Here is a 53,349-nt window from a genome sequence, read left to right as displayed (position 1 = left end):
TCAAAGCTTCCTTTGCAACTTCAACCACTTGCGCTTCCGATCTCTCGTTAGCGGGAGGCGAATTCTACAGCGTTACTCGCTGCTGTCAACACCTCTTTTTCTCCGCTTTCGACCGAGAAGATCGAACCGTCAAAAGAGCCACACAACACCGCTCTTTCAACTCCTTCTGGGCTTCGATGAACTGAAGCAACTCGCTGCCGAAAACTGCGTAACTCTTTGTTTACCAAGGAGTTTTCCGTTTCGACTGCGCCGGAAGTGGGGCGAATTATAGACTTCCAGAATCTGCCGTCAACCCCTAATTTAGCCTTTCTATCAATAACTTGCAGAAAGCCTGAAAACAGCGAGCTTTCCTCTATATAGAAGAGCAAAACCACGCCCTCTATATAGAAGGACTCCTCAAAGCACTCCAGCGTCCTTTAATGCAGTCACCGCACAAGCGTCCAGACCCAACACCCGCTGCAGCACCGCCATCGTATGCTCGCCCAGCAAAGGAGGCGCATTGCGGTACTCCACCGGCGTCTCGGACAGACGAATCGGGCTCGCCACCTGCGGCACCATCCCTGCCAAGGCGTGAGGCAGCTCAATCGCCAAACCGCGCGCCTTTACCTGAGGGTCGGCAAACACCTGAGCCAGATCATTGATCGGACCACACGGCACGCCTGCCCGCTCCAACTGCGACACCCACTCAGCAGTGGTCTTGAACACCGTAGCCTGGCGAATCAACGGAATCAGCACCGCACGGTTCGCCACCCGCAGCTTGTTGGTGGCAAAGCGCGGATCATCCGCCCACTGCGACTGCCCGGCCACTTCCGCAAACTTGCGGAACTGCCCGTCATTACCCACGGTGAGGATGAAATCGCCATCTGCTGTAGGAAAGTCCTGATACGGCACGATGTTCGGATGTGCATTACCCAGGCGCTTCGGCGCATTGCCTGTCGTCAGGTAGTTCATCGCCTGGTTAGCCAGACACGCAACCTGGACATCCAGCAACGCCATATCGATATGTTGGCCGCCACCGTCATGATCCCGATGCGCAAGCGCCGCGAGAATTGCCACAGTCGAGTAAAGCCCGGTCAAAATGTCCGTCAGCGCCACGCCGACTTTCACCGGCCCGGCACCATCATCACCTTCTGGTCGCCCCGTCAGACTCATCAGGCCGCCCAAGCCCTGGATCATGAAGTCATAACCCGCGCGCTTGGCGTAAGGACCCGTCTGACCAAATCCGGTGATCGAGCAGTAGATCAGATTCGGATTGGCCTCCTTGAGTGATTCATAGTCCAGCCCATAAGCCGCCAGACCACCGACCTTGAAGTTCTCGATCAAGATGTCTGACTTCGCCGCCAGCTCACGCACCAACTTCTGCCCCTCCGGACGAGTGAAGTCGATGGTCACTGATTGCTTGTTACGATTGGCCGACAAGTAATAGGCGGCCTCGCTGGTGTTCTCGCCATAGGCGTCCTTCAGAAAAGGAGGCCCCCAGGCGCGCGTGTCATCGCCATTGCCCGGACGCTCGACCTTGATCACCTCGGCGCCAAGGTCCGCCAGTATCTGACCGGACCAGGGCCCGGCCAGCACCCGCGACAAATCCAGTACCCGTAGATGCGAAAGCGCGCCCATGGCCGTTCTCCTATTAATAGAACGCCTGGAGGCCGGTCTGCGCACGACCAAGGATCAGCGCGTGGACGTCATGCGTACCTTCATAGGTATTCACCACTTCCAGGTTGACCAGGTGGCGCGCCACGCCGAATTCATCGGAGATACCGTTACCACCCAACATGTCACGCGCCATACGAGCAATGTCCAGGGACTTGCCGCAAGAGTTGCGCTTCATCATCGACGTGATTTCGACCGCAGCGGTGCCTTCATCTTTCATACGACCCAGACGCAGGCAGCCTTGCAGAGCCAAGGTGATTTCGGTCTGCATGTCAGCCAGTTTCTTCTGGATCAATTGAGTAGCAGCCAATGGACGACCGAACTGCTGACGATCCAGGGTGTATTGGCGAGCGGTGTGCCAGCAGAACTCGGCCGCGCCCAGCGCGCCCCAGGAAATGCCATAACGTGCCGAGTTCAGGCAAGTAAACGGGCCTTTCAAACCACGGACGTCAGGGAAGATGTTCTCTTCAGGGACAAACACGTTATCCATGACGATCTCACCGGTGATGGATGCACGCAGCCCCACTTTGCCGTGAATGGCCGGCGCGCTCAGGCCTTTCCAGCCTTTTTCCAGAACGAAGCCACGGATGTCGCCCTCGTCGTCCTTGCCCCAGACCACGAATACATCGGCGATCGGGCTGTTGGTGATCCACATCTTGCTGCCGGTCAGGCTGTAGCCGCCTTCCACTTTGCGTGCACGGGTAATCATCGCGCCCGGGTCGGAACCGTGGTTAGGCTCGGTCAGACCGAAACAGCCAATCCACTCGCCCGAGGCCAGTTTCGGCAGATACTTCTGCTTCTGGGCCTCAGTACCGAATTCATTGATCGGCACCATCACCAAAGAGGACTGCACGCTCATCATCGAGCGATAACCCGAATCGACGCGCTCAACTTCACGAGCAATCAGACCGTAGCTGACATAGTTCAGACCGCTGCCGCCATATTGCTCAGGGATGGTTGCACCCAGCAGGCCGACTTCACCCATTTCACGGAAGATCGCCGGGTCGGTCTTTTCATGACGGAAAGCTTCAAGAACACGTGGCGCGAGCTTCTGCTGAGCGAATTGCTCGGCAGTGTCGCGGATCATGCGCTCTTCTTCGGTGAGCTGTTGATCCAGCAGCAGGGGATCGATCCAGTTGAAGCTAGCTTTACCGCCCATGAGTGTGTCCTCTCGAATCGGGTCAAATAACGTGGACTGATCCTAGGCCGGGTTTGGCGTTACCACAAACGAGGATTTTGCATACTGTTGTGCTAATTTCTCACTCCGAAACATCGCGAAGCAGTTTTTTGTACGATGTATTAGTGAGGTTGACGTACATGCGCAGGAAGATCCCCAGCACAACCGCCCTGGTCAGCTTCGAAGCAGCGGCACGCCACGAGAGCTTTACCAAGGCAGCCCAGGAACTTTCCCTCACTCAAGGAGCGATCTGCCGACAGATCGCCAGCCTTGAGGAGTTCTTGAGTGTGGAATTGTTCCGACGCTCGCGACGTGGAGTGAAGCTGACTGAAGCCGGACTTTCCTACAGTCGTCGGGTAGCAACGCAGCTGGACGCCGTAGAGCGCGACACCCTGTCAGTGATGGGCCAGCAGGGTACCAACGTGATTGAACTGGCGGTCGTACCAACCTTCGGCACCCAGTGGCTGCTGCCAAGACTCAAGGACTTCCAGCAAAAACATCCCGAAGTGACGGTCAATCTCACTAACCGCACACGCCCGTTCCTGTTTGCCGACACAGACTTCGATGCCGCCATTTACTTTGGCGATGCGGACTGGTCAGGCACTGAATCCCACAGGCTGATGGGCGAAAATCCCATGCCTGTGTGCAGCCCCAACCTACTGGGCAAAAGGACAAGCCTCACACCCGCTGAAATCGCCGAACTGCCCTTGCTGCAACAGACCACCCGCCCCTATGCCTGGCGCCAATGGTTCAACTCACAAAACCTTAATATCCCGCGCGACATGACAGGGCCGCGCTACGAGCTATTCTCCATGCTTGCCCAAGCGGCGATGCATGACATGGGGATCGCCTTGATCCCGCCGTTCCTGATTCAGCGCGAACTGGCGGAGAAGCGGCTGGTGATTGCCAACGCTCAGGCGCTGTCCAGCATCAAGGCGTATTACCTGATGATTCCTGATCGAAAGGTCGAATCTGCGTCTTTGAAGGCCTTTCGCGACTGGCTGGTAAATCAGGCACAAAGCTACAGCCTAGAAGGATAAAGGCTCTGCGCAATTAACTGACCCCGTAGTCAATAAACTGAAAGCCCTACAGATATAAGTATTTGTCGCATATTCGCAGACTGTACCTAGAAGCTGTACAAACGTCCCACAAGCGCCTGAAAACGTGGCCTTGAGCCGCTATTCGATGGCAATAACACTGCATTCACCGTACCGATGTGTAATTTCTTGAATTTTGGCGAAAAACCTTACAAGGCACGGCCTGCAAGGGATTGAAGCGGTTGGTTGCGACATTCGGTCACGGGGTGACTTGTAGTTAATTTTCCGTCACCCGTCATAATCCCTTGAAGGGCACAAAGTTCGCCTGCAAAATGCCGCGCCCCGCCCTGATTTGGCGGGATCGTGCTGATCGGCCGCCCCAGCCGCACCATCCGAAGTGCCTGGGTTTACTCAATAAGATCACGCAGGAGATTTGACGTGCACATTGGTGTTCCTCTCGAAACCCAGACGGGTGAAACACGGGTTGCTGCAACCCCGGAAACCATCAAGAAGCTGATCGGCCAGGGTCATAAGGTCACTGTGCAAAGCGGCGCCGGCATTAACGCCAGCGTTGTCGACAGTGCTTATGAAGCGGCAGGCGCAACCATTGGCAGCGCCAACGATGCGTTTGGTGCCGAGCTGATTCTCAAGGTGGTCGCACCCAGCGACAGCGAACTCGCTCTGATCAAGAGCGGCACCGTTGTGGTGGGCATGCTCAACCCGTTCAGCAATGAAACCATCGCCAAGCTGGCCGAGTGCGGCATTACCGCGTTTGCGCTGGAAGCCGCGCCACGCACCTCCCGCGCCCAGAGCCTGGATGTGCTGTCTTCGCAAGCCAACATCGCCGGCTATAAAGCCGTGTTGCTGGCCGCTCACCATTACCCTCGCTTCATGCCGATGCTGATGACCGCTGCGGGCACCGTGAAAGCGGCGCGCGTGCTGATTCTTGGCGCCGGGGTAGCCGGTTTGCAGGCGATCGCTACGGCGAAACGCCTGGGTGCGGTGATCGAAGCATCTGATGTGCGACCTGCGGTTAAAGAGCAGATCGAATCCCTCGGTGCCAAGTTCGTCGACGTGCCTTATGAGACCGATGAAGAGCGCGAATGCGCCGTCGGGGTCGGCGGTTACGCACGTCCAATGCCGGCGAGCTGGATGCAGCGTCAGGCCCTGGCCGTGCACGAGCGCGCCAAGCAGGCTGACATTGTCATCACCACGGCACTGATTCCGGGCCGCAAGGCACCGACGCTGTTGAGCGCGGAAACCGTGGCGCAGATGAAGCCAGGCTCGGTGGTCATCGACCTCGCCGCAGCCCAGGGCGGCAACTGCCCGCTGACCGTGGCCGATCAGGTTGTGGTCGAGAATGGCGTGACCATTTGCGGACCTACCAATCTGGCCGGCGCAGTCGCGGCAGACGCTTCGGCCCTGTACGCACGCAACCTGCTGGACTTCCTGAAGCTGGTCTTCAACAAAGAAGGCCAGTTCGAAGTGAACCTAGAAGACGACATCGTCGCCGCGTGCCTGATGTGCCGCGACGGCCAAGTCATCCGCAAAAACGCCTAAGCAGGGATTCAGACGATGGAAGAGCTTATCTCCCCCGGTATCTACAACCTGATCATCTTCGTGCTGGCGATTTATGTCGGTTATCACGTGGTCTGGAACGTTACACCTGCGCTGCACACGCCGTTGATGGCGGTCACCAACGCCATTTCGGCGATCGTGATCGTCGGCGCCATGCTCGCCGCGGCGCTGACCGTTACGCCACTGGGCAAAACCATGGGCACACTGGCCGTGGCCCTGGCGGCAGTGAACGTATTCGGTGGCTTCCTGGTGACCCGCAGGATGCTTGAGATGTTCAAGAAAAAAGCCCCGAAAGCCGTAAAAGAAGAGGCGCCTAAGTAATGAGCATGAACCTCGTAACGACGCTCTACTTGATCGCGTCCATCTGCTTCATCCAGGCCCTGAAAGGCCTGTCGCACCCGACCACGTCGCGTCGCGGCAATCTGTACGGCATGCTCGGCATGGCGTTGGCGATCCTCACCACCGTAGGCCTCATCTATAAGCTGGGCGCTGAGCTGGCCACCGCCGGTATCGGTTACGTCATCGTCGGCCTGCTGGTCGGCGGCACCGCCGGCTCGATCATGGCCAAGCGCGTTGAAATGACCAAGATGCCGGAACTGGTCGCCTTCATGCACAGCATGATCGGTATGGCCGCGGTGTTCATCGCGATCGCCGCTGTTGTTGAGCCGCAATCGCTGGGCATCGTCAAGCAATTGGGTGATTCGATTCCTGCGGGCAACCGTCTGGAGCTGTTCCTGGGTGCTGCCATCGGTGCAATCACCTTCTCCGGTTCGGTGATCGCGTTCGGCAAGCTCTCGGGCAAGTACAAGTTCCGCCTGTTCCAGGGTGCACCGGTACAGTTCGGTGGCCAGCACAAGCTGAACCTGTTGTTGGGTCTGGCGACACTGGCGCTGGGCATCACCTTCATGCTGACCGGCAATCTCAGTGCCTTCGCGCTGATGCTGGTGCTGGCCTTCGTGATGGGCGTCCTGATCATCATCCCGATTGGCGGCGCGGACATGCCGGTTGTGGTGTCGATGCTTAACAGCTACTCCGGTTGGGCAGCAGCGGGTATCGGCTTCTCGCTGAACAACTCGATGCTGATCATCGCGGGCTCGCTGGTGGGTTCGTCCGGTGCGATCCTCTCGTACATCATGTGCAAGGCGATGAACCGCTCCTTCTTTAATGTACTGCTCGGTGGTTTCGGCAATACGGCCGATGCCGGCCCGGCTGGCGCCAAGGAAGCCCGCCCGGTGAAATCCGGTTCGGCCGACGACGCGACCTTCCTGCTGACCAACGCCGATACCGTGATCATCGTTCCAGGCTACGGCCTGGCGGTAGCACGAGCACAGCACGCACTGAAAGAGCTGACCGAGAAGCTGACCCATCGTGGCGTGACCGTGAAATACGCGATCCACCCTGTGGCGGGCCGTATGCCTGGCCACATGAACGTACTGCTGGCCGAGGCTGAAGTGCCTTACGACCAGGTGTTCGAGATGGAAGACATCAACTCCGAGTTCGGTCAGGCCGACGTGGTGCTGGTGCTCGGCGCCAACGACGTGGTCAACCCGGCGGCGAAGAACGATCCGAAATCGCCGATTGCCGGGATGCCGATTCTCGAAGCGTTCAAGGCCAAGACGATCATCGTCAACAAGCGTTCGATGGCCAGCGGTTATGCCGGCCTGGACAACGAACTGTTCTACCTCGACAAAACCATGATGGTTTTCGGCGACGCCAAGAAAGTCATCGAAGACATGGTCAAAGCTGTCGAATAAAAACTGCTCCAGCGCAATACCCAAAACCTCAGCCTTTAGTAGGCTGGGGTTTTTTTATTCCCCGTGAAACCCGACCAAAGGCTCTAAATCAGGGGTCTGCATTCGACCATGGTAGCGGGAGGATTTTTTTTGAAATCACTAGACTGCACACCTTGCTTCCGTTGCCCGAGATAACAATCCATGTACCGTGATCGTATTCGCTTGCCTTCGTTGTTGGATAAGGTGATGAGCGCCGCTGACGCTGCCGCTCTGATTGAGGACGGCATGACCGTCGGCATGAGTGGTTTTACGCGCGCCGGCGAAGCCAAAGCCGTGCCTCATGCATTGGCCGAACGCGCCAAAGTCACCCCACTGAAAATCACGCTGATGACCGGCGCCAGCCTGGGCAACGACCTTGATAAACAGCTCACCGAAGCCGGCGTCCTGTCGCGACGCATGCCGTTCCAGGTCGACAGCACATTGCGCAAGGCGATCAACGCCGGCGAAGTGATGTTTATTGACCAGCATCTTTCAGAAACCGTGGAATCGCTGCGCAACCAGCAGCTGAAACTGCCGGACATCGCCGTCATCGAGGCCGTGGCGATCACTGAGCAAGGCCACATCGTGCCGACCACTTCGGTGGGTAACTCGGCCAGCTTCGCGATTTTCGCCAAACAGGTGATCGTCGAGATCAACCTGGCGCACAACCCGAACCTCGAGGGTTTGCACGACATCTATATCCCGACGTATCGCCCGACCCGCACGCCGATTCCGCTGGTGAAGGTCGACGATCGCATTGGCAGCACCGCCATTCCGATCCCGCCTGAAAAGATCGTCGCAATCGTCATCACCAATCAGTCCGACTCGCCGTCGACGGTGCTGCCACCAGACGTTGATACTCAGGCCATTGCCGACCACCTGATCGACTTCTTCAAGCAGGAAGTGGCGGCTGGGCGCATGACCAACAAGCTCGGCCCATTGCAGGCCGGCATCGGCACCATTGCCAACTCGGTGATGTGCGGACTGATCGATTCTCCGTTCGAAGACCTGACCATGTATTCCGAGGTGCTGCAGGACTCGACCTTCGACCTGATCGACGCTGGCAAGCTGAGTTTTGCATCCGGTAGTTCGATCACCTTGTCGAGCCGCCGCAACGCTGATGTGTTCGGCAACCTGGAGCGTTACAAGGACAAACTGGTCCTGCGTCCGCAGGAAATCTCCAACCACCCGGAAGTGGTGCGCCGCCTTGGGATCATCGGCATCAACACTGCGTTGGAGTTCGACCTGTACGGCAACGTCAACTCTACCCACGTCTGCGGCACGCGAATGATGAACGGCATCGGTGGCTCGGGCGACTTCGCGCGTAACGCGCACCTGGCGATCTTCGTGACCAAGTCGATTGCCAAGGGCGGTGCGATCTCCAGCGTGGTGCCGATGGTCAGCCACGTCGATCACACGGAACATGACGTCGACATCCTCGTGACCGAGGTCGGCCTGGCGGACTTGCGTGGGCTGGCACCGCGGGAGCGGGCTCGCGTCATCATCGATAACTGCGTACACCCGGACTATCGCCAGGCGCTGGATGACTACTTCACCGCCGCTTGCGCCATCGGCGGGCACACGCCGCATATCCTGCGTGACGCCCTGAGCTGGCACATCAACCTGGAAGAAACCGGTCGAATGCTGGCGGTGTAATTGATACAGATAGCCGCTGTCGCAAACACAGTTTCGACAGCGGACTATTGCCAAGCAGAAATGTGTTTAAAACTGTACTGCTGTACTGGTCTTTTCCTACCGTAATGACCTACCTTTTCGACCTGAATCACCAAAAACGCACCATATCAGTGCCGATAGGTACAGTTGCCTCAATTTAGACCAGTACACCACCCTTTAACAGTTAACTGGTCCCTCACAATACAGGTGAACTGTATCTAGAGAGACTGGCCAAACGAGAGGATCATTGGCATCAGTTAAACCACTACCTAATCCCGCCACAAGCGGAAGGATGAAAACCATGGAACGTACACTCAGTTCCGATCTGTTCTTCGAAGACACCGCTGCAAAAACCCAGGCTTCCATGCCTCTGCGCGTTATCGCCAACCTGATGCTGTGGCAGCGCCGCATCTCCAGCCGCCACCAACTGGCTCGCCTGGATTCGCGTCTGCTGGCTGACGCCGGGATTAGCGAAGCACAACGCTACGAAGAGCTGAGCAAGCCGTTCTGGCGCTAAGTTAGCGTCGCTGGCTCTGATCTTTAAGGTCAACCGCCAGCACCCGAATTGAACAAACAAGACCCGTCGTGGGAAACCACGACGGGTTTTGTCGTTTTGGGGTGATGAAATCCTCAAAACAATAAGTACACTCAACTACAGGTACAGTTTGATGTTATTTAAAACTGAACCAGTACAATTTCAAGCGTGTGTGTCTGTCTTGGCGAACCGGGCGGGATCATCATGAAATCCCGACCTGCCAGCAAAAGGACTTCACCATGGATCATCCACTGGATCTCCCCGCGACCACTTCGCAATCCAAGCCTCGGTTTACCTGGCTTGGAAGATTGTTCAGAGGCCTCGCCAGCAGCCTCGAAAGAGCCAGAACCCGGCGTTTACTGGCGCAACTCGACGGCAGGCAGCTGTCTGACCTGGGCATCAGTCATTCAGATTGTGTCAAGGAATTGGATAAGCCGTTCTGGCGCTGATGTCCGCCTGAACAGACGGGGCTGTGCGAATCGACACCTACAGGCCTAATATCAAGCCAGAACGTGGCGATGACTGCGCGACAGGCGTCTGACTCAACAGACACCGCGCCACATCTCAATCGGTTTACCAAAAGGAGTTACACCATGTCCCGTCTTCGTCTGCTCAGCGCTGCAGCCCTGCTTGCCGTGGCTGCCAATTCCCACGCCACCAGCTTCATCGTGACCACCGATGCCGTCGTCGGTGCGCTCAAGGCTACGTCCGATGCCACTTCCGATGTCACCTCGTCCTTTCGCGATGACAAGATCGTACGCGCAGCCCGTGACGACGCCGCCAGCTTCGTCGCCAGCGAAGGCGCCATTCGCGGCGTGAAACTGGAAAGCGCACTCGACCACATTCGCCACCAGGCCCCTCAACTGAACGCGACTGACGCACAGCTGGCTCAGGCCATCCTGACGATCTAACCAGGCGTCATCCATATCCGGGACACGCCCGACGTGTCCCGATGTTTCGGCGCTGGCTCTAAACCGGGCGTTGCGCTAGCCTTGGGACTCGCTTTCAACTGTCGAGTCTCATGCGTTTTCTTACCTGTCTGTTGATCACTCCGGTTCTAATGGCGGCCAGTTGTGCAGGCCAGGCCCATGCCTTCGACCTGACGACGCAAGGCGTCGTAGCGACGGGCTACGCCACAAGCATGGTGACCTCCGCACCCTTCGACCGTAAGCTTCTGCTCGCCGCCAGGGATGACGCCGCTTCATTTATCGCCAGTGACGGCCAACTGCGAGGCGCACAACTGGAGTCGGCCCTGACTTACCTGCGCCAGACCCAGCCAAAACTTCATGCAAGCGACCTTGAACTGGCACGCTCTATTCTCGTCCAATAGTTATCCTCGTTCCTCCGGAGTCGTTCCATGCGTAGCCCGCTGATTGTCGCCACCCTTGGCCTGCTGCTGTTGGCCGATGTAACCCAGGCGCACACCCTGGTTGCCACCAGCAACATCCTCATCAACGCCACTCGCCGGACCCTTGATTTCACTTCCGATACCACGACGTCCATCCGCGACGCGAAAATCGTTCGAGAAGCCCATGACGATGCCGCCAGTTTCGTCGCCAGTGATGGTGATATCCGAGGCGCGCACCTGGAAGCAGCGCTCAACCTATTGCGCACCCGCGTGCCGGAAGCTCGGGACGCCAGTGATCAGGTCATCGCCGAAGCCATCCTCGCACTGTGAGGTCGCTAAATGCCTGGCTTCTGACGGGGGCCATGTTGCTGCTCGGCAACACGGCTCAGGCCGGGCTGCAATTAAAGCTCAAGACCGAAGGCCTGAGCCCCGCGCAACAGCAGGCCAGCCAGGCACTGCTTGATGAAGCCATGCAGGCGTTGCCGCCGCGGTTCATTGAGCAGCTCGACCGACGCATTGATGTTGGCTGGACCAATGACATGCCGAGCAATGCCTACGGCCAGGCATCGCTGGTGTCCGAACTCGACCTGAACCGCAACCTGCTCGCCAGCCTCACCGACGGCAGCGCCGCAACCAAGAAGACTTATCGCCCCCACGGCACCGTGCGCAGGGAAATGCTGGCCACGGTGCTGCACGAACTCACCCACATCTATGACCGCTCGCGTTTTTGGCCAGCCGCCGAACGCACGCTGATCCAGCGCTGCACCCGGCGCACCAACAGTTCCGGCCTGATCGGTATCCCGGATGAATGCCGTGGCCAGTCCGACCGACGCTTTACCCTCAGCGATGACCCGCGCCTGCTCGACCTCGCAGGCTGGCCGCAATACGTGGGTCGTCGCGGCGAGCGCGAACAGTACAACCGCCAGATCGCCCGCAGCCCGGACATCTACGAGACCAGCAGCCCCAAAGAGTTCGTCGCGGTGAACATGGAGTACTTCCTCCTCGACCCGAGCTATGCCTGTCGCCGCCCTGCGCTCTACCGCTACTACAAAGAACATTTCGGCTGGGCTCCCGCCGCCAAAGACACCTGCGGCAAATCGTTCGCCTTCCTCAATGCCGGTAACGACTTCGCCAAACAGCCTTTGGGCCAGGTCGATCCGGAACGGGTGTATGCCGTGGATTATCTGTTGGCCGAAGCCAACCAGAACTGGGTCAGCCGCTGGGGCCACAGCATGTTGCGCCTGGTGATCTGTGCTCCCGGCCGGCCACGGGGGCCGGATTGCCGGCTGGATCTGGATCAGCACCTGGTGTTGTCCTACCGCGCCTTCGTCGGTGATGTACAGCTGTCGAGCTGGGATGGATTGGTCGGCAAATACCCGTCGCGCCTGTTCGTCCTGCCACTGGCCCAGGTCATCGATGAGTACACCAAAACCGAATTGCGCAGCCTCGCCTCGGTGCCGCTGAACCTGTCGCGCAACGAGATCGAAGACGTGGTGGAACACGCCGCCGAGATGCACTGGAGCTACGACGGCAATTACTTCTTCCTGTCCAACAACTGCGCGGTAGAAGGCCTGAAGTTGCTGCGCAGCGGCACCAACAACGCAAAGCTGGTCGGGCTGGACAACATCATGCCCAACGGCTTGCTGGAAGTGCTCAAGGGTCGTGGCCTGGCGGATACCAGCGTGCTGGACGATCCTCGCGAAGCGCTGCGGCTTGGCTATCGCTTCGACTCTTTCCGCGATCGCTATCAAGCGATGTTCGAGGTGCTGAAAAAGCACCTGCCGATCAAACAGGACAAGGTCGAAGACTGGCTGGCCTTAACGGCTGAGGAGCGTCGTCAATGGATTGATCAGGCTGACCTGCGCACCAGCGCGGCTTTGCTGCTACTGGAGCAGGCAGCGTTCCGACAACAACTGGTGCTGGCCCAGGACGAAGTGAAGCAACGCTATCTCGGTGCCCGGGAATTACAGAACGGCGGTATGGACAAGGCCAATGCGACGTTGAAGCAGATTCTCGCCAACAGCGGCTTCCTCAGTCGTCCGGCGGAACTGCTCGGTACCGGCGGTTATGGCTTGCCGCAACCCAGCGAGTGGCAACGCCTGGAATCGGAAAGCAGCCTGAGGCAAAAGCAGCTCCAGGCGCTGACCGGCGACCTGGACAAGGAAGTGAGAGCGTTGCTCGACCCGAGTCGTGCGGCGGAGATGGCTGCCAACGAAGCCAACCTGAAGCAGGTTGGCGAGCATTTGCGTAAATTGCACAAAGCAGCGGGCGGATTGGAATTGCCTTGAAGCGGATGCATAAACCCCTGTAGGAGCTGGCTTGCCAGCGAAGAGCTCAAGAGCGCCGCGTTTAGCCAGATCAAACGCGCCATCTCGACGACCATCGCTGGCAAGCCAGCTCCTACAGGGAGGTGCGTCGCCTACAACACCCCTTCCAGAATTTCATAGACGATCCCGGTGCCCACGGCGATCAGCACAATGTCGCCCCCCGCACGGCGCCATTCGTAACCCTGGTAATACGGCAGCCGACTCAGCGCGCGATTATCCAGGCGCTCACCGTAATAACCGTGCGGCAACGGCCGACCACGCTCCAGATGAATGCCTGGAGGTGGCGGCGCACCCCGTACGAAGTAGCCATGATTGTCATGAATCGTCTGGCGCACCGGACCAAAGTCCCGTGGCGGAGGGCCACCGCGATGGTTGTCCTGCGGGCCGCGATGGTCATCGCCACGGTTATCGTAATGGCCCTGTTGCTGACCGCCGCGGTCATGATCGTCGCGCTGATCGGCGCTCGCGTGCAGCAACGGGGTGGCACTGAGCATCAGCACACCCAGGCTGGCAATCAGACGTTTCGGCATTTTCATCGGGTCTTTCCTCACGGCACACACAGCAAAAAGGGCTTCAGAACGTAGTCCTGAAGCCCTCGGTCTTGCTGTTTAGTCTGTACCGCGAGGCTCTAATTCCTCTGTATCAGGAACTTTACCTTCAGCTGACGCGGGCCTGACGCACGCCATCGGCCAGCGCCGCGCAAAGGCTCAGTACGCCATCGACCGCCTGATCCGGCGTCGAGGCGTTGGCGATGTGATCGATCAACGCCGAACCCACCACCACACCGTCGGCCAGACGCGCGATGGACGCTGCTTGCTCCGGTGTACGAATACCGAAACCGATGCTGATCGGCAGATCAGTGTGGCGGCGCAGACGGGCCACCGCTTCTTCAACGTGCTCCAGCGTCGCTGCGCCGGCACCGGTCACACCGGCCACAGACACGTAGTAAACGAAACCGGAGCTGCCGTTCAAGACCGTCGGCAAACGCACATCATCGGTCGTCGGGGTAGTCAGGCGGATGAAGTCCAGACCGGCAGCCTGGGCCGGGTCGCACAGTTCGCCGTTGTGCTCGGGCGGCAGGTCGACAACGATCAGGCCATCCACGCCGGCCTCTTTGGCATCGGCGATGAAGCGCGGTACGCCGTACATGTGGATCGGGTTGAAGTAACCCATCAGCACCAGCGGCGTATCGCTGTTGCCTTCGCGGAACTCGCGAACCATTTGCAGGGTTTTCGCCAGGTTCTGTTTGGCGCCCAAGGCGCGGATGTTGGCCAGCTGGATCGCCGGGCCGTCAGCCATTGGGTCGGTGAAAGGCATGCCCAACTCGATCACGTCGGCGCCAGCACCCGGCAAACCTTTGAGGATCGCCAGGGAAGTGTCATAGCTCGGGTCGCCGGCGGTGACGAAGGTCACCAGGGCGGCGCGGTTTTGTTCCTTGAGTTCGGCAAAACGCGTTTGCAGGCGGCTCATCAGTGTTTCTCCTGCTGGGACTGCACTTGTTGAGAGTTTTCCATGTGGTGCATCACGGTCTGCATGTCTTTGTCGCCGCGACCGGACAGGTTGACCACCATCAGGTGATCTTTCGGCAGGGTCGGTGCGCGTTTGAACACTTCGGCCAAGGCATGGGCGCTTTCCAACGCAGGAATAATCCCTTCCAGGCGGCAGCACTTGTGGAACGCGTCGAGGGCTTCGTCGTCGGTCACCGAGGTGTATTGAACGCGACCGATGTCATGCAACCAGGCGTGTTCAGGGCCGATGCCTGGATAGTCGAGGCCGGCGGAGATCGAGTGGGCGTCGATGATCTGGCCGTCGTCATCCTGCAGCAGGAAGGTCCGGTTGCCGTGCAACACGCCCGGTACGCCGCCATTCAGGCTGGCCGCGTGCTTGCCGGTCTCAATGCCGTAACCGGCCGCTTCGACACCAATGATTTCGACGCTCTTGTCGTCAAGGAACGGGTGGAACAGGCCCATGGCGTTGGAGCCACCGCCGATGCACGCCACCAGGCTGTCGGGCAGACGGCCTTCCTGGGCTTGCAGTTGATCGCGGGTTTCCTTGCCGATGACGGCCTGGAAGTCGCGAACCATTGCAGGGTAAGGGTGCGGACCGGCCACGGTGCCGATCAGGTAGAAGGTGCTGTCGACGTTGGTCACCCAGTCACGCAGCGCTTCGTTCATTGCGTCTTTCAGGGTGCCGGTGCCGGCCACGACCGGGATCACCTCGGCGCCCAGCAGTTTCATGCGGAACACGTTGGCTTGCTGACGCTCAATGTCGGTGGTGCCCATGTAGATCACGCAGTCGAGGCCAAAACGCGCAGCCACGGTGGCCGTCGCAACGCCGTGCATGCCGGCGCCGGTCTCGGCGATGATGCGTTTTTTGCCCATGCGCCGCGCCAGCAGGATCTGGCCGATGCAGTTGTTGATCTTGTGCGCGCCGGTGTGGTTCAGCTCTTCACGCTTGAGATAAATCTTCGCGCCGCCACAGAACTCGGTCAGGCGTTCAGCGAAATAGAGTGGGCTTGGACGTCCGACATAGTCGCGCTGGAAGTAGGCCAATTCTTCTTTGAATGCCGGATCTTCCTTGGCCGCTTCGTACTCGCGGGCCAGATCGAGGATCAACGGCATCAGGGTTTCGGCGACGTAGCGGCCGCCGAACGAGCCAAACAGGCCGTTGGCGTCGGGGCCGTTGCGCAGATTAGTCTGGGTCATGGGTCGCTCCGGTTGAATGGGTGAGTTGAAGCTTTTGAAAAGAGAGTGGGCTTAACTCTACCCCTGACGCCTCAGGCTGAAAACCGATAAGATCGCCGCAACCTGTCAGGAAAACTCACAGATCCCATGAGCCACGACCTTCCCCCGCTGAACGCGCTTCGCGCCTTCGAAGCCACTGCCCGCCTGAACAGCGTCAGCCAGGCCGCCGAACAGCTGCACGTCACCCATGGTGCAGTCAGCCGGCAATTGAAAGTGCTCGAAGAGCATCTCGGGGTGAGTCTGTTCATCAAGGAGGGTCGCGGCCTTAAACTCACAGATGCCGGCGTACGATTGCGCGATGCCAGCGCTGAAGCCTTTGAGCGCCTGCGCACGGTCTGCGCCGAGCTGACCCAAAGCACCGCCGACGCGCCATTCGTGCTCGGCTGTTCAGGCAGTCTGCTGGCGCGCTGGTTTATTCCGCGTTTGGGTCGGTTGAATGCTGATCTACCGGACCTGCGCCTGCACTTGTCCGCCGGAGAAGGCGATCTCGATCCCCGTCGTCCGGGGCTGGACGCCTTGCTGGTGTTCGCCGAGCCGCCATGGCCTGCGGACATGCAGGTTTACGAATTGGCCAGCGAACGCATCGGCCCGGTCATGAGCCCACGCTTCGCCGATTACGAACTGCTTCAACAGGCGCCAGCAAGCGCGCTGTTGAAGCAGCCGTTGCTGCACACCACTTCCCGTCCGCAGGCCTGGCCAAGCTGGGCGCAGCAAAGCGGCCTCGACGCCAAAGCGTTGAAGTACGGGCAGGGCTTCGAGCATTTGTATTATTTGCTGGAGGCGGCAGTGGCTGGTCTCGGTGTCGCGATTGCCCCTGAACCTTTAGTCGCCGAGGACTTGAAGGCAGGTCGCCTGGTTGCGCCGTGGGGTTTCAGCGAAACCCCGGCGCAACTGGCGTTGTGGCTACCCAAGCGCGCCGCGGACGGGCGCGCTCGGCAACTGGCGCAGTGGCTCAAAAACGAACTTCGCCAAACGGATCAGTCACCGCGTTTGCACAGCAAGTAAGCCGCAAGCAGACCCAATGCCCCCACCGCGACACCGGCTGTAGTCCAAGGGTGTTCCTGGGCGTAGTCCCGAGTGGCGATCCCGGTTTCACGGGTTTTGACTTTGACTTCTTCGTACGCATCGCTGAGCAAATGTCGCGAATGCTTGAGGGCGCTCTCGGCATTGGCTTTCAGCGCCTTGAGGGTTTTACGCGACTCGTCCGAGGCGTCGTCCTTCAGGTTCTCCAAAGACTTCAACAGACTCTCGATCTCGGCTTCCATGCTTTGCAATGAGGCTTTACGTAAAGAGGTATTGGCCATGGTGGCTCTCCTGCATTGATGATGAGTGGCGTGTGTTGGTTGGGACTTCAGAGGTTCAAGAAAGTGCAGTAAATCTGAACTTCTGCCTCTTGAAGGCCGGCAGAAGTAATACGAAAAATCACTGCTAGGCTGTATTTCACACCCTGAGGAGAACGCCCATGACTGACCATCACACTTACAAGAAAGTCGAACTTGTCGGCTCATCCACCAGCAGCATTGAAGACGCCATCAACAACGCGCTGGCCGAAGCCAGTAAAAGTCTGAAGTACATGGAATGGTTCGAAGTGACCGAAACCCGCGGGCACATCAAGGATGGCAAGGCAGCGCACTTCCAGGTGACGCTCAAGGTCGGGTTCCGGATTGCCAGCAGCTAAGATTGAGCTAGTCTTCTGAACTTGCGCGCTGGCCGAGTGCCATAGGGAATGGCAAAGCGCTACATGAGTGCATCCGGCTGAAGGCTGGATGCTCCCTTTGATCCGACCAGGGAATGCGACCGATGAAGAAGTTTATGTTGGCGGTAGGTTTGTTGAGCCTTGCGGGCGCGGCGTTTGCTGACGGCAAGCCATGCGAAGAGCTGAAAGCCGAAATCGCAGCGAAGCTGGATGCCAAAGGCGTTGCAGGCTATTCGCTGGAAATCGTGGATAAGGGCACTGCTGCTGGCGGAAAAGTCGTCGGCACCTGTGAGAAAGGCGCCAAGGAAATCGTCTACAAACGGTAGGCCGATTCCATCGTTAAACGAAAAAGCCGACGCAATGGCGTCGGCTTTTTTATGCACGCTGTTTAAGCGTCAGCCCTTCATGACTTGCGCCAGCAGCTCATAGGAATGCACGCGATCGGCATGTTCATACAGGTCGCAGGTAAAAATCAGCTCGTCTGCCTGGGTCTGCTCGATCAATACGTCCAGCTTGGCGCGGATTTTCTGCGGGCTGCCCACCATCGCCAGTCCCAGGAAATCATGCACCGCGTCTTTCTCATGGGGCAGCCACAGGCCATCCATGGTTTTCACCGGCGGACGCTGGACCAGGCTTTGCCCACGCATCAACGCGAGGATGCGCTGGTAAACCGATGTCGCCAGATACTCGGCCTGCTCGTCGGTGTCAGCCGCTACCAGCGGAACGCCAAGCATCACGTAGGGCTTGTCCAGTACCGCTGAAGGCTTGAAGTGATTGCGATAGACGCGAATCGCCTCATGCATGAAGCGCGGTGCGAAATGGGAAGCGAACGCGTAGGGCAAACCGCGCTCACCTGCCAGTTGTGCACTGAACAGGCTCGACCCCAACAACCAGACCGGAACGTTGGTGCCGGTGCCCGGCATGGCGATGATTCGCTGGTCTGGCGTGCGTGGACCGAGGTAGCGCACCAGCTCTGCCACATCTTCGGGGAAATCGTCGGCACTGCCGGAACGCTCACGGCGCAAGGCACGCGCCGTCATTTGATCGGAACCGGGTGCACGGCCCAGGCCCAGGTCGATCCGGCCCGGATACAGGCTTTCGAGGGTGCCGAATTGCTCGGCGATCACCAATGGCGCGTGGTTGGGCAGCATCACGCCACCCGAGCCGACCCGTATGGTCGACGTGCCGCCGGCCAGATAGCCCAGCAACACCGAGGTCGCGGAGCTGGCGATGCCGTCCATGTTGTGATGCTCGGCCACCCAGAAGCGGTTGTAGCCAAATTTTTCGACGTGCTGCGCCAGGTCCAGGGAATTGCGCAGCGACTGGGCCGCGCTGCCGTTCTCGCGCACGGGCACCAGATCAAGGGTCGAGAACTTGATATCGGACAGTCGTTTCATAAGCCTGCTTCTCCAGTTGAGGTCGCAGGTTTTTTCTTGCAAACGAAAACCTGCCGAATCCATAAGCGTGCTTCATCAATGAGGGCATATACCCGAGTTTCAATAGCCGAGACAAAAAAACCTACGAAAACGGTAGGACTAATGAATTCAGATGAACTTTGCACCGCCGTCTATCCTCAGAACCCTGGCAACCGAAAACCACGAAGGCGCGACGCTTCGCGCCGGATCTTGAGGAGGCAGACATGGCTATTACCAAAAAAGCATCGGCGCACTGGGAAGGTGACCTGAAAACCGGCATCGGCTCGATTTCCACCGAAACCGGTGTTCTCAGAGAAGCGCCCTACGGCTTCAAGGCACGTTTCGAAGGCGGTAAAGGCACCAATCCGGAAGAGCTGATCGGCGCGGCCCACGCCGGTTGTTTCTCCATGGCTTTTTCGATGATTCTCGGCGACGCCGGTCTCAAGGCTGACAGCATCGATACGAATGCCGAGGTCACGCTGGACCAGGTGGACGGCGGGTTTGCGATCACTGCGGTGAAGTTGATTCTGAAGGCGAAAATCCCTGGAGCGACCCAGGCGCAGTTCGAGGAACTGAGCAATAAAGCCAAAGAAGGCTGCCCAGTGTCCAAAGTGCTGAACGCGAAAATCAGCCTGGACGCGACGCTGGTCTAGACCCGTCTTATCGGGCAAAAAAAATCGCAGCCTTCGACAGGCTGCGATTTTTTTGCGCTGAAACAAAACCCGGCTGGCGTCCCTGTGGTCGAATAAATGACAGCAGTGAAAACGCATCAACCTGCGTGCTGCCTCAAAGGAGCTTCAACCATGAAACGTTTTGCCCTGGCGATTATCTGCAGTGTACTGGCCACTTCGGCACTCGCTGCGCCCAAGGATTGCGAAGAACTCAAGAATGAGATCGAAGTGAAGATTCAGGCGAATGCCGTGCCCTCCTACACGCTGGAAATCGTGTCGAAGGAAGAGGCCGCCCAGCATGACGCCGCGATGGTCGTCGGCACTTGCGACAACGGCACCAAAGCCATCATTTACCAGAAGAACGACAGTTGATCCGCCTCACATGAGGCAATAGGACTCTCGGTCTTCAGCGACGATTTCCCGCTTGGCGTTGTACAAACGAGCGCCGGGAGTAAACGCTATCGAACGGCCTTCCAGCACATAACGCTGGCCTGCTTCGAAATGATCGTAGTTGATGGTCAGGTAGCACAACCGTTCCGTGGGACCGCTCATCACACCAAAGCCCCCGCCACCGGGCACTTCAAAGTCGAATCGAACGACCAGCTCATGGCTGCCGGGCGTCACCTGGAAGAAACGCCCGTCGCGCAGTCGCTGCTTGTCCAGTCGTTCCGCCATCAGCAACTTATCGTTCGGGAATGGCGTAGAAAACTCGACCCAAGCCATCTGAGGATTGACCGCCGGTAACGGGCTCTGGCAACCGGCAAAGGCGCTTGCCGCGAGCAATAGCAATAACCTGCGCATGATGAATGTCCCGAGGATTGGACATTCAGCATAACGCCGATCAGGTCCGTTGACAGCCTGCCGGAGTGCCTTGGCCTATCACTTTTCGTTGTTGGTCATAGAGCTTGGCCCACGGCCGAAAACCGATATTCCCTGCTTGCAGCTGATATTTCTCACCCGCGTTGAAATTGTTGAATTTCACATTCAGTTGGCAATCGCGCCATAGCGGCTCGGCGTCCGGCCCGATGTTGCTCGGCTCGACCGGGAACAGATAACGCACCGTCAACTCATGACTGCCGGGCTGGACCTCGAAGTAGCGCTTGTCGGTGGAGGCCTTGTCATCGACTTCCAGCGCTTGCAATGCGGTGTCTTCCTGCGGTGTATCGAGATCGATCCACGCTTGAGACGGATCATGGTGGGGTAATCCGAATCCTGCACAGCCTGTCAGCAACAACAGGCCTCCCGTCAGCATCATCTTGCGCATAGCGGAGCTCCAGTCAGGCGGGATAGTCTTGCGGGAAGACTCTCCAGGGATGATTTTATTTTGATCAGGCCGCTTCCAAGCCTTGGGTTACTTGATCGCGTTTTGCGTGTTTTGTTTCCGGGTGTGTTGTTTTTGTTGCTCAACGGTTGCGCCAGCGTCAGCTATTACAGCCAATTAGCCAGTGGCCAGCTGCAATTGCTGCGGGCTCGGGAGCCGGTTGCCGATGTGATTGCCGACTCCACCCGCGATCAAAAGCTGCGTGCGCATCTGGCCCAGTCGCAAAAGGCCCGGGCGTTTGCCAGCCAGCAACTGCATCTGCCGGATAACCAGAGCTACCGTTTGTACGCCGACATTGGCCGACCGTTCGTAGTCTGGAACGTGTTCGCCACGCCGGAATTTTCCCTTACGCCGCAAAACCACTGCTTTCCCGTCGCCGGTTGCGTCGCCTACCGCGGCTATTACAACCAGAGCGCGGCCCGTGGTGAGGCGGCGTTGCTGCGACTGCAAGGTATGGACGTGTCGATCGGCGGCGTCGAGGCCTATTCGACGCTCGGCTGGTTCAACGATCCGATTATCAGTTCGATGATGGGTTGGGGCGATGAACGGTTGGCAACGTTGATCTTCCATGAACTGGCGCATCAGCGCTTTTATGTGAAGGACGACACGGAGTTCAACGAGTCTTTCGCCACGTTCGTTGAACAGGAAGGCACTCGGCAGTGGCGTGCCCATCGCGGGTTGGCGCCGGACAACGGCGCCCAGGCGCAGCGGCGTGACCAGTTCATTCAGCTGGTTCTGGATACGCGCTCGCGACTGGAAAAACTCTATGCCCTGCCGCTGCCAACCGAGCAGATGAGGCAACGCAAAGCCGCTGAGTTCGAGCGGCTACGAGCCGAATACCGGCAGATACGCGACAGCCAGTGGGCTGGAGATAAACGCTATGACGCGTGGATCAATGCGCCGATGAACAATGCGCGGTTGTTGCCGTTCGGTTTGTACGATCAGTGGGTGCCGGCGTTTGCGGCGTTGTTCCGGCAAACGGGTGGGGATTGGGTGAAGTTTTATGCGGCGGTGGAGAAGCTTGGTGCTTTGGAGGTTACTGAGCGCAAGGCGGCATTGAAGGCGTTGGCGGAATCATAAAACTTCGGAGATTGAACGGCCCTCATCGCGAGCAGGCTCGCTCCCACAGGGGTTTTGTGTCAGACACAGATCCGGTGTGGGAGCGAGACCGGCTTGCCGGCGATGGCGATTGAACTACCCCCGCAAAAACGCCTGATGCATCTCATCCAGCGTTTCAAAATGATAGGTCGGCGCTTCAGCGCTCAGCTCTTCGCGACTGCCAAAACCATAACCCACCGCTGCCGCATCCAGCCCATTGCTGCGCGCGCCGATCAGGTCGTGTTTGCGGTCGCCGATCATCAAGGTGTTGGCTGGGTCCAGGTTTTCTTCGGCCATCAGGTGGGCGATCAACTCGACTTTGTTGGTCCGCGTGCCATCCAGCTCGCTGCCGTAAATCACCTTGAAGTGTTTGGCAAAGTCGAAGTGCCGGGCGATTTCCCGGGCGAAGATCCACGGTTTGGAGGTCGCGATGTATAGCTGACGCCCTTGCCCGCCGAGGGTTTCGAGCAGCGGCGTGACGCCATCGAACACGCGGTTTTCGTACAGGCCGGTGACCTTGAAGCGCTCGCGATAGAAATTCACCGCCTCCCACGCCTTGGGCTCGTCGAAGTCGTAGAACTGCATGAACGCCTGCAACAACGGCGGGCCGATGAAGTGTTCAAGCTTGGTCAGGTCGGGTTCTTCGATGCCGAGTTTGCTCAGGGCGAACTGGATCGAACGGGTGATGCCCTCGCGCGGGTCGGTCAGGGTGCCATCGAGGTCGAACAAAACGGTTTGGTAATGCATGTTGAATCCTGAATAAGGGCGCCGGGTCAGAGCTGATCGTAGCCTTCGGCCAGATGCAGGTCCTTGAGCTTCACGTAATTCGCCGCGCTGTAGGTGAAAAAGGCTTTTTCCTTGTCCGTCAGCGGGCGGATCTGTTTCACCGGACTCCCCACATACAGAAAACCACTGTCCAGGCGTTTGCCCGGTGGCACCAGGCTACCGGCGCCGATGATCACATCATCCGCGACCACCGCCCCGTCCATGACGATGCTGCCCATGCCGATCAATACGCGGTTGCCCACGCTGCATCCATGGAGCATGACTTTGTGCGCGATGGTCACGTCGTCGCCGATCAGCAACGGAAAGCCATCGGGGTTGAACGGCCCGGCGTGGGTGATGTGCAGCACACAGCCGTCCTGCACGCTGGTGCGTGCACCGATGCGGATGCGGTGCATGTCGCCGCGGATCACCGTCAGCGGCCAAACGGAGCTGTCATCGCCGATTTCGACGTCGCCGATCACCACCGCCGAACTGTCGACAAAAGCGCCTTTGCCCAGCAGCGGCGTGTGGTTCTGATACTTGCGAAGGGTCACGATAGGGTTTCTCTCTGTTGCCGATAGCTGCGGTGAGCGTCGATTGTAATTAAGATGGCCGCATGTTTCTTCCAGCCAAGGTGCCAAACGTGAGCGTGAACAACCCTCTTTTGCAGTCCTACGACCTGCCGCCGTTCTCGGCGATCCGGGCCGAACACGTGCAACCGGCCATTGAACAGATCCTGGCTGACAACCGCGCCGCGATTATCGAGATCCTCAAAACCCAGGGCAAACAACCGACCTGGGCCGGCCTGGTGCTGGCGATGGACGAACTCAACGATCGCCTCGGCGCTGCCTGGAGCCCGGTCAGCCACCTGAACGCCGTGTGCAACAGCCCCGAGTTGCGCGAAGCCTACGAGTCCTGCCTGCCAGCGCTCAGCGCCTACTCCACCGAGCTGGGCCAGAACCGCGAACTGTTCGAGGCCTTCGAAGCCTTGGCCAACAGCCCTGAAGCCGCCGGTTTCGACGTCGCGCAGAAAACTATCCTGGAACACTCCCTGCGTGACTTCCGCCTGTCGGGTATTGACCTGCCAGAAGCCGAGCAGAAGCGTTACGCCGAAGTACAAAGCAAGCTCTCCGAACTGGGCAGCCGCTTCTCCAACCAACTGCTCGACGCGACTCAAGCCTGGACCAAGCACGTTACCGACGAAGCCGCCCTCGCCGGCCTGACCGATTCGGCCAAGGCACAAATGGCTGCGGCTGCGCAGGCCAAAGATCTGGAAGGCTTCCTGATCACCCTGGAATTCCCGAGCTACTACGCGGTGATGACCTACGCCCAGGACCGTGCCCTGCGCGAAGAAGTCTACGCCGCCTACTGCACCCGTGCGTCGGACCAAGGCCCGAATGCCGGCCAGAACGATAACGGGCCGGTGATGGAAGAAATCCTCGACCTGCGTCAGGAGCTGGCAAAACTGCTGGGTTTCGCCAGTTTCTCGGAGCTGAGCCTGGCCACCAAGATGGCCGAATCCAGCGATCAGGTGCTGAGCTTCCTGCGCGATCTGGCCAAGCGCAGCAAGCCGTTCGCCGCTCAGGATCTGGAACAGCTCAAGGCTTACGCCGCCGAACAAGGCTGCCCGGACCTGCAAAGTTGGGACAGCGGTTTCTACGGTGAAAAACTCCGCGAACAACGTTACAGCGTTGCCCAGGAAGCCCTGCGCGCTTACTTCCCGATCGACAAAGTGCTGGGCGGTCTGTTCGCCATCGTTCAACGTCTGTACGGCATCGAGATCGCCGAACAGAAAGGCTTCGACACCTGGCACCCGGACGTTCGCCTGTTCGAGATCAAGGAAAACGGCCAGCACGTCGGCCGCTTCTTCTTTGACCTCTACGCCCGCGCCAACAAGCGCGGCGGCGCGTGGATGGACGGCGCCCGCGACCGTCGTCGCACGGCTGAGGGCGTGCTGCAAAGCCCGGTGGCCAACCTGGTGTGCAACTTCACCCCGGCCGACAGCGGCAAACCGGCGCTGCTGACCCACGACGAAGTGACCACCCTGTTCCACGAATTCGGTCACGGCCTGCATCACCTGCTGACCCGCGTCGAACACGCCGGTGTATCCGGCATCAACGGCGTGGCGTGGGACGCGGTCGAGCTGCCAAGCCAGTTCATGGAAAACTGGTGCTGGGAGCCGGAAGGCCTGGCGCTGATTTCCGGTCACTACGAAACCGGTGAGCCGCTGCCGCAGGATCTGCTGGGCAAGATGCTCGCCGCGAAGAACTTCCAGTCCGGCCTGATGATGGTGCGTCAACTCGAGTTCTCGCTGTTCGACTTCGAACTGCACGCCACCCACGGCGATGGCCGCAGCGTGCTGCAAGTGCTCGAAGGCATACGCGACGAGGTCTCGGTCATGCGCCCGCCGGCTTACAACCGCTTCCCGAACAGCTTTGCGCACATTTTCGCTGGCGGTTATGCGGCGGGTTACTACAGCTACAAATGGGCTGAAGTACTCTCGGCAGACGCCTTCTCGAAATTCGAAGAGGACGGTGTGCTCAACGCCGAAACCGGTCGCGCCTTCCGCGAAGCGATCCTCGCGCGCGGTGGTTCGCAGGAGCCGATGGTGCTGTTCGTCGACTTCCGTGGCCGTGCCCCGTCGATTGACGCACTCTTGCGCCACAGCGGCCTGAGTGAGGACGCAGCAGCATGAGCGAGGGGCCTGTGAAAACGAAAAAACGCTTTATCGCCGGGGCGGTCTGCCCGGCCTGCAGCGAGCCGGACAAGTTGATGATGTGGAGCGAAGACGATGTCCCGCATCGCGAATGCGTGGGCTGCGGGTATTCCGACACACTCAATGAACAAGGCCTGTCCGTGCCCAAGGAATTGGGCACACGGGTCAACACATCGGCGCTGAAGGCGCCGGACGCCAAGGTTCAGGCCGTGCAGTTTTTCCCGAACCCGAAGCTGAAGAAAAAGCCTGACGAACACTGAGTGCAGCAATGACCTCCCGCAGCGCAATGCTGTGGGAGGTGCTGTTACTCGACGTGGGCCGACTTGAACCAGCTCTTCATCGAGCAGGCCGCGAACGGGCTTGTACTGCATTCCCCATTGGCCAGCGCCGTGCGCAGCTTCTCGGCATCCGCCTGCATCATGTAACGAATACCGTCCTTGAAATGGGTGCTGTCGCCAAAGCCACCTTGAGTCATCTCGTTCAGGGCGTCTTCCTTGCTCCAGCCTTGCACCACCACCCGGTACATGGCGGCCATCAGGCCGGTCCGGTCCGAACCATGTTTGCAGTGCATCAACACCGGGCCCTTGGCTTCGGCGGCCTGAATGGTGCGAAGGGCCTTGAGCACATCCGCGTCATCCACGTGGTTGGTGCGATAGGGCAACTGCACCTGGTCTATACCGGGCGTGGCCAGCCAGCTTGAATCCGACTCGGGCAGGAAGTTGATCACGGTGGCGACCTTGAGTTTTTCCAGCAACGGGACGGCTCCGCGGTCAGGCAATGCACTGCGGTAGAGCGTTGGAGACATCTGGAAGAGGTTGTACTGCACCTCGACCGATTGAGCCCACTCCGCAGGACGGGGTGCGACCGTATCGTCAGCGTGGGCGAGCGTCAGATTGAGGAATGCGACCAGCGACAGGCACATCGCAGGGATAAGACGTAGGGACATGCTCGGCGACCGTATGCAAAGAGGCGGGATGACAACGCCAGATTGAGCCCTGATCAGTCAAAGACCTGTGAGCCGTCTGTCAAAGAATCGTGAATCATCCATTTATATACGATTGATCAACCATGGACGACGGTAGTTTCATGCCCCGTTGCAACTAAGCCTGTATGAATCTCACACAGGCTTAGTTAAATATCAGGCTTAAGGATTGACGATACTGGAATACGCTTTTGCCAAGGCCAACAGTTTCTCCTTGTCATCACTGTCGATATCGCCGTCACCGTCCACATCACTATTGACTACTTTGATAGTGAAGGACCGGCCACCATCACTGGAGACCGCCGTCACGTAGGCTGAATCCACCAGAGCCTCGGTCGACAGCTCATTCACGGCGTCCCACCCCAGCTCCTTGCGAGCCAGTTGCATCGATACCAGGGCTTCCCGCGGGTTGGCAATACTCGGCGCCAGCAATTGTAAAAAGATACCGCGTTGATTAAATAACGACATTTATTAATTCCATTTAATAATTAAATACACGAGACTTCGTGCGAAGCGAATACTACTTATCAAGTTAGCATCGGGGCTATTCGATATTTGTTTCCCGGCGTTGCGCCAAGTTGTACTTATCAATCAATCACACAATAAATGATCATCCTGCTTTGCCAGAGCGCCAAACGGCACTGGCCGGCTCGCTCAACCTTCGATACTGTATGCACATACAGCTACGAGTATTGTCCGATGAGCACTCCCTTGCCACCCCGCGGTCGCGGCACCGCCACCAACCCGCACAACCGCTTCGCGCCAAACCGCTCGGTGGCGGAGGACGATGGCTGGTATCAGGAGGCGCCGATGACCCAGGGCACCGAGGTGCGCATCGAGACCGCTAAAACCATCATCACCCGCAACAACTCGCCGGATCTGCCCTTCGATCGCTCGATCAATCCGTATCGCGGTTGCGAGCATGGCTGCATTTATTGCTACGCACGGCCCAGCCACGCCTATTGGGACATGTCGCCGGGGCTGGATTTCGAAACCCGATTGATCGCCAAGACCAACGCCGCCGATGTGCTGGAAGAACAGCTGTCCAAACGCGGCTATCAATGTGCGCCGATCAACCTGGGCTCCAACACGGATCCTTATCAGCCGATCGAACGCGAACACAAAATCACCCGCAAAACCCTGGAGGTGCTGCTGCGTTACCGTCACCCGGTGACCATCATCACCAAGGGCTCGCTGATTCTTCGCGACCTGGACCTGCTGGCCGAACTTGCCGAGCAAAGGCTGGTGGCGGTGATGATCAGCCTCACCACTCTGGACGATGAACTCAAACGCATCCTCGAACCACGTGCCGCAGCGCCCAAGGCCCGTCTCCGGGCAATCCGGGTGATGCGTGAAGCCGGGATTCCGGTGGGGGTGCTGTGTTCGCCGATGATTCCGATGATCAACGACAGCGAGCTCGAAAGCCTGTTGACCGAGGCACAAGCGGCCGGCGCACAAAGTGCGGCCTACATGATGCTGCGCCTGCCACTGGAGGTGGCACCGCTGTTCGAAGAATGGCTGGCAGCCCACTATCCTCAGCGGGCGGCCCATGTGTTGAGCCTGATCCGCCAGAGCCGTGGTGGCGGGCTCTACGACAGTCGATTTGGCAGCCGGATGCGGGGCGAAGGTCCATTTGCCGACCTGCTGGCGCAACGCTTTGCCAAAACCATCAAACGCTTGGGGCTCAATCAGCGGGAAGGTTTCAATCTGGATTGCGAAGCCTTCTGTCCGCCGGGTCGCCAGATGTCGCTGATTTAAGGACAATTGGCCTATGGTGAGTAATGGAAAACGTGCGACGCATTTAGGCTGGTCACGTTTTTTGTGATCTGGAACACACGTTCTAGAGCGGTTCATTCAGTTTCAGTTAAGATTCGGCCGCTACCTTGTTCATCGAGTGACTGACGGGTCGAGATTTCCGGCCTGGATGTTTTTTATACAGCCACTGGCTTCACACCGGACAAAACGGGAAAATTCCCTGACTCCGCCAATGAGGATGAATTCATGAGTGACAAGGATAAACAGCCGTTGGCTGCGTCGGCTTCAGCCCAATCCGAGGCAGAAACCGCCGATGCAGCGTTGAAGCATATTGTTGACGGCTTTTTGCATTTTCATCATGAGATCTTTCCGCAGCAGGAAGAGCTCTTCAAAAAGCTCGCCACGGCTCAACAGCCAAGGGCGATGTTCATTACCTGCGCCGACTCACGCATCGTGCCCGAGCTGATCACCCACAGTTCGCCGGGTGATCTGTTCGTGACCCGTAACGTCGGCAACGTCGTACCGCCTTACGGTCAGATGAACGGTGGCGTATCCACGGCTATCGAGTACGCGGTGCTGGCGCTGGGCGTGCAACACATCATCATCTGCGGCCACTCCGATTGTGGCGCGATGCGTGCGGTGCTCAATCCCGACAGCCTGGAAAAGATGCCAACGGTCAAAGCCTGGCTGCGGCATGCGGAAGTCGCGAAAACCATGGTGCACGACAACTGCAACTGCACCGACGAAAACGAGACCATGCACATCCTCACCGAAGAGAATGTCATCGCCCAATTGCAACACTTGCGTACCCACCCCTCGGTAGCCTCGCGCATGGCGAACGGTCATCTGTTCATCCATGGTTGGGTCTACGACATCGAGACCAGCGCAATCAAAGCTTATGACGCCGATCAGGGTCGTTTCCTGCCGCTCGATGGCAGCCATCCGATTCCAGTGGCGACGCCCAAAGCGCGCTTCTAAATCTTCCTAAAAATCTGTGTGGTTTGACCCCGGCCGCTGTTTCAGCGGTCCGGCCTTGCCATGCCTGAAGAAAACTTCGGGAGAATCACCATGCGTGCAGCGCAACTCAAAGCTGTTCTGCCACGGGAGCTGCTCGCTTCAGTGGTCGTGTTTCTGGTCGCCCTGCCTTTGTGCATGGGCATCGCCATCGCCTCGGGCCTGCCACCCGCCAAAGGCCTGATCACCGGGATCGTCGGCGGTCTGGTGGTGGGCTGGCTTGCCGGTTCGCCACTGCAAGTCAGCGGCCCGGCGGCCGGGTTGGCCGTTCTGGTATTCGAACTGGTGCGCCAGCACGGCATCGCCATGCTTGGTCCGATCCTGCTACTGGCGGGTTTCCTGCAACTGGTGGCCGGGCGCTTGAAGCTGGGCTGCTGGTTTCGAGTGACGGCGCCGGCGGTGGTCTACGGCATGCTGGCCGGGATTGGCGTGTTGATCGTGTTGTCACAGGTGCATGTGATGCTCGACTCGGTGCCGAAACCTTCCGGGCTGGATAACCTGGCCGCCTTCCCCGCTGCCGTGGCTCAAGCCTTGCCTTCTTTTGGATGGCAGGCCGGCTTGCTCGGGCTCGCAACAATAGCGGTGATGTGGCTGTGGGAAAAACTCCGCCCACATTCCCTGCGCTTCATTCCGGGAGCGCTACTGGGCGTAGGTCTGGCGACGGTCGCCAGCCTGATGCTCGCCTTGCAGGTCAAACGGGTGGAAGTCCCGGCCAATCTGGCGGAAGCCATCGACTGGCTGAAACCCGAAGACTTGCTCAACCTGGCCGACCCGACCTTGCTGATCGCCGCTTTCGCCGTGGCCTTCATCGCCAGCGCCGAAACCCTGCTCTCGGCCGCAGCGGTAGACCGCATGCACAGCGGCCAACGCTCGGACTTTGACCGGGAATTATCGGCTCAGGGTGTCGGCAACATGCTCTGCGGCCTGCTCGGCGCGCTGCCGATGACCGGCGTGATCGTGCGCAGTTCGGCCAACGTGCAGGCCGGCGCCACCACACGAATGTCGACGATATTCCATGGCCTGTGGTTGCTGGCGTTCGTGTTGCTGCTGTCGAGCGTGCTGCAAAGCATTCCCGTGGCGAGCCTGGCGGGTGTGTTGGTTTACACCGGTTTCAAATTGGTGGACCTGAAAGCCTTTCGCAGCCTGGGCCGATACGGCCGGATGCCGATGTTCACTTACGCGGCGACAGCGCTGGCGATCATCTTTACCGATCTATTGACGGGCGTGCTGATCGGCTTCGGTCTGACGCTGGCGAAACTGGCGTGGAAAGCCTCACGGTTGAAAATCAGCCTGATCGATCTGCCCAAGGACGGAGAGATGGAATTGCGACTGATCGGGGCGGCGACCTTTCTCAAGGTGCCGGCACTGACTCAGGTGCTGGGGACCATCCCCGCCGGCGCGACGGTGCATGTGCCGCTCAATAACCTGAGCTACATCGATCATTCGTGCCTGGAATTGCTTGAGGAATGGGGACGGGCCAATGCGGCCAAGGGTTCGACGCTGTTGATTGAGGCGCGGGGGTTGAAGCGCAGGCTGGAGGGGCGGTTGCGGACCACCTCCGGAGTAGGCTCCACCGCCTAACCTTTGTAGGAGCCGGCTTGCTGGCGATGGGAGCGCCGCGGTGTCATGTGACACCGCGTCATCGCTCATCGCCAGCAAGCCGGCTCCTACAGGAGGGGTGTTTAGGCGGCGGGCTGGTCCAGTTCGAGACCTACGCCCAGCCGGCGCGACATGCATGGCCAGCGTTTCCACGCAGCGCCGGTATCCGGGCTGCTGAGTTTCTCGCGGTAGGCTTCGACCGACTCCAGCGCAAAGCTTTCGTCATCGAGCATCTTGTCCACAGTGTGATGCACCGCCTCGTCCAGTTGGTTGGCAAATTCCTCACCGATCAGTTGGTGAGCGATCAGGTTGGCGACAGTCATGTCCAAAGGGATCAGTGGCTGGCCAAAATGCTTGATGTACAGGTCGTTGACCTCTTCGACAAACCGATGCGCCAGATAGGCTTCGTCCAGCAGGCTGTCCAGCCCGACGTGCCCTGCCATGATTTCTGGCGGCTGGAGGAAGTATTGCTCGGCAATTTTCAGCACCGGTTTGATCTGTGACTCGATACCCGCTTCCCTGGCAACTTCATTGGCTGCATCCAGCAGATCAGGAACTTCATCGATATAGGCGGCGACAAAACGCGTCAGCACGCCATTGGCATCCGCCTCCGGCAGTTGGATCGATGGGTGTAGATGAGGCAGTTTGCTTTCCAGCTGACGTGTCAGCAGGCCGGTCTCGGCTTCATGTTGTTGGGCTTTTTGGATCAGCTCGCGCAATGCGGCGGTGTTCATGAAAACTCCAGGAAACAAAGGCAATGAAATAGGGAAGACATAACTTAGCTGGCATCCAAAATCTGCTAAGACGCATTTGTCATAAATATTTCATCCTTGAGACGTCAAAGTTATATCGATGTGCCACCACTCCTCTGCATCCTTCTCCATTCGTGACCTAGAACGCAAGTCCCAGCTGTTTCAGATGATTTACGCCCTCACATTGCGAGGTAGCAGTCGCTGTCTATACTCGGGTTGGAATGGAGTTAGCTGATGACGTCCGACTGCACACGCAGCAAGACCCGGCGATTCAAGTTCGTAGTCTGAAAAAGCCGCTCCCTTGCCGCAGGTGAAAGCCGGCGGGATAACAAGAACGATAAGGGGAACCCGCAATGATGCGACATCCACACGTCTGGATGGGCCTCCTGTTGTGGTCGATTTTCAGTCAGGCACAAGCGGCCTGGACTGTGAATATGGCGCCGGGAGCGACTGAAATCAGTCACGCAGTATTTGACCTGCACATGACCATTTTCTGGATCTGTGTAGTGATCGGCATCATCGTCTTCGGCGCCATGTTCTGGTCGATGATCCTCCACCGCCGCTCGACCGGGCAGGTGGCCGCCAAGTTTCATGAAAGCACTACCGTCGAAATCCTCTGGACCATCGTGCCCTTCATCATTTTGGTGGCCATGGCGGTACCGGCGACGGCGACCCTGATCAAGATGTACGACGCCAGCGAGCCGGATATCGATATCCAGGTCACCGGCTATCAGTGGAAGTGGCACTACAAATACCTGGGCCAGGACGTCGAGTTCTTCAGCAACCTGGCCACTCCCGCCGACCAGATCCACAACAAGGAAGCCAAGGGCGAGCACTACTTGCTCGAGGTCGACAAGCCGCTGGTGCTGCCGATCGGCGCCAAGGTGCGCTTCCTGGTGACCTCTGCCGACGTCATCCACTCCTGGTGGGTGCCAGCCTTCGCGGTCAAGCGCGATGCGATCCCGGGGTTCGTCAACGAAGCCTGGACCCGCGTCGACAAGCCCGGCCTCTATCGTGGCCAGTGCGCCGAGTTGTGCGGCAAGGACCACGGCTTCATGCCGATCGTGGTCGAGGTCAAGGAAAAGGCCGATTACGAAAAATGGCTGGGCGAGCGCAAGGCCGAAGCTGCGCAACTCAAAGAACTGACCAGCAAGGAATGGACCCTCGACGAGCTCAAGGAGCGCGGCGACAAGGTCTATCACACCACTTGCGTGGCCTGTCACCAGGCCGAAGGCCAGGGCCTGCCGCCGATGTTCCCGGCGCTCAAGGGCTCGAAAATCGCCACCGGACCGATCAAGGATCACTTGGGCATTGTCTTCCACGGCAAGCCTGGCACCGCCATGGCGGCGTTCGGCAAGCAGCTGTCGGAAGTCGATATCGCAGCGGTCGTGACCTACGAACGTAACGCCTGGGGCAATAACAAAGGCGACATGGTCACGCCTAAAGAAGTGCTGGAGCTGAAACAGGCGGAAAGCAAATGACCCGGTCTATTGCGTACACCAGCAACCGGTCAGGGCTCTGCGCCCCGGCCCGCCCAGCCTCTCTGATTGCAGGAGACATGAAATGACGGCTGTCATCGATGACCCTGTCCATACCCATACCGAGCACGCCCATGGCCCTGCCAAAGGCCTGATGCGCTGGGTGCTGACCACCAACCACAAGGATATCGGCACGCTGTACCTGTGGTTTGCGTTCTCCATGTTCCTCTTGGGCGGTTCGTTCGCGATGGTGATTCGCGCCGAACTGTTCCAGCCGGGATTGCAGATCGTCCAGCCGGAATTCTTCAACCAGATGACCACCATGCACGGTCTGGTGATGGTCTTCGGTGCGGTGATGCCGGCCTTCGTCGGCCTCGCCAACTGGATGGTCCCGCTGATGATCGGCGCGCCAGACATGGCGCTGCCACGGATGAACAACTTCAGCTTCTGGCTGTTGCCGGCGGCGTTCCTGCTGCTGGTGTCGACCCTGTTCACCCCTGGTGGCGGGCCGAACTTCGGCTGGACGTTCTACGCGCCGCTATCAACGACCTATGCGCCGGAAAGCGTGACGTTCTTCATCTTTGCCATCCACTTGATGGGGATCAGTTCGATCATGGGCGCGATCAACGTGATCGCCACCATCCTCAACCTGCGCGCCCCCGGCATGACGCTGATGAAAATGCCGCTGTTCGTCTGGACCTGGCTGATCACCGCGTTCCTGCTGATTGCAGTCATGCCGGTGCTGGCCGGTTGCGTGACGATGATGCTGATGGATATCCACTTCGGCACCAGCTTCTTCAGTGCTGCCGGTGGCGGTGATCCGGTGTTGTTCCAGCATGTGTTCTGGTTTTTCGGCCACCCCGAGGTGTACATCATGATCCTGCCGGCCTTCGGTGCCGTCAGCTCGATCATCCCTGCGTTCTCGCGCAAGCCGCTGTTCGGCTACACCTCGATGGTCTATGCCACGGCATCTATTGCGTTCCTGTCCTTTATCGTCTGGGCGCACCACATGTTCGTGGTGGGCATTCCGCTGGTGGGCGAGCTGTTCTTCATGTATGCCACGCTGCTGATTGCCGTGCCGACCGGGGTGAAGGTGTTCAACTGGGCCAGCACCATGTGGCAAGGCTCGCTGACCTTCGAGACACCGATGCTGTTTGCCGTGGCGTTCGTGATCCTGTTCTCCATCGGTGGCTTCTCCGGGTTGATGCTGGCCATCGCCCCGGCGGACTTCCAGTACCAGGACACTTACTTCGTGGTCGCACATTTCCACTACGTGCTGGTGCCGGGCGCAATCTTCGGGATCTTCGCGTCGGCCTACTACTGGATGCCGAAATGGACCGGCCATATGTACGACGAAACCCTCGGCAAGCTGCACTTCTGGCTGTCGTTCATCGGCATGAACATGGCCTTCTTCCCGATGCACTTCGTGGGGCTGGCAGGCATGCCGCGGCGGATTCCGGACTACAACCTGCAATTCGCCGACTTCAACATGGTGTCGTCGATCGGTGCGTTCATGTTCGGCGCCACGCAGATCTTCTTCCTGTTCATCGTGATCAAGACCATCCGTGGCGGCCCGCCAGCACCGGCCAAACCGTGGGATGGCGCGGAAGGCCTGGAGTGGAGCATCCCGTCACCGGCGCCGTATCACACGTTCACCACGCCGCCGGAAGTGAAATGAACATCACCCTTGTAGGAGTCAGCTTGCTGGCGATGAACGATTACGCGGTGCGCCTGACGCACCGCGGTGTTTGCATCGCCAGCAAGCCGGCTCCTACAGGGTTCGGTGTTGAGGGTTTGAATCATGGCTGATTCTGTTTCGATGAAAAAACTGGTCACCCGCCTGTTGCTGGTGGTGGTGGCGATGTTTGTCTTCGGCTTTGCCCTGGTGCCGATCTACGACGTGATGTGCAAGGCGTTCGGCATCAACGGCAAGACCGCCGGGCAATACGAAGGCGAACAAACCGTCGATACCTCGCGGCAGGTCCGCGTGCAGTTCCTGTCGACCAACTCTGCTGACATGTCCTGGGATTTCTACCCCAAGAGCGATGAATTGACGGCCAACCCAGGGGCAGTCAACGAGATGATCTTCATCGCCCACAACCCGACCGACCGGCCGATGAGCGCGCAAGCGGTGCCGAGCATCGCGCCGAGCAACGCGGCGGCGTATTTCCACAAGACCGAATGTTTCTGCTTTACCCAGCAAGTGCTGCAGCCCGGTCAACGGATCGAGATGCCGGTACGTTTCATCGTTGACCGCGACATGCCCAAGGAAGTGAAGCACCTGACGCTGTCCTACACGCTGTTCGATATCACCGCCCGACATCCACCGGTGGCTGTAAATACTGGCGGCTGAGCGTGCCCGATAAGGAGAACAATAAATGGCAACTCATGAGCACTATTACGTACCGGCCCAAAGCAAATGGCCGATCATCGCCACGGTCGGGATGTTCATCACCGTGTATGGCCTGGCCACCTGGTTCAACGATCTGAAAGCGGCGCGGCCGGAATCCCACGGCCCGCTGATCTTTTTCGTCGGTGGCCTGCTGCTGGCGTACATGCTGTTCGGCTGGTTCGGCACGGTGATCAAGGAAAGTCGCAGCGGTTTGTACAGCGCGCAGATGGATCGCTCGTTCCGCTGGGGCATGAGCTGGTTCATTTTCTCGGAGGTGATGTTCTTCATCGCCTTTTTCGGCGCGCTGTTTTATGTGCGCCATGTGTCCGGTCCCGCCTTGGGTGGCGAAGGCACCAAAGGCCTCGCCCACATGCTGTGGCCTGCCTTCCAGTGGACCTGGCCGCTGCTGAACAACCCGGACTCCAAACTCTTTGTGCCCCCGAAGGAAGTCATCAGCCCCTGGGGTCTGCCGTTGCTCAATACCGTGTTGCTGGTGAGTTCCAGCGTCACGATAACCATCGCCCACCACGCCTTGAGAAAGGGCCATCGTGGCGCGTTGAAAATCTGGCTGGCGATCACCGTGTTGCTGGGCTGCGCGTTCCTCGGCTTCCAGGCCGAAGAGTACATCCACGCTTACCACGAACTGGGCCTGACTCTGGGCTCGGGCATCTACGGCGCGACGTTCTTCATGCTGACCGGCTTCCACGGCGCGCACGTAACCATCGGCACCATCATTTTGTTTGTGATGCTGATGCGGATCCTGCGCGGACACTTCGATAACGAGCACCAATTCGGATTCGAGGCAGCGAGTTGGTATTGGCACTTCGTGGATGTCGTGTGGATCGGGTTGTTCATTTTCGTCTACGTGTTGTAGGAGCCAGCTTGCTGCGGGCGGCGTTCCGGCGAAGGTGTGTCAGACACGTTGATTTCGACTGAAATACCTTCGCCAGCAAGCTGGCTCCTACAAGTTACCAAGGCGCAGTAGAGACCAACTGGCCGCTGAAAAAACCCCAGGCGATCAAGCCGACGGTAACAGCGGCCAGGGCAACACGGACACTCAAGGCAATGACGAGGCGGTTCGAGCTGCTGTCGTCCTTGACCAGAAAAAACAGGCCGCTGAACAGGCTGACAACCGTGGCAATCAGCATCAGGACGATGGCTGCTTTGAGCATGGTGGGACTCCGGGGGACAGGCGATGCACTTGAGTATAGCTATCGCGACCAATGACTTTCTGGCGACGCCATGAAGTGCTTTCGGCCGGGCATCGTGCCAACGCTGGTGGTCGCCCTCCTGCTGCCGCTGCTGGTGTCGCTCGGCTTCTGGCAACTGGGCCGTGGCGCAGAGAAAAGCGCGCTGCTGCACACCTACGCCGAGCGCCGTGCCGCCGAACCGATGGCCAGCACCGAACTGCCACACACCGAGGATCCGGCCTTTCGCCGGGTTCGCCTGCACGGCCAGTTCGACGCCGCGCACAGCCTGCTGCTGGATAACCGTCAGCGTGACGGCAAGGTTGGCGTCGAGCTGCTGCAACCGTTTCAGGATCAGGCGACCGGGCTCTGGCTGCTGGTCAATCGCGGCTGGCTGCCGTGGCCGGACCGACGCACACCGCCGCAATTCAGTACACCCGCCCAGGCATTGAGTCTCGATGCCTGGGTCTACGTTTCCCCCGGCGCGACGTTTCAATTACACGCTGACCCGGACAGCACAACCTGGCCGCAGCTGATCACAGCGGTCGAGCCGACCAAGCTCTGGTCCGCGTTGGGCCGTGAAGGGTTTGCCTACGAATTACGCGCAGAAAACAGCCTTGCGACCTACCGCGCCGACTGGCCGATCGTTGCCACAGGGCCGGAAAAACACATCGCTTATGCCGTGCAGTGGTTCGCCATGTCGATCGCCCTGCTCGGCCTTTTTATCTACCTCGGCTGGCACAACGCAAAGGAGAAACACCATGGGAGCGGCCATGAATCCACCCAGCATGTCTGAAGCGAAAACGCCGGCGAACCGGCGCAAGGGTCGCTTGCAGCTGTTACTGATCCTGCTCGTGGTGATCGGCCCGATGATCCTCGCCACCGGCATGTACAAACTGAATTTCTGGGTGCCGGAAGGCCGCAGCTATCACGGCGAACTGATCGGCAACGGCCAGACCCGCGCCGACCTTGGCGTGCAGGCGCAGGAAGAGCGCTGGCAACTACTGGTCACGGCACCGAAGGCGTGTGCAGTGGACTGCCAGCAACTGGTGTATCTGGCACGGCAAATCCAGATCGGCCTCGGTCGCGATGCGTCCCGCGCCAGTCATGCCATCGCCACCGCGCAGCCGCTGAACAGCGATTACGAGACTAAACTTCAACGCGAGTACCCGCAGTTGCAGCGGTATTCCCTGGACCTGCCGACCTACACCAAAGGCGCTCAGAGCAATGACACGCCGCACCTGTGGATCATCGACCCCCACGGCAATCTGGTGCTGCGCTACGACCCGACGGTGAAGGGCAAGGACTTGCTCAACGACCTGCGCCATCTGCTGAAACTGTCGAACATCGGATAAGGGCATCGTCATGGCCAAACCTGGATTTCGCCTCGCGCTGTTTGCCACCTTGCTGGCACTGATTGTGGTGCTGCTCGGCGCCTACACCCGCCTGACCCACGCCGGTCTCGGCTGCCCGGACTGGCCGGGCTGCTACGGCTTTATCAGTGTGCCGAAAAGCGAAGCCCAGCTGGCCCATGCCGAACTGCATTTTCCCGATGCGCCCGTCGAAGCGCACAAGGGCTGGAACGAGATGGTCCACCGTTACTTCGCCGGCACGCTGGGGCTGTTGATTTCGGTGCTGGCCGGTCGCGCCTGGGTACATCGTCGTCATCCGGGACAACCGGTGAAGCTGCCGTTGTTTCTGTTGGCGGTGGTGATTGCCCAAGCAGCGTTCGGCATGTGGACGGTGACGCTCAAGCTTTGGCCGCAAGTGGTGACGGGGCATTTGCTCGGTGGGTTCGCGACGTTGAGCCTGTTGTTTCTCCTGACCCTGCGCCTGTCCGGCGTGCTGCCTGCGCTGACCGTGCCCCGGCGCTTGCAGTACTGGGCGACGGCCGGGTTGTTGCTGGTCATCCTGCAAATCGCCCTCGGCGGGTGGGTCAGCTCCAACTACGCGGCGGTGGCCTGTATCGACTTCCCGACCTGCCACGGGCAATGGCTGCCACCGGCGGACTTCGCCAACGGCTTTCACCTGACCCAGCACATCGGCCCCAATTATCTCGGCGGGCAGCTCGACAGCGATGCTCGCACGGCGATTCACCTGACTCACCGTATCGGCGCGCTGTTGGTGACAGTGGTGCTGCTCGGCCTCGCATGGCAATTGAAAGTCGTCGGCATGACGCGCCTGGCCGGGCTGGTGCTGATTGCCCTCGCCGCACAAATCACCCTCGGCATCAGCAACGTGCTGTTCCACCTGCCGCTGCCGGTGGCCGTCGCGCATAACGCCGGCGGCGCAGCGCTGCTGCTGACGATGGTGCTGGTCAATTATCACGCGCGAACGAGTCTGGTTCGGGTCAAGCAACCGACACGCTGGCGGTTCAGCCCGCGTAAACATTCAGCCGGGCCCATAACAATAAAAGGAGAGATGCCATGGCGACTCTGATCGGCGCACGTCACAACCAGGCGATCTGGCGTGACTACCTGGAGCTGACCAAGCCGAAAGTGGTGGTGCTGATGCTCATCACCTCGCTGGTCGGCATGTTCCTCGCGACCCGCGCCGGGGTGCCATGGACCGTGCTGGTGTTCGGTAATCTGGGGATCGCCTTGTGTGCCGGCGGTGCGGCGGCGGTGAATCATGTGGTGGACCGACGCATCGACGCGGTGATGGCCCGAACCCACAAACGCCCCTTGGCCGAAGGCCGGGTTTCACCGACGGCGGCGCTGACGTTCGCATTGGTCCTGGCGGTGCTGGGCCAGGCGTTGCTGCTGGCCTTCACCAACCCGCTGACCGCTTGGCTGACCCTCGCCTCCTTGCTCGGTTACGCGGTGGTCTACACCGGTTTCCTGAAACGCGCGACGCCGCAGAACATTGTCATCGGCGGTCTCGCCGGTGCCGCCCCGCCGTTGCTCGGCTGGACCGCCGCCACCGGCCACATCAGCGCCGAACCGTTGTTGCTGGTGCTGATCATCTTCGCCTGGACCCCGCCACACTTCTGGGCGCTGGCGATCCATCGCAAAGAGGAATACGCCAAGGCCGACATTCCGATGCTGCCGGTAACCCACGGCGAGCACTACACCAAGATTCACATCCTGCTCTATACCTTCGCGCTGCTGGCCGTGAGCCTGATGCCGTATGTGATCCACATGAGCGGCATGCTTTACCTGATTTGTGCGCTGGGACTGGGCGCAAGGTTTCTGCAATGGGCCGTGGTGCTGTACCGTGGCACTCGACCGCACGCGGCGATCAACACGTTCAAGTACTCTATTTACTACTTGTTCCTGCTGTTTATCGCGCTGCTCGTAGACCACTACCTACTGTTGAACCTATGACTCGAACCCAGAAAACCGTCTTCATCCTTGTTGCCCTGATCGCACTGGTTCTGGGCCTGACCATCAATAAAGTGCTGTCCGGCAAAGGCCAGGGCGACCCGACCGCGTTGATTGACGCCGGGATCATCCTGTTGCCCCAAAGCCGTAATCTGCCGGACGTGACGATGACCGATCAGGACGGCAAACCGGTGGCGGTCAACGCGCTGAAAGACAAGTGGAGCCTGCTGTTCTTCGGCTACACCTTCTGCCCGGACATCTGCCCCACCACCCTCGCCCAACTGCGCCAGATCAAGAGCGAACTGCCGCCGGAGGCTGTGGATAAATTGCAGATCGTGCTGGTCAGCGTCGACCCGAACCGCGACACGCCCAAGCAGCTCAAGCAATACCTGGGCTACTTCGATCCGCAGTTCCAGGGCCTGACGGCGGCGTCGGTGGAAGACATTCAGAAACTGGCCAACGCGGTGAGCATTCCGTTCATTCCGGCGGACACCAGCAAGCCGAACTACACGGTTGATCACAGCGGCAACCTGGCGGTGATCGGGCCGGACGGGACACAGCGCGGGTTTATCCGGGCGCCGTTGAACAACGCGAAGCTGGTGGCGCAATTGCCGGTGATGCTTAAACGCAAATAGACGACGCGCCCCCTGTAGGAGCCGGTTTGCTGGCGATGGCGTCCGATCAGCCAATTAAATGGTGACTGACCCACCGCTTTCGCCAGCAAGCCGGCTCCTACAGGGGTCGTGTTTCGGGCACAAAAAAGGGGCGCATTTGAATGCGCCCCTTTTTCATTGCTTCAGACGATCAGAACGCCGGCACCACAGCGCCTTTGTACTTCTCGAGGATGAAGGCTTTCACTTCCGGGCTGTGCAGCGCGGCAACCAGTTTCTTCATGTCTTCGCTGTCCTTGTCGTCCGGGCGGGCAACGAGGATGTTCACGTACGGCGAGTCGCTGCCTTCGATGACCAGAGCATCCTTGGCCGGATCGAGCTTGGCTTCCAGCGCGTAGTTGGTGTTGATCAGCGCCAGGTCGACCTGGGTCAGCACGCGCGGGATGGTCGCGGCTTCCAGTTCGCGGAATTTCAGGTCCTTGGCGTTCTCGGTGATGTCCTTGACGGTCGACAGGATGTTGTTCGAATCCTTCAACTTGATCAGGCCAGCCTTGGCCAGCAGCAGCAAGGCGCGGCCGCCGTTGGTGGCATCGTTCGGGATCACCACGGTGGCGCCGCCCGGCAGTTCGGTCAGTGCCTTGTATTTGCTGGAATAAGCGCCCAGCGGTTCCAGGTGCACACCGGCCACGGAAACCAGATTAGTGCCCTTGGCCTTGTTGAACTCATCGAGGTATGGCTGGTGCTGGAAGAAGTTGGCGTCCAGACGCTTTTCCGCCACTTGCACGTTCGGCTGGATGTAGTCGGTGAAGACTTTGACCTTCAGGTCCACGCCTTCTTTGGCCAGGGCCGGCTTCACGAATTCGAGGATTTCTGCGTGCGGGACCGGGGTGGCCGCAACGGTCAGGGTGTCGGCGTGGGCAGAAAAGGCTGCAACGGCAGCGAACGCGACGAGTAGTTTTTTCATTCAGCTAACTCCTTGTGAATATCCGCTTGCGGCGCCTGTTTGCGGCGCCCGCCAGCGAATGGCCTGCTCATAAATTATTTGCGCGAGAAGTGTACGACCAACTTGTCGCCAACCGTTTGCAGCACTTGAACCAACACCAGCAGCAACACCACCGTGACGACCATCACGTCAGTCTGGAAACGCTGGTATCCGAAACGGATCGCCAGGTCACCCAGACCACCGGCGCCAACCACACCAGCCATCGCCGTGTAGGACACCAGTGTAATAGCTGTCACCGTAATCGCCGCGAAGATGCCCGGGCGGGCTTCCGGCAGCAAGGCATTGGTGATGATCTGACGTGTCGTCGCGCCCATGGCCTGGGTCGCTTCGATGATGCCGCGATCCACTTCACGCAAGGCGGTTTCCACCAGACGCGCGAAGAACGGTGTGGCACCGACCACCAGCGGAGGAATCGCACCGGCGACACCCAGCGAAGTGCCGGTGATCAACACGGTGAACGGGATCATCACAATCAGCAAAATGATGAAAGGCAATGAACGCAGGATGTTCACCACCAGCGACAACATCGCGTATACGCCTTTGGCTTCCAGCAACTGACGCGGGCTGCAGAGAAACAACAGCACGCCCAGCGGCAGGCCCAGCAAAACGGTGAACAGCAGCGAACCGCCGAGCATCAGCAGGGTGTCGCCGGTGGCCAGCCAGATTTCGAACCAATCGATGTTGGCGAAAAACGTTGTCAGAGCGTCCATTAACGAAGCACCTCCATATGAACGTCAGCCGCGGTGAAGCGGGCAAACGCCGCCTCCATGTCGCCGCCGGTGACCGCCAGGGTCAGTTGCCCATAGGGGATGTCTTTGATGCGGTCGATACGACCGGCCAAGATGCTGTAGTCCACGCCCGTTTCCCGAGCGACGGTTCCCAGCAATGGCGCGTAGGTCGCTTCGCCCTGGAAGGTCAGACGCACGATACGGCCCGGCACGTGAGCAAAGTCGTCGCGCTGTTCGCTTTCGTCGATCTGCTCGTCTTCTTGCACGAAGCGTTTAGTGGTCGGGTGTTTCGGGTGCAGGAACACTTCAGCGACCGAACCTTGCTCGACGATCACACCAGCGTCCATCACGGCCACCTGGTCGCACACGCGACGGATCACATCCATCTCGTGGGTGATCAGGACGATGGTCAGTTTCAGCTCGCGGTTGATCTCGGCCAGCAATTGCAGGACCGACGCCGTGGTCTGCGGGTCCAGTGCACTGGTGGCTTCATCGCACAGCAGGATTTTTGGCTTGGTCGCCAGTGCGCGGGCAATGCCGACACGCTGCTTCTGGCCGCCCGACAACTGCGCCGGGTACTTTTTGGCGTGGTCGGACAAACCTACCCGCGCCAGCAACTCGGCCACACGCTGATCGATCTCGCCACGCGACAGTTCGCCGGCGAGGGTCAACGGCAGCGCGACGTTGTCGGCCACGGTCTTGGAAGCCAGCAGGTTGAAGTGCTGGAAAATCATCCCGACCTGCTGACGGAAGCGCCGCAAGCCGCTGGCGTCGAGCGCCGTGACTTCTTCGCCGTCGACGATGATCTTGCCGCCACTGGAGTTCTCCAGGCGATTGATCAGACGCAGCAGGGTACTTTTTCCCGCACCGGAATGACCGATCAGGCCGAAAACCTGACCGTTCTCAATCGACAGACTGGTCGGGTGCAGGGCGGGAATATCCTTACCGGCGACGCGGTAGGTTTTGTGGACGTTTTGAAACTCGATCACGTAGCGAACCTTGTGGGGCGCGTTGAAAAAGGATCAGCGGTTAGCCGGGCGCGCATTTTAGCCTGTCCGTATAGAGGTTATTAGCATTTATTCCGCATTCAACCTTTCATTTGGCAATAACGCGATCAAAGGTCATAAAAAAGGAACGGCTAAAAACCCTGTCAGTCACTAATAGGGCAACTCGAAAACGCCCCCGGTGCCGTGCCTGGGGTCTGAATAAGCGTCCTGGCTACGGCGGGAATCGCAACGAGGAGTCTACGACTGATGAATACGAAAAAGCCTGCCGCCCCTAAAAGTGCACTGGCCGGGACCGACACCCTGGACCGCGGCAACACCAACGCCAAGCTCGACAGCCTGGAAAAATTTCGCTCCGACGCCACCGAACAGGCCTTGCGCACCAACCAGGGCGTGAAGGTGTCGGACAACCAGAACACGTTGAAGCTTGGCGCTCGCGGACCGTCGCTGCTGGAAGACTTCATCATGCGTGAAAAGATCACGCATTTTGACCATGAGCGCATTCCCGAGCGCATCGTCCATGCCCGCGGCACCGGCGCTCATGGTTACTTTCAGAGCTATGAAAACCATTCCGTGCTGACCAAGGCTGGTTTCTTACAGGACCCCGGTAAAAAAACGCCGGTGTTCGTGCGTTTCTCCACCGTTCAGGGTCCACGCGGATCAGGCGATACCGTGCGCGATGTACGAGGTTTCGCCGTGAAGTTCTTCACCGACGAAGGCAACTTCGATCTGGTGGGCAACAACATGCCGGTATTTTTCATACAGGATGCGATCAAGTTTCCTGACTTCGTACACGCGGTAAAACCCGAACCTCACAACGAGATGCCTACCGGCGGCTCGGCGCATGACACCTTCTGGGATTTTGTCTCGCTGGTGCCGGAGTCCGCGCACATGGTGATTTGGGCGATGTCCGACCGGGCGATCCCGAAAAGCCTGCGCAGCATGCAGGGCTTTGGCGTACACACGTTCCGGCTGATCAACGCCGAGGGCAAATCGCGTTTCGTCAAATTCCATTGGCGCCCGACCGCAGGCACGTGTTCGCTGGTGTGGGACGAGGCACAGAAGCTCGCCGGCAAGGACACCGACTACCACCGGCGCGATCTCTGGGAGTCCATAGAAATGGGCGACTACCCGGAATGGGAGCTGGGCGTGCAGATCATCGAAGAAGAAAACGAGCACAGTTTCGACTTCGACATCCTCGACCCGACAAAGCTGATCCCGGAAGAACTGGTACCGATCACGCCGCTCGGCAAAATGACGCTGAACCGCAACCCGGACAATTTCTTCGCCGAAACCGAACAAGTCGCCTTCTGCCCGGGGCATATCGTGCCGGGGATCGATTTTTCCAACGATCCGCTGCTACAAGGTCGGCTGTTTTCCTACACCGATACGCAGATCAGCCGACTCGGTGGGCCGAATTTTCACGAGATCCCGATCAACCGTCCGGTGGCACCGTTCCACAACGGCCAGCGGGACGCGATGCACCGCACCACCATCGACAAGGGTCGTGCGTCCTACGAACCGAACTCCATCGATGGCGGCTGGCCGAAAGAGACGCCGCCCGCCGCCCAGGACGGCGGTTTCGAGAGCTATCCGGAGCGCATCGACGCCAACAAGATCCGCCAGCGCAGCGAGTCGTTCAGCGACCACTTCTCGCAGGCGCGGCTGTTTTTCCACAGCATGAGCAAGCACGAGCAGGAACACATCATCTCGGCCTACAGTTTTGAGTTGGGCAAGGTTGAGCGAGTGCACATCCGAGCACGCGAGGTGAATGAGATCCTCGCCAACATCGATCTGGAACTGGCCAAGCGTGTGGCCCAAAACCTTGGTTTGCCGGCACCGAAGGCCGGGACGGTCGAGGTGCGCAAACTCTCACTTGATCGCTCGCCAGCGCTGAGCCAGGCGAATTTGCTACCGGCGGACATCAAAACCCGCAAAGTGGCGATTCTGGCGGCCAATGGGGTTGATGGCGCAGCCATTGATGCCATGAAGAAGGCGCTGAACGCAGAAGGCGCGCACGCCAAACTGCTCGGCCCGACTTCCGCGCCGGTGACAACCGCTGACGGCAAGACATTGCCCGTGGATGCTTCGATGGAAGGGCTTCCTTCGATCGCGTTCGATGCGGTGTTCGTGCCCGGTGGCGCGGCGTCCATCAAGGCGTTGAGCGGTGATGGTGTGGCGCTGCACTACGTGCTGGAGGCTTACAAGCATTTGAAGGCAATCGCGCTGCAAGGCGAGGCGAAGCAGTTACTGGATGTGTTGAAGCTTGAGGTTGATGCGGGGCTGATCGTGGGGACGGATGCCAAGTTGATCAAAGCGTTTTTCGCTGCGATCGGGCAGCATCGGGTTTGGGATCGTGAGCCTAAGGCGAAGGCGATTCCGGCCTGAGTTTTGTGTAATTCGTTAGGACGCCATCGCGGGCAAGCCTCGCTCCTACAGGATTTGCGCGACGTCGATATAAACGCAGCAGGACCTGTAGGAGCGAGGCTTGCCCGCGAAGCTTTTAAGGTTTACGCGGGCTTAGGACCATCTGCGCCGGAACACTGCGCAAAATCTGCTTCTGCAACTTCAGGTCAAACCCCGAATCCAGCTTCTTTACCCGCTTGGTCAATAACGTCGCCAGCCACGGATAGTCCTGCGTACGCGGCGCCTGAATGCTCACGTCACATTGATAATTCACCACATCGGCCGCGATCGCATCCAGTTGCCGGCGAAGTTTGCTCATATCGGTGAGGTTCAACGCGACGGTGGTGCTTTCAGCAGTCGGATCAATCACTTTTGCCTGAGGTTTTGCCTCGGCCGCCAACAGCGCCGCTTCAGCTTTATCGAGCTCTGCCTTGCGTGCGTTGACGATGGCGTTGTTGACCCCACCGGTCAACGCCGGCGCCTTGGGCATCAACGCCCGCGCACGGCTCAGTGCGGTTGCCGCAGCATTCACATCGCCTTTTTGCAGCACGATCTGGCTGCGTTGCAGATAGGCCTCGGCAAGTTGCCGTTGGTATTGCACAAGGGACGGGTCGTTTGGCGACTCAGCCTGCAAGGCAGCCAATTGATCTTCGGCAGTGGCCAGTTCGCTGCTGGCGAGGCTTTGCTCGAGCTGTGCGATGGCCGTGGCCCGCGCATCAGTGGCCTCGGTGGCCGCCGGTGGCGTGCTTTGGCATGCACCCAGTAGCAGCGAAAATGCGACAAGGAGCAGATAACGGGAGGCGAACGGCTTCATTCCTGCGACTCTCTATTTGCGCAAAAAACGAGCAAGTCTACACCCCTCGACGGGGCAGGACAAAACTCAGCAGAAACAGTGCGGCGGCCGTCACAACAATCGATGGGCCCGCCGGGGTGTCCTTGAACCAGGACAACGCCAACCCGCCACACACGGCGAGCATGCCCAGCAGGCTCGCGCCCAGCGCCATCTGTTCCGGCGACCGGGCGTGACGTTGTGCCGCAGCCGCAGGGATGATCAACAGCGACGTAATCAGCAACACACCGACGATTTTCATCGCCACCGCGATCACCACAGCGATCAGCAACATCAGGGTCAGGCGCAGCGCCGGCACGGGCAGACCTTCAACCCTCGCCAGCTCTTCATGCACCGTGATCGCCAGCAATGGCCGCCACAATGTCACCAACAAGGCCATGACAGCGGCGCTGCCACCGAGAATCCAGGCCAGATCGGTCGGGCTGATCGCCAGCAAGTCACCGAACAGATAGGCCATCAGGTCGATCCGCACTTCGTGCATGAAGCTTAGTACGACAAGGCCCAAAGAGAGCGTGCTCGGTGCGAGAATTCCCAAAAGCGTGTCGGACGCCAGCGGCTGACGCTGTTGCAAGGTCACCAGCAACACGGCCAACAGCAAACAGCCGACGGTGACCGCCACCGTCGGACTGACATCCAGCAGGAAGCCCAACGCCACGCCGAGCAAGGCGGCGTGGGACAAGGTGTCGCCGAAATAGGCCATGCGCCGCCAGACCACGAACGAACCCAACGGGCCCGCCACCAGCGCCAGAGCCAGACCTGCAAGCAGGGCGTAGAGCAGAAAATCAGCCATGCTTGCAGCTATCTCCGTGAACGTGAGGTTGGGCCGACGGGGCCGCGCTGACGACCGAACCATGCAGATCATGGGCGTGGTCGTGATGGTGGTGATAAATCGCCAGGCTTTGTGCGTTCTTTCCGAACAGCTCGACGAAAGCGGGATCGCCGCTGACTTGCTCGGGATGGCCGGAACAACAGACGTGGCGGTTGAGGCAGACCACCTGATCGGTGGTGCTCATGACCAGATGCAAATCGTGGGAAACCATCAACACGCCGCAGCCGTGACGATCACGCAGACGGGTGATCAGGCTGTACAGCTCGGCCTGACCGGCCACGTCGACGCCTTGCACCGGCTCATCAAGGACCAGCAGTTCCGGTTCGCGCAATAGCGCCCGAGCCAGCAGCACGCGCTGCATTTCACCGCCGGAAACACTTTGCACCGGGCTGTCGATCACCTGTTCGGCGCCGACCTCCTTGAGGGCCGCCAAGGCACGAGCACGGTCCACGCCGGGCACCAGACGCAGAAAGCGCAGCACCGACAGCGGCAGCGTCGGATCGACGTGAAGTTTTTGCGGCATGTAACCAACGCGCAGTTTCGGCTTGCGCCACACGCTGCCGCTGTCCGGCTTCAACAGACCGAGCACCGCCCGCACAAGGGTGGTCTTGCCGGCGCCATTGGGGCCGATCAGGGTGACGATCTGCCCCGGCTCGACGCTCAGCTCAATGTTATCCAGCACGCTTTGCCCGGCAAACGTGACGGCAACCTGCTCGAGGCGGATCAACGCGTTGCTCATCAAGCCCCCTGGCAACCCGAGCAGAGGCCGACCACTTCGACCGTCTGACCTTCGACAACGAACCCGACATCCTTGGCGCTGGTGATAATCGCGTCGCTGATGGATTTTTGTTCAAGCTCGATGGCGGCATGGCATTCGCGGCAGATCAGGAACTGGCCCTGGTGCGCGTGTTCCGGGTGATTACAGCCGACGAAGGCGTTCAGCGAGGAGATGCGGTGCACCAGGCCGTTTTCCAGCAGGAAATCCAGCGCGCGGTACACGGTCGGCGGCGCAGCGCGGCGGCCGTCCTGCTCGCTGAGTACCGCCAAAATGTCGTAGGCACCCAGCGGCTTATGGCTTTGCCACACCAGTTCCAGCACCCGCCGGCGCAGGGCAGTCAGGCGCAAGCCTTGCCGAGCGCACAGGGCATCGGCCTCAGACAGTGCGCTATGCACGCAATGAGAGTGGTCGTGGGGACGGCTGGCAATCGGTGTTTTAGGCATGAGCGGCGACGAGTTTTGTGAGAGACGTTATTATGTTACCCGTTCTCGCCTCTTTGAGTGGTCATCGTGTCCCGACTTTTTTCTATCTTTGTCGCATTTGTCGCCAGTTTTCTGTTGATCGGTTCTGCTCAGGCCGAAGTCAAAGTCCTCACCAGCATCAAGCCGCTGCAGCTGATTGCCGCTGCGGTGCAGGACGGTGTGGCGATTCCGGAAGTGCTGCTGCCGCCGGGGGCTTCGCCGCATAACTATGCGTTGCGCCCGTCCGACGTACGGAAGGTGCAATCGGTGGACCTGGTTTACTGGATCGGACCGGACATGGAAGGTTTCCTGCCTCGCGTGCTGAACGGTCGTACGCTGCCGAGCGTTGCCGTGCAGGATCTGCCGGGGCTGAAATTGCGTCGTTTCGCCGAAGACAGTCACTCCCACGCCGAAGAAGCCGACGAGCATGATCACGATCACCGTCCGGGCAGCCTGGATGCGCATCTGTGGTTATCGCCGATCAACGCTCGCGTGATCGCGACGAAAATGGCCGCTGATTTGAGCGCTGCCGACCCAGCCAACGCAGCGCGCTATCAGAGCAACCTGAAGGCGTTCGATGAACGTCTCGACGCGCTGGACCTGCGCTTGAAGGCACGATTGGCGGGCATCGCGGGCAAACCGTACTTTGTGTTCCATGAAGCGTTCGACTACTTCGAAGAGGCTTACGGTCTGAAGCACGCTGGGGTATTCAGCGTCGCCGCCGAAGTCCAGCCGGGTGCCCAGCATGTGTCGGCAATGCGCACGCGGTTGCAGGAAGTGGGCAAGACTTGTGTGTTCAGCGAGCCGCCGTTGCGGCCGCGACTGGCGGAAACACTGGTGGCGGGTTTGCCGGTGAAACTGGCGGAGCTGGATGCTTTGGGTGGGTACACGCCGGCGACTGCTCAGGGGTATGAGCAGGTGCTGGAGAAGTTGGGGAATGATTTGGCGGGGTGTCTGGAGTCGTTGTAATCCAGACATTTGTGTCGATCCCAATCGCGGGCAAGCCCGCTCCCACAGGGTTTGTGTCGTTCCCCAAATTTGTGAACGGCACAAACCCTGTGGGAGCGTGGCTTGCCCGCGAAGCTTTTAAAGGGCGAAAGGCAACGGCGTGTTGACCTTCTGCCGCTGCGCCAACCGCTGCTGAAACTCCATCGGATCGTGAATCAACACGTCCTGCCCGGCGAAAGACTCCGCGGCAATCAATCGCGACAGCCAGAACCGCACACACGCCACGCGCAGCATGGTCGGCCACAACTCCGCCTCGGCAGCAGTGAATGGCCGCAACGCTGCATACGCACCCAGCAACGCCCGCGCCCGCGGCCCGTCAATCAGACCGTCGTCATCCGAACACCAGTCATTCAAGGCAATCGCTACGTCGTAGAGCATCGGCCCCGAGCACGCGTTGTAGAAGTCGATCAACCCGGTCAGGTGCGTGCCTTCGAACATCGCGTTATCGCGGAACAGATCCGCGTGGATGTTGGCCCGTGGCAACGCCAGAATTTTCTCTTTTTGCTGCGTGATTTCATCCAGCGCCCGTTGCAGCAGATCACTCTGCTCGGCATTCAGGTGCGACAGCAGTTGCGTGCCCTCTTCCAGCATCCAGTCCAGGCCGCGATCGGTTTTGCGCTTGATCATGTTGGCCTGGGTCGCCAGGTGCAGATGGCCGAGCAACTCGCCCACCTGAGCGCAATGTTGCGCGTTGGCTTCCTTGATGTGCTTGCCCGCCAGACGCGGTTGCAGCAGCGCAGGCTTGCCGGCCAGCTCGCGCAGGGCGACACCATCGGTGGTGCGCAAGGCGTAAGGCACCGGCAGGTCGGCTTCATGCAGCACGTCCAGCAGCTCGATGAAGAACGGCATCTCCTGAACCGGACCGCGCTCGACCAGGGTCAGGACAAATTCGCCCTGCTCCAGGCTGATAAAGAAGTTGGTGTTTTCGCTACCGGCAGCAATCCCCTGAAAATCAAGCAGGCGGCCGAGCCCGTAAGGGGCGAGAAAGGTTTCCAGCTCAGGCCGAGCCAGCGGGGTGAACACAGACATGTTTTAACTGCCAGTACGGGCGCCGCAAATGGCGGCACCGATTAAAATTAAGGACGACTTACCACTTAAATATTTCCCACGCCGGGATCAGCATATCCGGGTAGTCCGAGCGAATGAAGTTACCTTCCGAGCCATCCGCACGTACCAGGAAATAGGGTTTGCCACCTTTCGGCGTGACCTTGATGGCATACAGAAAACCATTTTGCCGATATTCCTGAATGGTTTTATCCCCTTCCGTGCGGATCGTGACATCCGGGTCTGGCGAAGGTGCGTCATCCGCCGCCATCACAGCCAACGGTGCAATTGCAAACAAGCCAGCCAGCAACAGGCGATTTAGTGTGCGCATGATAACCTTGTCCCTTTGTCGTCAACGGTCCCGCTATTCTAGCGCCGGACCCGCCGAAAAGGTTGATCCTGCTCATGAGCCAAGCCCCCCTCGTCCTGGTGGACGGTTCTTCTTACCTGTACCGCGCCTTTCACGCCCTGCCGCCGTTGACCACTTCCAAGGGTCTGCCGACCGGAGCGGTCAAAGGCGTGCTGAACATGCTCAAGAGTCTGCGCAAGCAGTACCCGGACAGTCCGTTCGCCGTGGTGTTCGACGCCAAGGGTGGGACGTTTCGCGATGACATGTACGCCGAATACAAAGCCAATCGCCCGAGCATGCCCGACGACATGCGCGTACAGATCGAGCCGCTGCACCAAAGTGTGATCGCGCTGGGCTTCCCGCTGCTGTGCGTCGAAGGCGTCGAGGCCGATGACGTGATCGGCACCCTGGCCCGCAGCAGCGCAGCGGCCGACCGCCCGGTAATCATCTCCACCGGCGACAAGGACATGGCGCAACTGGTCGACGGCCACATTACCTTGGTCAACACCATGACCGGTAGCAGCATGGACGTGGAGGGCGTGAAGGAGAAATTCGGCGTCGCTCCCGAGCAGATCATCGATTATCTGGCACTGATGGGCGATTCTTCCGACAACATTCCGGGCGTTCCGGGCATTGGTCCGAAGACGGCTTCCGGCCTGCTCGTAGGCGTAAACGGCGGCCTGACCGAGCTGTATGCACAGCTCGACATCGTCCCGACCCTGCCGATTCGCGGCGCGAAAACCCTGCCGGCCAAGCTCGAAGAGCATAAGGAGATGGCCTTCCTCTCCTATCAGTTGGCGACGATCAAGATCGACGTGCCGCTGGACATCGGCCTTGATGACCTGCAAATGGGCAAGCCGGATCACGACAAGCTCGCCGAGCTTTACACTCTGCTCGAGTTCAAAAGCTGGTTTGAAGAAAACCAGCGCGACGCCAAGCGCTCCGGTCAGGAAGTCACCGCGCCGGTGGCTGAAGAAGCCGCCGTCGAGAGCGAGCTCAAATACACCACGATCCTCACCCAGGCCGATTTCGACCTGTGGCTGAAGAAGCTCAACGACGCCAAACTGATCGCCTTCGATACCGAAACCACCGGCATCGATGCGCAGCAGGCGCAACTGGTCGGCCTGTCGTTCGCCGTACAGGCCAACGAAGCGGCCTACATTCCACTGACCCATTCCTACATGGGCGTACCGGATCAGCTGGATCGCGACACCGTGCTGCGCGCACTGAAACCGATCCTGGAAGACCCGAACAAACTCAAGGTCGGCCAGCACGCCAAGTTCGACATGAACATCCTGGCCAACTGCGCCATCGGTGGTGATCAGAGCTGCGGCATCACCGTGCAAGGCATCGCCTTCGACACCATGCTCGAATCCTACGTACTGGACTCGACCGCGACCCGCCACGACATGGACAGCCTGGCGCTCAAGTACCTGAATCACACCACCACCAGCTTCCAGGACATCGCCGGCAAAGGCGCCAAGCAGCTGACCTTTGACCAGATCTCCCTGGAACTGGCCGGACCGTACGCCGCCGAAGACGCTGACGTAACGCTGCGCCTGCATCAAACCCTGCAGGAAAAGCTCAACGCGATTCCGAGCCTGAGCAAAGTCCTGAGCGACATCGAAATGCCGCTGGTGCCGGTGCTCGCACGGATCGAGCGTCAAGGCGCGCTGGTCGACGCCAACCTGCTGGGCATCCAGAGCGTGGAACTGGGCGAGAAGATGGTCGCGCTGGAGCGTGAGGCGTTTGCTATCGCCGGTGAGGAATTCAACCTCGGGTCGCCGAAGCAATTGGGCGTGATCCTGTACGAAAAACTCGGCTTGCCGATCCTCAGCAAAACCGCCAAGGGTCAGGCGTCCACTGCCGAAGCGGTACTGGCGGAACTGGCCGAGCAGGATTACCCGCTGCCCAAAGTGCTGATGCAGTACCGCTCGATGAGCAAACTGAAGAGCACCTACACCGATCGCCTGCCGGAGCAAATCAACCCGCGCACCGGGCGGATTCACACGTCTTATCATCAGGCTGTCGCGGCGACCGGGCGTTTGTCGTCCAGCGATCCGAACCTGCAGAACATTCCGATCCGCACCGCCGAAGGTCGGCGGATCCGTCAGGCGTTCGTGGCGCCTAAAGGCTACAAGCTGCTGGCCGCGGACTACTCGCAAATCGAACTGCGCATCATGGCTCACCTGGCCAAGGACGAAGGTTTGCTGCACGCCTTCCGCAATGACCTCGACGTGCACAAAGCCACGGCTGCCGAAGTGTTCGG

59 protein-coding genes (1 of these 59 cut by a window edge) are annotated in these 53,349 nt (G+C 59.4%); 35 read left to right on the top strand and 24 right to left on the bottom strand.

What is annotated here, in order from left to right:
• Positions 1-396 precede the first annotated feature (396 nt).
• Positions 397-1,617: a CaiB/BaiF CoA transferase family protein gene (locus tag IB254_RS14640; protein WP_192417876.1), complete on the bottom strand. Its 1,221-nt coding sequence runs from the start codon at positions 1,615-1,617 to the stop codon at positions 397-399.
• Between the two features lie 13 nt (positions 1,618-1,630).
• A complete protein-coding gene (locus tag IB254_RS14635) occupies positions 1,631-2,812 on the bottom strand; it encodes an acyl-CoA dehydrogenase (protein WP_008027768.1) in 1,182 nt (393 codons plus the stop codon).
• Between the two features lie 158 nt (positions 2,813-2,970).
• Here IB254_RS14635 and IB254_RS14630 point away from each other — a divergent pair, with 158 nt between their 5' ends.
• The 11 genes from IB254_RS14630 to IB254_RS14580 all read left to right on the top strand — a co-directional run bounded on the left by IB254_RS14630 (position 2,971) and on the right by IB254_RS14580 (position 13,062).
• A complete protein-coding gene (locus IB254_RS14630; RefSeq protein ID WP_192417875.1) occupies positions 2,971-3,870 on the top strand; it encodes a LysR family transcriptional regulator in 900 nt (299 codons plus the stop codon).
• Positions 3,871-4,305: 435 nt separating this feature from the next.
• Positions 4,306-5,427 (top strand): Re/Si-specific NAD(P)(+) transhydrogenase subunit alpha, encoded by a 1,122-nt coding sequence (locus tag IB254_RS14625; protein ID WP_008027764.1) that lies wholly within the window; start codon positions 4,306-4,308, stop codon positions 5,425-5,427.
• A gap of 15 nt (positions 5,428-5,442) precedes the next feature.
• Entirely contained in the window at positions 5,443-5,766 is a 324-nt protein-coding gene (locus tag IB254_RS14620) for an NAD(P) transhydrogenase subunit alpha (protein WP_003187010.1), read from the top strand.
• Positions 5,766-7,199 (top strand): NAD(P)(+) transhydrogenase (Re/Si-specific) subunit beta, encoded by a 1,434-nt coding sequence (locus IB254_RS14615; protein ID WP_192417874.1) that lies wholly within the window; start codon positions 5,766-5,768, stop codon positions 7,197-7,199. The genes IB254_RS14620 and IB254_RS14615 overlap by 1 nt, the downstream gene beginning before the upstream one ends.
• Before the next feature lie 180 nt (positions 7,200-7,379).
• Positions 7,380-8,873: an acetyl-CoA hydrolase/transferase family protein gene (locus IB254_RS14610; protein ID WP_192417873.1), complete on the top strand. Its 1,494-nt coding sequence runs from the start codon at positions 7,380-7,382 to the stop codon at positions 8,871-8,873.
• Positions 8,874-9,192: 319 nt separating this feature from the next.
• Positions 9,193-9,408: a DUF1127 domain-containing protein gene (locus IB254_RS14605; protein ID WP_007947887.1), complete on the top strand. Its 216-nt coding sequence runs from the start codon at positions 9,193-9,195 to the stop codon at positions 9,406-9,408.
• Between the two features lie 257 nt (positions 9,409-9,665).
• Positions 9,666-9,875, top strand: coding sequence for a DUF1127 domain-containing protein (locus IB254_RS14600; RefSeq protein ID WP_192417872.1), 210 nt, complete (start codon positions 9,666-9,668; stop codon positions 9,873-9,875).
• Between the two features lie 144 nt (positions 9,876-10,019).
• The gene (locus IB254_RS14595; RefSeq protein WP_008044656.1) at positions 10,020-10,337 is read left to right on the top strand and encodes a DUF2388 domain-containing protein; all 318 of its coding nucleotides are present in this window, start codon (positions 10,020-10,022) and stop codon (positions 10,335-10,337) included.
• 110 nt (positions 10,338-10,447) lie between these two features.
• On the top strand, positions 10,448-10,756 hold the full coding sequence (locus IB254_RS14590) for a DUF2388 domain-containing protein (RefSeq protein WP_192417871.1): 309 nt from the start codon (positions 10,448-10,450) through the stop codon (positions 10,754-10,756).
• A gap of 27 nt (positions 10,757-10,783) precedes the next feature.
• Positions 10,784-11,104 carry a DUF2388 domain-containing protein gene (locus IB254_RS14585; RefSeq protein WP_008027752.1) on the top strand — a complete coding sequence of 107 codons (321 nt, stop codon included), beginning with the start codon at positions 10,784-10,786 and terminating at the stop codon, positions 11,102-11,104.
• Positions 11,101-13,062, top strand: coding sequence for a DUF4105 domain-containing protein (locus tag IB254_RS14580; protein ID WP_192417870.1), 1,962 nt, complete (start codon positions 11,101-11,103; stop codon positions 13,060-13,062). The genes IB254_RS14585 and IB254_RS14580 overlap by 4 nt, the downstream gene beginning before the upstream one ends.
• 131 nt (positions 13,063-13,193) lie before the next feature.
• Here IB254_RS14580 and IB254_RS14575 read toward each other — a convergent pair whose 3' ends face one another.
• The 3 genes from IB254_RS14575 to trpB form a co-directional block, all read right to left on the bottom strand.
• Positions 13,194-13,637 (bottom strand): anti-virulence regulator CigR family protein, encoded by a 444-nt coding sequence (locus IB254_RS14575; RefSeq protein WP_008027748.1) that lies wholly within the window; start codon positions 13,635-13,637, stop codon positions 13,194-13,196.
• A gap of 121 nt (positions 13,638-13,758) precedes the next feature.
• Positions 13,759-14,571 carry a tryptophan synthase subunit alpha gene (trpA, locus tag IB254_RS14570; protein ID WP_008027744.1) on the bottom strand — a complete coding sequence of 271 codons (813 nt, stop codon included), beginning with the start codon at positions 14,569-14,571 and terminating at the stop codon, positions 13,759-13,761.
• Entirely contained in the window at positions 14,571-15,806 is a 1,236-nt protein-coding gene (gene trpB, locus IB254_RS14565; protein WP_008027742.1) for a tryptophan synthase subunit beta, read from the bottom strand. Before trpB ends, trpA begins: the two co-directional genes overlap by 1 nt.
• Positions 15,807-15,932: 126 nt before the next feature.
• Here trpB and IB254_RS14560 point away from each other — a divergent pair, with 126 nt between their 5' ends.
• Complete coding sequence (locus tag IB254_RS14560; protein ID WP_192417869.1) at positions 15,933-16,850, top strand: LysR family transcriptional regulator; 918 nt, start codon at positions 15,933-15,935, stop codon at positions 16,848-16,850.
• Here the strand turns inward: IB254_RS14560 and IB254_RS14555 are convergent.
• Positions 16,823-17,149 carry a DUF883 family protein gene (locus IB254_RS14555; protein ID WP_008027738.1) on the bottom strand — a complete coding sequence of 109 codons (327 nt, stop codon included), beginning with the start codon at positions 17,147-17,149 and terminating at the stop codon, positions 16,823-16,825. The genes IB254_RS14560 and IB254_RS14555 overlap by 28 nt on opposite strands.
• 158 nt (positions 17,150-17,307) lie before the next feature.
• Here IB254_RS14555 and IB254_RS14550 point away from each other — a divergent pair, with 158 nt between their 5' ends.
• Together IB254_RS14550 and IB254_RS14545 are read left to right on the top strand one after the other, a co-directional pair.
• Positions 17,308-17,523: a dodecin gene (locus IB254_RS14550; protein ID WP_008027736.1), complete on the top strand. Its 216-nt coding sequence runs from the start codon at positions 17,308-17,310 to the stop codon at positions 17,521-17,523.
• Positions 17,524-17,645: 122 nt separating this feature from the next.
• Entirely contained in the window at positions 17,646-17,867 is a 222-nt protein-coding gene (locus IB254_RS14545) for a DUF1161 domain-containing protein (protein WP_192417868.1), read from the top strand.
• Positions 17,868-17,936: 69 nt separating this feature from the next.
• Here the strand turns inward: IB254_RS14545 and IB254_RS14540 are convergent, their stop codons facing one another.
• A complete protein-coding gene (locus IB254_RS14540; RefSeq protein WP_008027732.1) occupies positions 17,937-18,938 on the bottom strand; it encodes an LLM class flavin-dependent oxidoreductase in 1,002 nt (333 codons plus the stop codon).
• Positions 18,939-19,180: 242 nt separating this feature from the next.
• Here IB254_RS14540 and IB254_RS14535 point away from each other — a divergent pair, with 242 nt between their 5' ends.
• Positions 19,181-19,609, top strand: a complete 429-nt coding sequence (locus tag IB254_RS14535) for an OsmC family protein (RefSeq protein ID WP_150630724.1) — start codon at positions 19,181-19,183, stop codon at positions 19,607-19,609.
• 150 nt (positions 19,610-19,759) lie between these two features.
• Positions 19,760-19,999 (top strand): DUF1161 domain-containing protein, encoded by a 240-nt coding sequence (locus IB254_RS14530; protein ID WP_008044665.1) that lies wholly within the window; start codon positions 19,760-19,762, stop codon positions 19,997-19,999.
• 6 nt (positions 20,000-20,005) lie between these two features.
• Here IB254_RS14530 and IB254_RS14525 read toward each other — a convergent pair whose 3' ends face one another.
• Both IB254_RS14525 and IB254_RS14520 read right to left on the bottom strand, forming a co-directional pair.
• Positions 20,006-20,428 (bottom strand): hypothetical protein, encoded by a 423-nt coding sequence (locus IB254_RS14525; protein ID WP_008027726.1) that lies wholly within the window; start codon positions 20,426-20,428, stop codon positions 20,006-20,008.
• A gap of 40 nt (positions 20,429-20,468) precedes the next feature.
• Positions 20,469-20,891, bottom strand: a complete 423-nt coding sequence (locus tag IB254_RS14520) for a hypothetical protein (RefSeq protein ID WP_192417867.1) — start codon at positions 20,889-20,891, stop codon at positions 20,469-20,471.
• A gap of 60 nt (positions 20,892-20,951) precedes the next feature.
• Here IB254_RS14520 and IB254_RS14515 point away from each other — a divergent pair, with 60 nt between their 5' ends.
• Complete coding sequence (locus tag IB254_RS14515) at positions 20,952-22,028, top strand: aminopeptidase (protein ID WP_192417866.1); 1,077 nt, start codon at positions 20,952-20,954, stop codon at positions 22,026-22,028.
• A gap of 114 nt (positions 22,029-22,142) precedes the next feature.
• Here the strand turns inward: IB254_RS14515 and IB254_RS14510 are convergent, their stop codons facing one another.
• Together IB254_RS14510 and IB254_RS14505 are read right to left on the bottom strand one after the other, a co-directional pair.
• On the bottom strand, positions 22,143-22,793 hold the full coding sequence (locus IB254_RS14510) for an HAD family hydrolase (protein ID WP_192417865.1): 651 nt from the start codon (positions 22,791-22,793) through the stop codon (positions 22,143-22,145).
• 26 nt (positions 22,794-22,819) lie between these two features.
• A complete protein-coding gene (locus tag IB254_RS14505) occupies positions 22,820-23,365 on the bottom strand; it encodes a gamma carbonic anhydrase family protein (protein ID WP_008027715.1) in 546 nt (181 codons plus the stop codon).
• An 89-nt stretch (positions 23,366-23,454) separates the two neighbouring features.
• Between IB254_RS14505 and prlC the strand changes: the two genes are divergently transcribed.
• Both prlC and IB254_RS14495 read left to right on the top strand, forming a co-directional pair.
• The gene (gene prlC / locus IB254_RS14500; RefSeq protein ID WP_008044677.1) at positions 23,455-25,506 is read left to right on the top strand and encodes an oligopeptidase A; all 2,052 of its coding nucleotides are present in this window, start codon (positions 23,455-23,457) and stop codon (positions 25,504-25,506) included.
• Positions 25,503-25,787 carry a YheV family putative zinc ribbon protein gene (locus IB254_RS14495; protein WP_008027712.1) on the top strand — a complete coding sequence of 95 codons (285 nt, stop codon included), beginning with the start codon at positions 25,503-25,505 and terminating at the stop codon, positions 25,785-25,787. The genes prlC and IB254_RS14495 overlap by 4 nt, the downstream gene beginning before the upstream one ends.
• A 44-nt stretch (positions 25,788-25,831) precedes the next feature.
• Here the strand turns inward: IB254_RS14495 and IB254_RS14490 are convergent, their stop codons facing one another.
• Complete coding sequence (locus tag IB254_RS14490; protein ID WP_192417864.1) at positions 25,832-26,473, bottom strand: dual specificity protein phosphatase family protein; 642 nt, start codon at positions 26,471-26,473, stop codon at positions 25,832-25,834.
• A 198-nt stretch (positions 26,474-26,671) separates the two neighbouring features.
• A complete protein-coding gene (locus IB254_RS14485) occupies positions 26,672-26,977 on the bottom strand; it encodes a hypothetical protein (protein ID WP_192417863.1) in 306 nt (101 codons plus the stop codon).
• Positions 26,978-27,208: 231 nt separating this feature from the next.
• Between IB254_RS14485 and IB254_RS14480 the strand changes: the two genes are divergently transcribed.
• The 3 genes from IB254_RS14480 to IB254_RS14470 all read left to right on the top strand — a co-directional run bounded on the left by IB254_RS14480 (position 27,209) and on the right by IB254_RS14470 (position 30,859).
• Entirely contained in the window at positions 27,209-28,267 is a 1,059-nt protein-coding gene (locus IB254_RS14480) for a PA0069 family radical SAM protein (protein WP_192417862.1), read from the top strand.
• A 243-nt stretch (positions 28,268-28,510) separates the two neighbouring features.
• Positions 28,511-29,242 (top strand): carbonic anhydrase, encoded by a 732-nt coding sequence (locus IB254_RS14475; protein ID WP_008027706.1) that lies wholly within the window; start codon positions 28,511-28,513, stop codon positions 29,240-29,242.
• Between the two features lie 90 nt (positions 29,243-29,332).
• Entirely contained in the window at positions 29,333-30,859 is a 1,527-nt protein-coding gene (locus IB254_RS14470) for a SulP family inorganic anion transporter (protein WP_192417861.1), read from the top strand.
• A 101-nt stretch (positions 30,860-30,960) separates the two neighbouring features.
• On the opposite strand, the gene IB254_RS14465 is transcribed toward IB254_RS14470, so the two are convergent.
• Positions 30,961-31,611, bottom strand: coding sequence for a hypothetical protein (locus IB254_RS14465; protein ID WP_192417860.1), 651 nt, complete (start codon positions 31,609-31,611; stop codon positions 30,961-30,963).
• A gap of 371 nt (positions 31,612-31,982) precedes the next feature.
• On the opposite strand from IB254_RS14465, the gene coxB reads away from it, so the two are divergent.
• The 5 genes from coxB to IB254_RS14445 all read left to right on the top strand — a co-directional run bounded on the left by coxB (position 31,983) and on the right by IB254_RS14445 (position 36,373).
• Positions 31,983-33,110 (top strand): cytochrome c oxidase subunit II, encoded by a 1,128-nt coding sequence (gene coxB / locus IB254_RS14460; protein WP_008027701.1) that lies wholly within the window; start codon positions 31,983-31,985, stop codon positions 33,108-33,110.
• A gap of 82 nt (positions 33,111-33,192) precedes the next feature.
• Positions 33,193-34,785: a cytochrome c oxidase subunit I gene (ctaD, locus tag IB254_RS14455; RefSeq protein ID WP_008044690.1), complete on the top strand. Its 1,593-nt coding sequence runs from the start codon at positions 33,193-33,195 to the stop codon at positions 34,783-34,785.
• Positions 34,782-34,916: a hypothetical protein gene (locus IB254_RS29660; RefSeq protein WP_263863981.1), complete on the top strand. Its 135-nt coding sequence runs from the start codon at positions 34,782-34,784 to the stop codon at positions 34,914-34,916. Before ctaD ends, IB254_RS29660 begins: the two co-directional genes overlap by 4 nt.
• The gene (locus IB254_RS14450) at positions 34,909-35,460 is read left to right on the top strand and encodes a cytochrome c oxidase assembly protein (RefSeq protein WP_008027696.1); all 552 of its coding nucleotides are present in this window, start codon (positions 34,909-34,911) and stop codon (positions 35,458-35,460) included. The genes IB254_RS29660 and IB254_RS14450 overlap by 8 nt, the downstream gene beginning before the upstream one ends.
• A 25-nt stretch (positions 35,461-35,485) precedes the next feature.
• Complete coding sequence (locus tag IB254_RS14445; RefSeq protein ID WP_008027694.1) at positions 35,486-36,373, top strand: cytochrome c oxidase subunit 3; 888 nt, start codon at positions 35,486-35,488, stop codon at positions 36,371-36,373.
• A gap of 94 nt (positions 36,374-36,467) precedes the next feature.
• Here the strand turns inward: IB254_RS14445 and IB254_RS14440 are convergent, their stop codons facing one another.
• Positions 36,468-36,671: a twin transmembrane helix small protein gene (locus IB254_RS14440; protein WP_008027692.1), complete on the bottom strand. Its 204-nt coding sequence runs from the start codon at positions 36,669-36,671 to the stop codon at positions 36,468-36,470.
• Between the two features lie 70 nt (positions 36,672-36,741).
• On the opposite strand from IB254_RS14440, the gene IB254_RS14435 reads away from it, so the two are divergent.
• Genes IB254_RS14435 through IB254_RS14415 form a run of 5 tightly spaced genes read left to right on the top strand, consistent with a single transcriptional unit; the run spans position 36,742 to position 40,644 of the window.
• Complete coding sequence (locus IB254_RS14435) at positions 36,742-37,482, top strand: SURF1 family protein (RefSeq protein WP_192417859.1); 741 nt, start codon at positions 36,742-36,744, stop codon at positions 37,480-37,482.
• Positions 37,448-38,041, top strand: coding sequence for a hypothetical protein (locus IB254_RS14430; protein ID WP_008027689.1), 594 nt, complete (start codon positions 37,448-37,450; stop codon positions 38,039-38,041). The genes IB254_RS14435 and IB254_RS14430 overlap by 35 nt, the downstream gene beginning before the upstream one ends.
• A gap of 10 nt (positions 38,042-38,051) precedes the next feature.
• Positions 38,052-39,125, top strand: a complete 1,074-nt coding sequence (locus IB254_RS14425) for a COX15/CtaA family protein (protein ID WP_192417858.1) — start codon at positions 38,052-38,054, stop codon at positions 39,123-39,125.
• On the top strand, positions 39,113-40,012 hold the full coding sequence (cyoE, locus tag IB254_RS14420) for a heme o synthase (RefSeq protein WP_008027686.1): 900 nt from the start codon (positions 39,113-39,115) through the stop codon (positions 40,010-40,012). The genes IB254_RS14425 and cyoE overlap by 13 nt, the downstream gene beginning before the upstream one ends.
• Positions 40,009-40,644 carry an SCO family protein gene (locus tag IB254_RS14415; protein ID WP_192417857.1) on the top strand — a complete coding sequence of 212 codons (636 nt, stop codon included), beginning with the start codon at positions 40,009-40,011 and terminating at the stop codon, positions 40,642-40,644. The genes cyoE and IB254_RS14415 overlap by 4 nt, the downstream gene beginning before the upstream one ends.
• Positions 40,645-40,813: 169 nt before the next feature.
• On the opposite strand, the gene IB254_RS14410 is transcribed toward IB254_RS14415, so the two are convergent.
• The 3 genes from IB254_RS14410 to IB254_RS14400 all read right to left on the bottom strand — a co-directional run bounded on the left by IB254_RS14410 (position 40,814) and on the right by IB254_RS14400 (position 43,340).
• Positions 40,814-41,584 (bottom strand): MetQ/NlpA family ABC transporter substrate-binding protein, encoded by a 771-nt coding sequence (locus tag IB254_RS14410; protein WP_008027681.1) that lies wholly within the window; start codon positions 41,582-41,584, stop codon positions 40,814-40,816.
• Between the two features lie 74 nt (positions 41,585-41,658).
• A complete protein-coding gene (locus IB254_RS14405; protein WP_192417856.1) occupies positions 41,659-42,333 on the bottom strand; it encodes a methionine ABC transporter permease in 675 nt (224 codons plus the stop codon).
• The gene (locus IB254_RS14400; RefSeq protein ID WP_008027677.1) at positions 42,333-43,340 is read right to left on the bottom strand and encodes a methionine ABC transporter ATP-binding protein; all 1,008 of its coding nucleotides are present in this window, start codon (positions 43,338-43,340) and stop codon (positions 42,333-42,335) included. Before IB254_RS14400 ends, IB254_RS14405 begins: the two co-directional genes overlap by 1 nt.
• 264 nt (positions 43,341-43,604) lie before the next feature.
• On the opposite strand from IB254_RS14400, the gene katE reads away from it, so the two are divergent.
• A complete protein-coding gene (katE, locus tag IB254_RS14395; RefSeq protein WP_192417855.1) occupies positions 43,605-45,743 on the top strand; it encodes a catalase HPII in 2,139 nt (712 codons plus the stop codon).
• A 115-nt stretch (positions 45,744-45,858) separates the two neighbouring features.
• Here the strand turns inward: katE and IB254_RS14390 are convergent, their stop codons facing one another.
• From IB254_RS14390 to zur, 4 genes are read right to left on the bottom strand one after another with little or no spacing between them, the layout of a single operon-like run.
• Entirely contained in the window at positions 45,859-46,575 is a 717-nt protein-coding gene (locus IB254_RS14390; RefSeq protein WP_192417854.1) for a PA5502 family lipoprotein, read from the bottom strand.
• A 37-nt stretch (positions 46,576-46,612) separates the two neighbouring features.
• The gene (gene znuB, locus IB254_RS14385) at positions 46,613-47,401 is read right to left on the bottom strand and encodes a zinc ABC transporter permease subunit ZnuB (RefSeq protein ID WP_192417853.1); all 789 of its coding nucleotides are present in this window, start codon (positions 47,399-47,401) and stop codon (positions 46,613-46,615) included.
• Positions 47,394-48,179: a zinc ABC transporter ATP-binding protein ZnuC gene (gene znuC / locus IB254_RS14380; protein ID WP_008027671.1), complete on the bottom strand. Its 786-nt coding sequence runs from the start codon at positions 48,177-48,179 to the stop codon at positions 47,394-47,396. Before znuC ends, znuB begins: the two co-directional genes overlap by 8 nt.
• Complete coding sequence (zur, locus tag IB254_RS14375) at positions 48,179-48,661, bottom strand: zinc uptake transcriptional repressor Zur (RefSeq protein ID WP_008027669.1); 483 nt, start codon at positions 48,659-48,661, stop codon at positions 48,179-48,181. The genes znuC and zur overlap by 1 nt, the downstream gene beginning before the upstream one ends.
• Before the next feature lie 66 nt (positions 48,662-48,727).
• On the opposite strand from zur, the gene IB254_RS14370 reads away from it, so the two are divergent.
• Positions 48,728-49,648, top strand: a complete 921-nt coding sequence (locus IB254_RS14370; RefSeq protein WP_008027667.1) for a zinc ABC transporter substrate-binding protein ZnuA — start codon at positions 48,728-48,730, stop codon at positions 49,646-49,648.
• A gap of 117 nt (positions 49,649-49,765) precedes the next feature.
• On the opposite strand, the gene IB254_RS14365 is transcribed toward IB254_RS14370, so the two are convergent.
• Together IB254_RS14365 and IB254_RS14360 are read right to left on the bottom strand one after the other, a co-directional pair.
• Positions 49,766-50,716 carry a homoserine kinase gene (locus IB254_RS14365; RefSeq protein WP_192417852.1) on the bottom strand — a complete coding sequence of 317 codons (951 nt, stop codon included), beginning with the start codon at positions 50,714-50,716 and terminating at the stop codon, positions 49,766-49,768.
• A 58-nt stretch (positions 50,717-50,774) separates the two neighbouring features.
• The gene (locus tag IB254_RS14360) at positions 50,775-51,062 is read right to left on the bottom strand and encodes a DUF2782 domain-containing protein (protein ID WP_008027663.1); all 288 of its coding nucleotides are present in this window, start codon (positions 51,060-51,062) and stop codon (positions 50,775-50,777) included.
• A gap of 74 nt (positions 51,063-51,136) precedes the next feature.
• Here IB254_RS14360 and polA point away from each other — a divergent pair, with 74 nt between their 5' ends.
• On the top strand, positions 51,137-53,349 hold the 5' portion of the coding sequence (gene polA, locus IB254_RS14355; protein WP_192228119.1) for a DNA polymerase I. The gene runs 559 nt beyond the window's last position; only the first 2,213 of its 2,772 coding nucleotides appear in the window; it begins with the start codon at positions 51,137-51,139; its stop codon lies off the right edge, out of view.

This window comes from Pseudomonas sp. PDM03 (assembly GCF_014852385.1).
Taxonomy (GTDB): domain Bacteria; phylum Pseudomonadota; class Gammaproteobacteria; order Pseudomonadales; family Pseudomonadaceae; genus Aquipseudomonas; species Aquipseudomonas migulae.
The sequence above is the reverse complement of the archived record's forward strand: the minus strand, read 5'-3'. Positions and strand labels throughout refer to the sequence as shown.

Coding starts and splice junctions, on each gene's coding strand:
- IB254_RS14390 (WP_192417854.1), bottom strand. CDS start 46,575: ATGAAGCCGTTCGCCTCCCGTTATCTGCTCCTTGTCGCATTTTCGCTG.
- IB254_RS14635 (WP_008027768.1), bottom strand. CDS start 2,812: ATGGGCGGTAAAGCTAGCTTCAACTGGATCGATCCCCTGCTGCTGGAT.
- IB254_RS14595 (WP_008044656.1), top strand. CDS start 10,020: ATGTCCCGTCTTCGTCTGCTCAGCGCTGCAGCCCTGCTTGCCGTGGCT.
- IB254_RS14465 (WP_192417860.1), bottom strand. CDS start 31,611: ATGAACACCGCCGCATTGCGCGAGCTGATCCAAAAAGCCCAACAACAT.
- IB254_RS29660 (WP_263863981.1), top strand. CDS start 34,782: ATGAACATCACCCTTGTAGGAGTCAGCTTGCTGGCGATGAACGATTAC.
- IB254_RS14620 (WP_003187010.1), top strand. CDS start 5,443: ATGGAAGAGCTTATCTCCCCCGGTATCTACAACCTGATCATCTTCGTG.
- IB254_RS14585 (WP_008027752.1), top strand. CDS start 10,784: ATGCGTAGCCCGCTGATTGTCGCCACCCTTGGCCTGCTGCTGTTGGCC.
- IB254_RS14425 (WP_192417858.1), top strand. CDS start 38,052: ATGGCCAAACCTGGATTTCGCCTCGCGCTGTTTGCCACCTTGCTGGCA.
- ctaD (WP_008044690.1), top strand. CDS start 33,193: ATGACGGCTGTCATCGATGACCCTGTCCATACCCATACCGAGCACGCC.
- katE (WP_192417855.1), top strand. CDS start 43,605: ATGAATACGAAAAAGCCTGCCGCCCCTAAAAGTGCACTGGCCGGGACC.
- IB254_RS14535 (WP_150630724.1), top strand. CDS start 19,181: ATGGCTATTACCAAAAAAGCATCGGCGCACTGGGAAGGTGACCTGAAA.
- IB254_RS14540 (WP_008027732.1), bottom strand. CDS start 18,938: ATGAAACGACTGTCCGATATCAAGTTCTCGACCCTTGATCTGGTGCCC.
- trpA (WP_008027744.1), bottom strand. CDS start 14,571: ATGAGCCGCCTGCAAACGCGTTTTGCCGAACTCAAGGAACAAAACCGC.
- coxB (WP_008027701.1), top strand. CDS start 31,983: ATGATGCGACATCCACACGTCTGGATGGGCCTCCTGTTGTGGTCGATT.
- IB254_RS14605 (WP_007947887.1), top strand. CDS start 9,193: ATGGAACGTACACTCAGTTCCGATCTGTTCTTCGAAGACACCGCTGCA.
- IB254_RS14525 (WP_008027726.1), bottom strand. CDS start 20,428: ATGCGCAGGTTATTGCTATTGCTCGCGGCAAGCGCCTTTGCCGGTTGC.
- IB254_RS14410 (WP_008027681.1), bottom strand. CDS start 41,584: ATGAAAAAACTACTCGTCGCGTTCGCTGCCGTTGCAGCCTTTTCTGCC.
- IB254_RS14485 (WP_192417863.1), bottom strand. CDS start 26,977: ATGTCGTTATTTAATCAACGCGGTATCTTTTTACAATTGCTGGCGCCG.
- IB254_RS14600 (WP_192417872.1), top strand. CDS start 9,666: ATGGATCATCCACTGGATCTCCCCGCGACCACTTCGCAATCCAAGCCT.
- IB254_RS14445 (WP_008027694.1), top strand. CDS start 35,486: ATGGCAACTCATGAGCACTATTACGTACCGGCCCAAAGCAAATGGCCG.
- IB254_RS14510 (WP_192417865.1), bottom strand. CDS start 22,793: ATGCATTACCAAACCGTTTTGTTCGACCTCGATGGCACCCTGACCGAC.
- IB254_RS14520 (WP_192417867.1), bottom strand. CDS start 20,891: ATGCGCAAGATGATGCTGACGGGAGGCCTGTTGTTGCTGACAGGCTGT.
- IB254_RS14495 (WP_008027712.1), top strand. CDS start 25,503: ATGAGCGAGGGGCCTGTGAAAACGAAAAAACGCTTTATCGCCGGGGCG.
- IB254_RS14415 (WP_192417857.1), top strand. CDS start 40,009: ATGACTCGAACCCAGAAAACCGTCTTCATCCTTGTTGCCCTGATCGCA.
- IB254_RS14550 (WP_008027736.1), top strand. CDS start 17,308: ATGACTGACCATCACACTTACAAGAAAGTCGAACTTGTCGGCTCATCC.
- IB254_RS14480 (WP_192417862.1), top strand. CDS start 27,209: ATGAGCACTCCCTTGCCACCCCGCGGTCGCGGCACCGCCACCAACCCG.
- zur (WP_008027669.1), bottom strand. CDS start 48,661: ATGCCTAAAACACCGATTGCCAGCCGTCCCCACGACCACTCTCATTGC.
- cyoE (WP_008027686.1), top strand. CDS start 39,113: ATGGCGACTCTGATCGGCGCACGTCACAACCAGGCGATCTGGCGTGAC.
- znuB (WP_192417853.1), bottom strand. CDS start 47,401: ATGGCTGATTTTCTGCTCTACGCCCTGCTTGCAGGTCTGGCTCTGGCG.
- IB254_RS14470 (WP_192417861.1), top strand. CDS start 29,333: ATGCGTGCAGCGCAACTCAAAGCTGTTCTGCCACGGGAGCTGCTCGCT.
- IB254_RS14365 (WP_192417852.1), bottom strand. CDS start 50,716: ATGTCTGTGTTCACCCCGCTGGCTCGGCCTGAGCTGGAAACCTTTCTC.
- trpB (WP_008027742.1), bottom strand. CDS start 15,806: ATGACCCAGACTAATCTGCGCAACGGCCCCGACGCCAACGGCCTGTTT.
- IB254_RS14530 (WP_008044665.1), top strand. CDS start 19,760: ATGAAACGTTTTGCCCTGGCGATTATCTGCAGTGTACTGGCCACTTCG.
- znuC (WP_008027671.1), bottom strand. CDS start 48,179: ATGAGCAACGCGTTGATCCGCCTCGAGCAGGTTGCCGTCACGTTTGCC.
- IB254_RS14430 (WP_008027689.1), top strand. CDS start 37,448: ATGGGAGCGGCCATGAATCCACCCAGCATGTCTGAAGCGAAAACGCCG.
- IB254_RS14545 (WP_192417868.1), top strand. CDS start 17,646: ATGAAGAAGTTTATGTTGGCGGTAGGTTTGTTGAGCCTTGCGGGCGCG.
- IB254_RS14610 (WP_192417873.1), top strand. CDS start 7,380: ATGTACCGTGATCGTATTCGCTTGCCTTCGTTGTTGGATAAGGTGATG.
- IB254_RS14560 (WP_192417869.1), top strand. CDS start 15,933: ATGAGCCACGACCTTCCCCCGCTGAACGCGCTTCGCGCCTTCGAAGCC.
- IB254_RS14475 (WP_008027706.1), top strand. CDS start 28,511: ATGAGTGACAAGGATAAACAGCCGTTGGCTGCGTCGGCTTCAGCCCAA.
- IB254_RS14490 (WP_192417864.1), bottom strand. CDS start 26,473: ATGTCCCTACGTCTTATCCCTGCGATGTGCCTGTCGCTGGTCGCATTC.
- IB254_RS14450 (WP_008027696.1), top strand. CDS start 34,909: ATGGCTGATTCTGTTTCGATGAAAAAACTGGTCACCCGCCTGTTGCTG.
- IB254_RS14440 (WP_008027692.1), bottom strand. CDS start 36,671: ATGCTCAAAGCAGCCATCGTCCTGATGCTGATTGCCACGGTTGTCAGC.
- IB254_RS14615 (WP_192417874.1), top strand. CDS start 5,766: ATGAGCATGAACCTCGTAACGACGCTCTACTTGATCGCGTCCATCTGC.
- IB254_RS14640 (WP_192417876.1), bottom strand. CDS start 1,617: ATGGGCGCGCTTTCGCATCTACGGGTACTGGATTTGTCGCGGGTGCTG.
- IB254_RS14590 (WP_192417871.1), top strand. CDS start 10,448: ATGCGTTTTCTTACCTGTCTGTTGATCACTCCGGTTCTAATGGCGGCC.
- IB254_RS14435 (WP_192417859.1), top strand. CDS start 36,742: ATGAAGTGCTTTCGGCCGGGCATCGTGCCAACGCTGGTGGTCGCCCTC.
- IB254_RS14405 (WP_192417856.1), bottom strand. CDS start 42,333: ATGGACGCTCTGACAACGTTTTTCGCCAACATCGATTGGTTCGAAATC.
- IB254_RS14575 (WP_008027748.1), bottom strand. CDS start 13,637: ATGAAAATGCCGAAACGTCTGATTGCCAGCCTGGGTGTGCTGATGCTC.
- IB254_RS14555 (WP_008027738.1), bottom strand. CDS start 17,149: ATGGCCAATACCTCTTTACGTAAAGCCTCATTGCAAAGCATGGAAGCC.
- IB254_RS14630 (WP_192417875.1), top strand. CDS start 2,971: ATGCGCAGGAAGATCCCCAGCACAACCGCCCTGGTCAGCTTCGAAGCA.
- IB254_RS14360 (WP_008027663.1), bottom strand. CDS start 51,062: ATGCGCACACTAAATCGCCTGTTGCTGGCTGGCTTGTTTGCAATTGCA.